This window comes from Amycolatopsis sp. NPDC034160 (genome assembly GCF_055575355.1).
Window position 1 is genome coordinate 114229 of sequence record NZ_JBVISU010000010.1, and the last position, 56623, is coordinate 170851.

The window sequence follows — 56623 nt, forward strand, 5'->3', positions numbered from 1 at the left end:
CCGGATCGCCGGGCCGTACCGCACGGTCGCACCTTTACGCACGAACAGCGCGCCGAGCTCGTCAGCTCGTCGCGCCGCCGTGATACCGATGACGAATCCCGCCAGGGGAAGGACTTCTGTCACGGCGAAGCTTCCACCTCCACGACACCCCCGGCGACCCGGACCCGGTACGCCTCGACCGAGACGCCCTCGGCGTCGAGACATGCGCCGGTCCGCAGGTCGAAACGTTCCTTGTACACCGGCGAAGCCACGACGGGGACACCGCCGGCGTCGCCGACGATCCCCCGCGAAAGCACCGCGGCACCGCTGATCGGATCCACATTGGACAGTGCGTACCACCGGTCACCCGGCAGCCGGAAGATCGCCACCTGGACGCCGTCGTCGAGCAGGGCGGCGACGCCGGACCATTCGGGTACCGCGCCCGCCGCGCAGATGGCGGTCCAGGTGCGCTCGATCGAGGTCGTCACTGCTTCACCTCCGGGATGCCCAGCAGCACGGGCACCTTCTGGTCGCGTTCGGTGCGGAAGGAGATCGTCGGGTCCGGCGTGCCCGGAGCGTTGACGAACGAGGTGAACTTCGACAGCTTCTCCGGATCCTCCAGCACCCCACGCCATTCGTCGGCGTAGTCGCCGACATGCTTGGCCATCGCGGCGTCGAGGTCCTCGCAGATGCCGAGCTTGTCGTCGATGATCACCGCGCGCAGGTGGTCGAGGCCGCCTTCCATCTCCTCGACCCAGGGCGCGGTGCGCTGCAGCCGGTCGGCCGTGCGGACGTAGAACATCAGGAACCGGTCGATCGTGCGGATCAGCGTCTCGGTGTCCACTTCGGACACCAGCAGATCCGCGTGCCGCGGGGTCGCGCCGCCGTTCCCGCCGACGTAGAGGTTCCAGCCCTTGTCGGTGGCGATGATGCCGAAGTCCTTGCTCCGCGCCTCGGCGCATTCCCGCGCACAGCCCGAAACGGCGGACTTGAGCTTGTGCGGCGAGCGCAGGCCCCGGTAACGCAGTTCGAGTTCGATCGCGAGGCCGACGCTGTCCTGAACACCGTAGCGGCACCACGTCGAACCGACACAGGACTTGACCGTGCGCAAGGATTTCCCGTACGCGTGCCCCGACTCGAACCCGGCGTCGACGAGCCGCCGCCAGATCAGCGGGAGTTGGTCGACTCCTGCGCCGAACAGGTCGATCCGCTGTCCGCCGGTGATCTTGGTGTACAGCCCGAAGTCCATCGCCACCTGCGCGATGACCATGAGCTTCTCCGGCGTGATCTCGCCACCGGGGATGCGCGGGACGACCGAGTAGGTGCCGTTGCGTTGCAGGTTCGCCAGGAACTTGTCGTTGGTGTCCTGCAGGGTCGCCTGCTCACCGGCGAGGATGTGCCCGTTGCCCAGCGTGGCCAGAATCGAGGCGATCACCGGTTTGCAGATGGCGCAGCCGGTTCCGGTGCCGTACCGGTCGATCATCTCGCTGAACGTGCTGATCCGCGTGGCCCGCAGGATCTGGAACAGCTCCGCCCGCGACTGCGGGAAGTGCTCGCACAGCGCCTTGGACTGCTCGACGCCGCAAGCCGTCAGCAGCTTGCCCAGCAGCGGGACGCAGGATCCGCACGCGGTTCCGGCCCGCGTGCAGCCCTTGATCTTGGCGACCGAATCGCAACCCTCTTCGGTGATCGCGTGCGTGATGGCGCCCTTGGAAACCGCGTTGCAGGAACAGATCTGCGCGGCGTCGGGCAGCGCGTCGACCCCGACCGCCGCCCCGCCGCCGGCCGGGGCGAGGATCGCGCCGGGTTCGGCGGGCAGCGGCCTGCCGACCATCGCGCGCAGCGTGTTGAACTCGCTCGCGTCACCGACCAGCACCCCGCCGAGCAGGGTCTTCGAGTCGTCCGAGATCACGAGCTTCTTGTAGGTCCCGGCGACCGCGTCGTTGAACGCGACCTCCAGCGCACCCTCGGTGGCCGCGTGCGCGTCACCGAAACTGGCGACGTCGACCCCCATGAGCTTGAGCTTCGTGGACATGTCCGGCTCGGGGAACGTGCCCTCGCCACCGGTCAGCCGTGCGGCGACGATCTCCGCCATCGCGTAGCCGGGCGCCACGATGCCGTACACCTTCCCCGCCACGGCGGCGCATTCACCGATCGCGTACACCGATGGGTCGGAGGTGCGGCAGGATTCGTCCACCAGGATCCCGCCGCGTGCACCGACCTCCAGGCCGGAAGACCGGGCGAGGTCGTCGCGCGGCCGGATCCCGGCGGAGAACACGACCAGGTCGACGTCGAGTTCGGTGCCGTTGCCGAGCCTGGCGATGTACCGCTCGCCGTCCGGTTCGATGGCGTCGGTCGACGTTCCCGTGTGGACGGTCACGTCGAGGTCGGTGATCAGCCGCCGGAGCAGGCCACCGCCGCCCTCGTCGACCTGCAGCGGCATCAGCCGCGGCGCCATCTCGACCACGTGTGGCGAGAGCCCCATGTCCCGCAACGCCTTCGCGGCTTCGAGCCCGAGCAGGCCACCACCGATGACGACCGCCGAGCGACGGCCGCGGCCTGGCCGCTGAGCCGCTTCCCGGATGGCGTCGAGGTCTTCGATCGTCCGGTAGACGAAGCAACCCGGGAGATCGTGGCCGGGTACCGGCGGGACGAACGGCCGTGAGCCGGTCGCGAGGACGAGCGCGTCATACGGCTGCTCGTACCCGGACTCGGTGACGACGACCTTGCGGTCCCGGTCCACCGACGTCACCGCGTCGCCGAGCCGCAGTTCGACCTGCGGGTCGTCCGCGTAGTCGGCTCCTTCCAGTGCCAGCGAAGCCGGATCCCAAGTGTCCACATAGGACGTCAGGGCGACGCGGTCGTACGCGGGCCTCGCCTCCTCGGCGAGAACCACCACCTGCCATTCGCCGGTCTTGTCCTCCGCGCGCACGGCTTCGACGAGCCGGTGCGCGACCATGCCATGTCCCGCGACGACGAGTTTCCGCATCAGACCTCCGCCCCGGCGAGCGCCAGACCTCGGGTGCCCGCCATCTCCGCCTGCTGTTTCCGCAGGTACACCGCCCATGTGACGGCGAAGCACAGTCCGTAGAAGACGAGGAAGGCGATGAACGCCGGCACCCCGCTCTTGGTGTCCGCGAACGACTGCCGGAACGCCAGGTTGATGAACAACCCGCCCAGCGCCCCGATCGCCCCGGCCAACCCGATCAACGCACCGGAGAGCTTGCGCGCCTTCAGCAGTTCGAGGGTCTCGTCGGCGCCCTCACTGATCGCGACCTTCGCCTTGGCACGGAAGATCGCCGGGATCATCTTGTACGTCGAGCCGTTGCCGATCCCGGTCAGCACGAACAACACGATGAACGCGACGGTGAACAGCGCCAGCGAGTTCGACGTCGACGCCAGGATCAGCACCACGGTCGCCACGGCCATCCCGACGAACGTCGTGAAGGTGATCTTGCCGCCGCCGATCCGGTCGGCCAGCCAGCCGCCCGTCGGCCGGGAGAAGGACCCGAGCAGCGGTCCGAGGAACGTCACCGCCGCGGCCTGCAGCGGAGTCCGCCCGAACTGGTTCTGCAACACCAGGCCGAAGGCGAAGCTGTAGCCGATGAACGAACCGAACGTGCCGACGTAGAGAAACGACATCACCCACGTGTGCGGGTCCTTGACGACCTCGCGCATCGCCTTGGTGTCTCCCTTCATCGAGGAGAGGTTGTCCATGAAGAAGTACGCGCAGACCGCCGCGACCACGATCAGCGGGATGTAGATCGCCAGCACCAGCCGGGGCGCGGTGGCGCCGACGGTGCCGATGACCAGCAGGCCGATCAGCTGGATCGCCGCCACCCCGAGGTTGCCGCCGCCCGCGTTGAGCCCGAGTGCCCAGCCCTTGTGCTTCTCGGGATAGAACGCGTTGATGTTCGTCATCGACGACGCGAAGTTCCCGCCGCCGACCCCGCCGAGCGCGGCGATCAGCAGGAAGGTGCCGAGCGAGGTGCCCGGCTCCATCGCGATCGCGGCCAGGATGGTGGGCGCCAGCAACAGCAGCGCGCTGACGATCGTCCAGTTCCGGCCACCGAACTTCGCCACCGCGAAGGTGTAGAGCGGCCGCATGAGCGCGCCGATCAGCGTCGGGGTCGAAACGAGCAGGAACTTGTCGGCGGCCGAGAACCCGTACTGCGGGCCCATGAACAGGACCATGACCGACCACAGTGTCCAGACGGAGAAACCGATGTGTTCGGCCAGCACGGAGAACCAGAGGTTCCGCCGGGCGATCTTCTTCCCGGTCTTCTCCCAGAACTGCTCGTTCTCCGGATCCCAGTGCTCGATCCAGCGCTTGCCACGAGCGGTCATGAAAGCCTCCTTGGTGGGCATCGTTCGGATCTCCTGTAGCCGGATCACTGCGCGGCCAGCCATCTCGCGACCCCGCTGACGGCGTCCTTGCAGCCGCCGCAGCCGGTCGTCGCGCGGGTCGCTCCGGCGAGGGCGGGCACGTCGGTGGCGCCGGCGCGCCAAGCCTCGACGAGCCGTCCCTTGGTCACCGCGTTGCAGCGGCAGATGACCGCCGACGCGGGCAGATCGGCCGGGCTCGACGCCGACGGCGCCCCGGCGGGCAACGCGCGCCCCAAAAGGACGGCGAGCCGGTCTTCCGGCACCGGGGTGCCCCGGTCGTAGAACTGCGTGATCGTCGCGGCCGCGTCGGGAAGGCCGAGCAGGATCGCGCCCGCCACGCGGTTTTCCCGGAGGACGAGCTTGCCGTAACGGCAGCCCGCCGGGTCGCTGAAGGTGAGGACTTCGGCGGTCGGATCGTCCGCGCCGGTCATCGTCTCGCCGAGGGCGGTGAGGTCGATGCCGCGCGCCTTGAGCCGGGTCACCGGCTGGGTGCCGCGGTAGCGCGACGCGGATTTCGTCCCGGTGACCAGGTCCGCGACGACGGCGGCCTGTTCCCACGCGGGCTGCACGAGACCGCCGAACGCGCCGGGATGTTTCGCGCAGTCACCGATCGCGTGGATCCGGCCGTCGCTGGTCCGCAGCAGATCGTCGACGACGATGCCGCCCTCGACGGTCAATCCGGCGTCCACGGCCAGTTTCGTCTCGGGCCGGACCCCGGTCGAGACGACGATGAGGTCGGCGGGCACGTGCGTTCCGTCGTCGAGTTTGAGCCCGTCGCCACTGACATACCGCGCGGCACCGACACCGAGCCGGAAACCGACGCCGAGCTCTTCGAGCTTCCTGGTCAGCACCCGCGCGGCTTCCGCGTCCAGCTGCCGTTCCATGATGTGCGGCATCGGATGCACGACGGTGACGAGGTTTCCGCGCCCCGCGAGGCCGCGCGCCGCTTCCAGGCCGAGCAGGCCACCGCCGAGGACGGCGACCGGGGCACCCAGTTTGGCGGCGTCGAGGATGCGGGCGCAGTCGTCGAGGGTGCGGAACGCGACGACGTCCGGACCCGGTTCGAGTCCTTCGACCGGCGGCATCCACGGGTTGGCGCCGGTGGCGAGCACGAGCGCGTCGTAGTCCACAGTGGACCCGTTGTCGAGGTGCACCCGCCGCGCCGCCCGGTCGATCGACGTCGCGGCGACCCCGCGGCGCAGGTCGGCCCCGGTGCGTGCGGGCCACTCGTCGTCGTGGAGCCGGACGACTTCCGGCCGCATGGTCCCGGCGACCACCGACGAGAGCAGCACCCGGTTGTAGGCGGTGTGGGTTTCCGCGCCGATCACGGTGAGCCGGACGCGTTCGCCGTCGGGATCGCGGCGGCGGATGTCGTCGGCCAGCCGCGCGCCCGCCATCCCGTATCCGGCGATGACCACCGACCGGGCGCTCACGCGGCCGCCTCGGCCGGGGCGAGCGCGACCGCGCACACCTTGAACTCGGGCATCCGGCTGGTCGGGTCGAGCGCCGGATTGGTCAGCAGATTCGCCCGCCCCTCACCGGGGAAGTGGAACGGCAGGAACACCAGATCCGGGCGCAGTGAGGCGACGCAGCGGATCCGGGCACGGGTCTCTCCGCGCCGCGACCGCACGACCGCGAGGTCGCCGTCGGCCAGTCCCGCCTGCGCGGCGGTGTCCGGGTGAACTTCCACGAAGGCCTCCGCGACGACGTCGTTCAGCTCCTTGACCAGTCGGGTCTGCGCCCCGGACTGGTAGTGCTGCAGGACCCGGCCCGTGGTGGCCTGCAAGGGGAATTCGGCGTCTGGCAGCTCGGCCGGGCCGACGTGGTCCACCGGCACGAACCGCGCGCGGCCGTCCGGGTGGGCGAAGGAGCCGAGGAACATCCGCGGTGTGCCGGGATGCGTTTCCGCGGGAACGGGCCAGTACAGCGCTTCGCCGCCACGGAGCCGGTCGTAGGTGATGCCGGAGTAGTCGGCGACACCGCCCTTGGATGCCTGGCGGAGTTCGGTGAAGACGGTCTCGGCGTCGGACGGGAACCGCCCGTCGGGCTGGCCGAGCCGTCTGGCCAGTTCCGAAAGCACGAAGAGATCGGTCCTCACCCCGGACGGCGGGTCGAGCGCCTTGCGGCGCAAGAGAATCCGGCCTTCGAGGTTGGTCATGGTGCCGTCCTCTTCGGCCCACTGGGTGACCGGGAGGACGACGTCGGCCATCGCCGCGGTCTCCGAGAGCACGAGATCCGAGACGACCAGGAAGTCCAAAGAGGACACCTTGTCCTGGACGCGGCCGGCACCGGGCGCCGAGACGACGACGTTGCTGCCGAACACCATCAGCGCGCTCGGACCGTCTTCCGTACCCAGTGCTTCGAGGAGTTCGACCGCCGAACGGCCGGGCCCCGGCAGGGATTCCGCGGGCACCCCCCAGACTCCGGCGACGTACTCGCGGGCGGCGGGATCGTCGATCTTGCGGTACCCGGGCAGCTGGTCGGCCTTCTGGCCGTGTTCGCGGCCGCCTTGGCCGTTGCCTTGCCCGGTCAGACAGCCGAATCCGGACCCCTCGCGGCCGGGGAGGCCGAGCGCGAGCGCGAGGTTGATCCACGCGTTGACCATCGCCGTGCCGTTGGCGTGCTGCTCGGTGCCGCGCGCGGTGAGGATGTAGGCGTTGCGGGCGGCGGCGAGTTTAGCGGCGACGCGACGCTGGTCGGCGGCCGAGACGCCGGTGATCTGCTCGACCCGCTCCGGCCACCAGGCGGCGACCGAACGCCACAGTTCTTCGAAACCGTTCGTGCGCTCGTCCACGTAGGACTGGTTCAGCAGGCCGTCGGCGACGACGGCGTGCAGGATCCCTTGCGCGAGAGCGAGATCGGTTCCCGGCGCGGGCGCGAGGTGCAGCCCGGCCAGTTCGGCGGTCGCGGTCCGGCGCGGGTCGACGACGATCAGGTCGGCGCCGCGCAGGTGCTGGGTGAACGGCGGCATCGTTTCCGCCGGGTTCGCGCCGATCAGCAGGACGGCGTCGGCGTCGGCGAGATCCGTTACCGGGAAAGGCATCCCACGGTCGGCGCCGAACGCCTTGATTCCCGCGGCGGCCGCCGACGACATGCAGAACCGGCCGTTGTAGTCGATCTGCGAGGTGCCCAGCGCGATGCGGGCGAACTTTCCCAGCAGATAGGCCTTCTCGTTGGTCAGTCCGCCGCCGCCGAAGACGGCGACCGAATCGGCCCCCTTGGCCACGCGGATCTCGATGAGCCGTCGCGCGACGAGGTCGAGCGCCTGCTCCCAGCTCCCGGGCCGGAGTTCACCGTCGACCCTGATCAGCGGAGTGGTCAGCCGGGAAGGCGAGGTGAGCAGTTCTCCCGACGTCCAGCCCTTCTGGCACAGGCCACCGGCGTTGACCGGGAAGTCACGCGGGGCGACGCGGGCGCCGTCGAGGCTCATCCCGCACTGCAGGGCGCAGTACGGGCAGTGCGTGTCCACCGCGGTCGCGGTGACTTCGGTGGGAGCGGCGAGCGGCACGGGCACCTCCTCAGGCGTCGATTGCGCTTGAAGGTAGGTAGGCCGTGTTACCTGAAAACTCCTGAATGTTTCAGGCGTTTGACATTGCCTGCCGACGGCGAAGGTCACACCGTGAGGTCACGGCAGCAGGTGGACGGCTATACACTTGATGTATAGACCCGGCGTATACACACTGCGTATAGTCACCGCATGTCCATCGGGAACACCCTGCTCGGCCTGCTGGAAGCCGGCCCCAAGCACGGTTACGACCTCAAACAGCTCTACGACAAACAGTTCCGGCAAGACCGCCAACTGCACTACGGGCAGGTCTATTCGACGCTGAACCGGCTGCTGAAAAACGGGCTGGTGGAAGTGAACGGTGTCGAAGCGGGCGGCGGACCGGACCGGAAGCGGTACGCGATCACCGACGCCGGCGTCAGCAATGTCGAGGACTGGCTGAAAAGCCCGGAGAACCCCTCCGTCTACCTGCAGAACACGCTCTACACCAAGGTGGTGCTCGCGCTGATGTCCGGCCGCGGTGCCCAGGACCTGCTCGACGTCCAACGCGGCTCCCATCTCCGCGTCATGCGGGAGCTCACCGCGCGCAAGACCGCCGGAGACCTCGCCGATCAGCTCATCTGCGATCACGCGCTGTTCCATCTCGAAGCGGATCTGCGGTGGCTGGAACTCACGGGCGCCCGTCTCGATGAGCTCGCGCGTCAGCTCGAGCGCTGAGTCGCACACCATCCGGGGGACTCGCGGTGGAAACATCGTTGTTACAAGGCCTGGCCAGCACCGGATGTTCGGCTCTGACCAGGCGCTGTATTCACAGCACAGCACTCACATCGCGGGCCGCGGCGCGGAGCCCGTCGTGCGCCGCCCGCGTCGACCGCGGGTCGAGGGCGTTGGCGGCCAAGCGGAAGAGGACGGCCCGCAGGAGAAGTTGGGGCCATTGCGGGAGATACGCCCAGCGTTCGAGAAGGGCGATGGTGGCGCCACCCCAGGCGAGCGCGTCGACCGCGACGATCGCGGCACCCCATTCACCGGGCCGGTAATACGGAACGAAATCGACGATCCCGGGCGCCGCGTCGCCGTCGAACAGCACTCCGGCGAGCAGCTCCCCGTGGACGACCTGGTCCGGCAGCTTGATCGGTCTTCGGGAGCCTGCCAAGACCTCGAACCAGCGGCCGCCCTTGTTCTCGTCGAGCGGCATGTCCGCTTCGCCCCAGGCGAGTTTGTCGGCCAGTGCCTCGATGTCGGTGCGGCGCCCCAGGAAATCCGGCCGCGGCAACCCCGCCGTCGCGCGCTGCAGTTTGACCGCCGCGTGCACGACCTCGTCGTACCGGTGCTCGGCCGTCCCGGACACGAACCGGTTCGCCGACCAGCCGCCGACCACCCACCGGCCGTCGCTGGAGCGGACCGGCTTCGCGACCCGCAGACCGGGCTCGTCGACCGCTTCCAGCGCCCTGGCCGTCCACAGGGTCCGCGACTTGTCCACGACCGGCTTCAGGACGAGATCGCCGTAACGCCAGGCGGTGGTGCCGGGCAGCGGCTCCGCGTCACCGTCACGTCCGCCGAACGCCGAACAGACGTGATCCGGAGGACTTTCCAGGGTGGCACGCACGGCACGGACGTTACCTCGTCTTCCGCGCCACCAACGAGAAGACGCGCTGGTCACTTGAGTAGCGATACTCAAGACAACATCACTCTGACCTGCCATTCTTCGGCCATGGTCCCCCGAACGGCCCAGAGTCGGCTCACCGATGGACAGCTCGCCGCCGTCCAACTCGGGTCGCTGTGGCTGCTGGGCACCCTCGGCGCGATCACCGTCGGCTGGCTGGTCGTGCTCGCCGCTTTCCTGCACCTTCCCTGGCTGGCGTTGCCCGTCCCGCTCGTGTCGATCGGGACGGCGTACCTGGCCGGTTCCGTCGCGCCGAACGTCTCGTCCCTGACGATGCGGCCGTGGCCGAGGCTGGCGTGGGCGTTCGCCGTCGGGATTTCCGGTGTTCTCGGCGCGATCTTCGTGGCGGAAGTGGCGGAAGCCTTCGAACCCGCCGAGTGGGTGACGCTGCCGCTTCTCGGCCTGCCGGTGGCGATCGTCGCGGGCCTGTTCGTGGCCGACTGGCGCGTGCGGACCGGTGCCGCGATCCTCGGCGTGGCACTGGTGGCGGGCGGCATCGCCGTCCCCGCCGCGCTCCCCGAAGACACCGCCGCCCGCCGGCTGGCCTCGACCGGCATCCCGCACGAACGCACCCTCGCGGCCGATCTCGGCGCACAACGCCTTCCCGACAAGGCGACCGAAGACTCCGGCTCGCTGATCCTCGAGTATGGCCCCGAGTTGTGGATCTCCCCCGTGTGGACCTTCGTGACCGACGCCGTCGAGAGCTGCGAGACGTCGGTGAAGACGAACTGGCGACTTGAGAACGCGACGTGCACTCAGGTCGGCGAAGGCACCTTCCTGCGCCAGAACACCGACCGGATCGAGTTCATCCAGCGACGGGGCGCGGTGTCGCTGCACCTCGCGGGCAACCACAACTGGAAGCCGTCGGAACTCCAGGAGCTGGCCGCGAAGACGCATTCGCTGACCGACGCCGAGATCATGGCGGCACTGCCCAAGGCGAGCGGCGGGCACCGGACCGACGTACCCGCGGGATACGCGCGGTTCGTGCGGGCGATCTTCACCGGCGGCTCGATCGGCTTCGGCGGCTGAGCGGGGAGCAAAGTCGCCTAGCTGCTGGTCGGTGTCCACTGACGCAGAGGGGAGCGAGCTCGCTCAAGAGACTCGCCCCGCACTGTGCTTTGCACGGTTTGACGAGGGGGTCGTGAGTGCCGGTGAGCGTTCTCTTGAGGGGTAAGGCAAATATGGCGTGATCGGCTCGTTGCCGCGAAGGTCCCAGCACTCCTCGCTGAGAATCGGCGCGCCCTGATTGTCCACAAGGGACACTGTCAGACAACTCCGTGCCTGATTTGGGCCTGCATGTGCGGTTTCGGGGCGGGTCGTGAGTGCCGATTAGGGTTAGAACACCACTTGCCACTCACGACCCCCTCGGGAAACCACGCATACTGCTCAAGCCGGACACTTGCCCGCCAAAAGTGTCCTTTGTGGACACTCTGCTCTCGTCCCGACGTCCAGTAGCCAGTCCGGACCCGCGCCAGGACACGCCCCATTCGGCTTACTCACGACCCCCCGCGAAAATGTACTTAGAGACACAAATCAGTCACTCAATCGCCAGGGATGCCCTTGTAGACACTGAAGCCCGGCGAGCGTCCAGAATCGGGCCCGCACTCTCTCGACTTTGCCGGGACCTCGCCCGGCCACCGCAGGAACCCCAAAACAGCAGCAAGGGACCTTTGCTCCCGCTTACTTAGCCAGGCTAAGCGAGCGACAGCAAAGGTCCCTTGCTCCCTTTTCGCAGGTCAGCCGGGGCCGGAGCCTCAGTAGGTCGGCAGGCTCTGGTCGATCTGCCGCGCCCAGGCCAGCACGCCGCCACCGAGGTGGGTCGCGTCCTTGAACCCGGCCTTGTGCAGTGCCGCCAGCGCCTCCGCCGAACGTGCACCGGACTTGCAGTGCAGCACGATCGGCTTGTCCTGCGGCAGTTCCGACAGCGCCTCGCCCGAGAGGATCTTGTCCTTCGGGATCAGCGTCGCGCCCTTGATGTTCACGATCTCGTACTCGTGCGGCTCACGGACGTCGATGAGGGCGAAGTTGTCCCCGTTGTCGAACTTGGCCTTGAGTTCCGCCGGAGTGATCGTGTGGCCCGAAGCGGCCGAAGCGGCTTCGTCGGACACAACGCCACAGAACGCTTCGTAGTCGATGAGCTCGGTGATCTTCGGGGTCTCCGGATCCTTGCGGATCTTGACCTCGCGGTACTTCATCTCGAGCGCGTCGTAGCTGACGAGCCTGCCCAACAGCGGCTCACCGATGCCGGTGATCAGCTTGATCGCCTCGTTGACCATGATCGAACCGATCGACGCGCACAGCACACCCAGCACGCCGCCCTCGGCGCACGACGGGACCATGCCGGGCGGCGGCGGCTCGGGGTAGAGGTCGCGGTAGTTGAGGCCCTTGCCGTTCGGCGCGTCCTCCCAGAACACGCTCGCCTGGCCCTCGAACCGGTAGATCGAGCCCCACACGTAGGGCTTGCCGGTGAGCACGGCGGCGTCGTTGACCAGGTATCGCGTCGCGAAGTTGTCGGTGCCGTCGAGGATCAGGTCGTACTGCTCGAACAGTTCGAGCGCGTTCGACGACTCGAGGCGGTCGGTGTGCAGGTGCACCTTCACGAACGGGTTGATCTCGGCGATCGTCTCCTGTGCCGACGCGGCCTTGAGCTTGCCGATGTCGGACTGGCCGTGGATGACCTGGCGGTGCAGATTCGATTCGTCGACCTCGTCGAAGTCGACGATGCCGAGCGTGCCGACACCGGCCGCGGCCAGATACAGCAGCGCGGGGCTGCCGAGGCCACCGGCACCGATGACCAGCACCTTGGCGTTCTTCAGCCGCTTTTGCCCGGTCATCCCGACGTCCGGGATGATCAGGTGACGGCTGTACCGGGCCACCTCTTCCTTGGTGAGCTCGGCGGCCGGCTCAACGAGCGGCGGCAGCGTGCCTGACATCGGGTCCTCCATCTCGCGTGGATCGCGGGTCGCATCCCAGTATCTACAACACCGAGAAGCGAAAACGACTTCCCGTGGTTCACATCCTGGGAAATTCCAGCAGATGGGATGGCGTGGCCTAGGGCGTCGGGTTCGGCCAGGACCCCGGTTTGCAGACCTTGCCGTCGGCGGGCACCTTGCCCCTGTCCCCGCCGGGAAGGTTGTTCAGCTGCGCCACGAAGTTGTTCGAGACACCGAAGGTCTGCTGCATCATCACCGGCGCGATTCCGCCGTCCACCGGGCAACCGACGTGCTTGCCACCCAGCGCGTGGCCGACCTCGTGGTTGATCGCGTACTGGCGATACCCGGTCATGTCGCCCTGGAACGCCATCGCGCCGCGCACCCAGCGGGCGAGGTTGATCACCACGCGTTTGTCGAAGCTCGCCCGGTAGCAGGACGTCTCATAGGTGATCTGGAACATGCAGACGTCCGCGCGATGCGTCGTGTTCGGTGTGGTGAGGCTCACGCGGAAGCTGGGATTCGGGTAACTCGCGTCGACACGCTGGAGCGCCTTCTTCCCGTCCCATGTCCAGCTCTGGGGGCTGGACAGGGTGTCGACGACCGCGCTGGCGAAACTGTCGTCACCCGCGTAACTCGCCGGATCGATGCCGTCCTCGACCTCGACGGTGTAGGTGAAGAGCTGCCCGGTTCCCACCTTCGGCCCGGATCCCGGCACCACGTGATAGGTGCCCTTCCCGGACTCGGTGAAGTTTGCGCCCTTGGGCAGATCCGCCGTCGGGATCTTCAGATCGACCGGTTTAGCCGGGTTCTCGGGGAGGACGTCGCCGCCTCCGTCCACCCCCGCGCCCGGCTCCCCGCCGTTGCCGGCGGAACCGTCGGCCGCGGCCAGGCTCGTCCCGTCGGAGGCGATGGGCTCGGGTGGGCCGGTGGCGGTGTTGAACACGACCAGCGCGGTGATCACCACCAGGATCGGCAGCGCGTACACCCGCCAGCCGTAGGTCTTGGCGAACCGGCCGATGCCGCTCTTGCTCTTGGCCTTGCGGTCGGCGGCCTTCGCGGCGGGCTCGTGCGGCTTCCAGGACGCGCTGAGCGGCTGGGCGCTGGTGCGGCGGGTGCCGGGGCGGTAGCGATCTTCGTCCAGGCGCTGCGACGGCGGCGGCGTCGGCCGGTACTGGCCCGTGCGCGGGACGTCGGAGGTCCTGGGCTGGGGGCGCGACGAACGACGGGCGGAGGCGGAGTACTGAGACCGCCGACCTTCGCCTTGCGCGTCTTGCTTCACCCGGTCCACGGCACCAGGGTGCCATAACCGAACTGTGATGTTGTGAGCGACCGGCGCATCGCGCGGCGTGCTCCGGCCGCCCGAATGGGCTACCAGGTGCCCGATTCGACCGATTCCCACATCCCCAAAACGGCTTTCGCTACGACATTCGGGCGTTCCATCTGCGCCACATGGCCGGTTCGGGGGAGAACGAGCAACCGGGCGTGCGGAAGTAGCCGAGCGGTGCGCTCGGCGCGCCGGACGGATATCACCCGGTCGTGCTGTCCCCACACGACGAGCGTCGGCGTGGTGACCGTCGGCGCGACGGCCCACAGCGAGGCGGGACCGCGCGCGGACCACGTCCGGAAGATGCCGAACGTACTGCGGGCCAGCGCGGGCGCCGCCCACACGAATTCGGCACGGGCGCTGTGCTCCTCCTCCAGTTCGTTCAGCCTGCTCTCGGCGAAGCGGGAAGGGTCGGCGAAGCACAGCTTGATGACCTGCATGGCACGTTCACGCGGGCCCAGTGCGGCCAGCTGACGACGCACCCGCGGGCCGATCAGCGGCAGGTACGCGAACGCCATCCTCGGGTCGGACAGCCGTTTCATGCTGGGACGGAGATCCGGCATCGCGGGCGAGATCAGCGTCAGTGTCTTCACCAGTTCCGGACGGCGCGCCGCGACGAGCAGCGCGACCGCGCCGCCCATCGAGTTGCCGAACAGATGCACCGGCCCCGTTCCGAGGCCTTCGATGTGGCGCGCGACGATTTCCGCGTGCGCGTCGAGGCTGAAGTCGAATCCGTCGGGCGGCTCCGAATAGCCGAACCCCGGCAGATCGAGCGAAGTGCCGCCCGCCTGAGGCGCCAAGAGCGCGGCGAGGTCGGTCCAGTTCGTGGACGAACCGCCGAGCCCGTGGACGTAGACCGCCGTCTCGGGGCCGCCGGGGGTCCGGCGGATGTGCAATTTCACCCCGCCGACACCTATTGTTTCCCCGGGCCAAGGCGACGGCGCGGGGTCCAGCGACGGCAATGACCTGCGCGACAGCGGTACGTGGGTCAGTGGCGGGCGATCCCCGGCGGCGCGGGAAACTGAAGAAGACACAGCATCAAGGATGCCCGACCCTTGGCGGTCTGGCTGTACCGGCGAGTAATCTCGAGTTCACTTCACGCGGCGGTGACCCCGCCCGGCGGAGCCCAGCTCGACTGCGCTGAGGCGTTCTCGGCGGAGACGAGTGCCTCGAACTGGAGGAACGATGACAGAAATGGCGCGACTGCAGGCGCGAGGCGTCCGCCTGCCGAGGACGGAACGCCGCGCCCAGCTACTGGCCGCCGCGCAGCGGGTGTTCGCCGCGAACGGATACCACGCCGCCGCGATGGACGAGATCGCCGAAGAGGCCGGGGTCAGCAAGCCGGTCCTCTACCAGCACTTCCCCGGCAAGCTCGACCTCTACATCGCGCTGCTGGAGAGTCACGTCGACGAACTGGTGCGGCGGGTCAAGGAAGCGCTCGACTCCACGACGGACAACAAGCAGCGTGTCCCGGCGACCGTCGGCGCGTTCTTCGACTTCGTCAACGGTGACGCCGGCGCCTTCCGGATGGTCTTCGAGTCCGACTTGCGCGGCGAGCCCGCCGTGCAGGAGGCGGTGGACCGGGCGACGTCGGCCAGCGTCGACGCGATCACCGAGACCATCACCGCCGACGCCGGCCTCGACGAGGACAAGGCGCGGCTGCTCGCGGTCGGCCTCGTGGGTCTCTCGCAGGTCAGCGCGCGGTTCTGGCTGGCGCACCACAAGTCGATGAGCCGCGAAGAGGCCGTCGCCCTCACCGCCAACCTCGCCTGGCGAGGCATCGGCGGCGGCTTCCCGCTGCAGCACTGACCCCCGCGTTTCGTCCTCTACTTGCGATCCTTGCGCGTGCAACTACCGCAGGTAGAGGACGAAACGCGTGTGATTACTGGGGCAGAAGCTTCTTGATGCGGTCCGCGGCGGCCTGAGCGTCAGCGACGACCTTCGCGGTGTCGAGACCGACAACGCGGCCTTCGCGCTTGAGCGCGCGGCCGTCGACGAACACCCAGGAGACGTTCGCGGGCTGGGTGTTGAAGACCAGCTGATTCACCCAGTCCACCTTCGGCGCGAAGTTGACCGACTGGGCGTCGACCAGTTGCAGGTCCGCCCGCTTGCCCGGCGTCAGCGATCCGATCTCCTTGTCCATCCCGAGCGCCTCCGCGCCGCCGAGGGTCGCCATGCGCAGAACGTCCGCCGTCGTCGGGTAGACCGCCGGATCCGTCGTGGTCGCCCGCTGGAGACCGACGGCCGCGCGCATCACGTTGAACATGTCGCTCGTGTCGTTGGTTCCGCCGTCGAGGCCGAGTCCGACCTTCATGTTCCGCTTCTTCATCTCCGGCAGCCGGATCACGCCCGACGCGAGCCGCATGTTCGACAGCGGGTTGTGCGCCACGCTGACCCCCGCCGCCGCGAGTTCGTCGAGGTCGGCGTCGGTGGTCTGGATGACGTGGTTCACCACCAGCCCCAGGTGCAGGGCGTTGGCCCGCTTGAGTGCGTCCATCTGGCCCGCAGTCAGGTCGGCCTTCGATTCGAGCAGGTGGACGTTCAGCGAGACACCGAGTTCGCGCGCGAGTTTCTCCGACGCCTCGACACTCGGGAAGTTCCCGGTGGACGGATGCGTGCCGATCTGCAGCCGGGCCAACGGATTCGGGTCGATGACCTCGCGCTTCACCCGACGGATCTCGTTCTGCAGCGCGGGATCGGTGGTGCCGTTGTAGGAGTAGAGGAACCGCAGCTTCGACTCGCCGAGCGCGCGGAGACCGCCCTTGGCGAAGTCGGTGTTGAACGCGTGCGACCAGTCGGTGACCGTGGTGATCCCGGTCGAGACGACGTCGGCGGCCGCGAGCTTGGTGCCCGCGTACGCGTCCGCGTCGGTCACCGGCGCGCGGTACAACGGGATGACGCATTTGCCGAGCCAGCCGATGAGTTCCTTGTCGGCCGCGCAGCCGCGGATGAGCGACTGCCACAGGTGGTTGTGCAGATCGACGAACCCGGGCAGCACGATCTTGCCGCGACCGTCGACGACCCGGGCGTCGCCGGTCTGAAGATCCTTGCCGACCTGCTTGATCCTGGTGCCTTCCAGCACGACGTCGGCGTCGGCGAGCGCGCCGAGCGGACCTTCGCCGAGGCTCGGGTCCATCGTGAGCACCATCGAGACGTCACGGATGACGACGCGACCGGCGCCGGTGAATTCCGCGTCGCTCCCGGCTTCGACGGAGTTGCCGCCGAGGCCGTTGAGCAGGGCGGCGCCGAGGACCACGGCGAGGGTGAGGGTGAAGACGGACAGGATGGATCCGCGCTGTTTCATCGTTCCAACTCCCCAGTCGAAAGCAGCGTTGCGAGATCACGCTAGCGGACCGCGCACGAGACTCGTGAGTGGTAATGGCGGTTCTAACCGTCATTACCACTCACGAGAGCAAGGGACCTTTGCTATCGCTCGCCCCACCGAAAGCGATAGCAAAGGTCCCTTGCTTCCTTTTCAGGCCCTCGCGACGCGGCGGACGAGTGCCGCGATGCGGTCCGAGACCTCCTGTGCCCGTTCCTGCGGAAGCATGTGCCCGGCACCCGGGTAACGCACGAATTCGGCCTCCGGCAGCGCGTCGGCGATGACCTTGGCGTGCCGCGGCGGGCAGAGCCGGTCCTGCTCCCCCACCAGCACGGTCACCGGCGTCCCCGCCAGCGCGGCGAGCGTGACGCGGCAGTCGTGCTGGGAGATCGCGTCCTGGAACCCGGCGACGCTCGCGGGATGCGCGCAGAGCAACTGCTCCGCGACCGAGTCCACGTCCTCCCGACGCGGCCGTCGCCCGAAGACGAGCAGCCGCGCGCCGGGGCGCACCACGGACAGCGGCAACGGCAAGGCGTCCCGGCGGTTTTTCGCGAGCAGCTTCGCGAGTCGCCGTTCGAACCTCGCCGCGCCGTTGCCCGCGATCCCCGGCAAGCCGAGGGTGATCCGGTCCATCTCACCGGACGATGTGGCGACGAACGCGACACCGGCGACGCGCCGCGACACGAGTTCGGGGTGCCGCCGGGACAGCTCCATGATCGTCATCCCGCCCATGGAATGTCCCGCGAACACGATCGGGCCGTTCGGTACCCGGTCTTCGATCAGCTCGGCGAGATCGTCGGCGAGCGTCGGGATCGTGGCCGTCCCCGGTTTCGCCGGCGCGGAACCACCGTGTCCGCGCAGGTCGTAGCGCAGGATCCGGACCGAATCACCGAGCCGCGAGACCACGCCGTCCCAGGTGCGCTGGTCTTGGGTCCAGCCGTGCACCAGCACCAGGGTGAGTTCGGAATCCTCCGGACCGCTCGTCTCGACGTGGAGAGCGGTGCCGTCACCGGTCACGAACCGGTGTTCACGCGACGGGTCCCACGAAACGACGCCGCGCTGCTTGACGCTCCTCATCGTTTCCCCGGCAGCAGGAACGACTTGCGCCAGAAGTACATGCCGGGCTTGCCGACCAGACCGGATTCCTGCAGGAACGGCATGATCTTCTCGCCCGCCCATTGGATGCTTTCGCGCCAGTACGGGTTGTTCAGCGCGGCCTCGACGCCGTCGCGCGGCCGGATACCGACGGCCTTGTAGACGCGCGGGTTGATGAAGGCCCGCGTCACGAAGTACGAGATGAGCGCGATGATGAACTGCTGGTAGACGATTTCCTTCTTCGACAGCTTCGCCATCCCGCGAGTGACCTCTTCGCGGGCGAAGGTGACGTGCCGGGCTTCCTCGAGGACGTGGATCCGGTTGACCATGCGCACCAGCGGCTGGATCTCCGGGTCGTTCATCTGCTCGCGCTGAAGCCGGTCGAGGACCTCTTCGGCGACCAAGATCGCGCCGTAGCGCGCTGGCCCGTAGCTGATCGACGGCATCAGTTTCGCCAGTCGCCGCAGCCACGGCACCGGCCCGTAGGACGGGCAGCCGATCCGCGCCGCCATCCGCGCGAACATCGTCGAGTGACGGCATTCGTCCGCGATCTCGGTCAGCGCGTACTGCGCGTGCGAACTGGTCGGGTCTTCGTCGTAGACCTCTTTGAGCAGCATCTGCATCAGGAGGATTTCGAACCACAGCCCGGTCGTGGCCACGCTCGCGACCTCGTGCTTGCCGAGCTCGATGCGCTGGTCCTCGGAGAGGGAGTCCCACAGCTTCGTGCCGTAGAGCGAGGAACGGTGTGCCGGGATGTAGCGCTTCCCGTCCACGAGCGGAGCGTTCCAGTCGATGTCGACGTCGGGGTCGTAGAACTTGTTTGCGGAGGACTTGAGCAGCCGCTCGGCGGTCTTCTCCCGGTCAGTTTCCTTCAGCGCCCGCGTCATTGCCGACACACACCCCTATCTGTAACTCGTGGTAACAGTTACCTCTGGTAGCATGACTCGGGTGATCGAACGTGTCAAGCGCAACAGCAAGCAGTCGAGCAAGCACCCCACGGCGAACGAAGCCGACACGGGTGACGCCCGCCGCGACCGCTGGCGCAAGCACCGGATCGCGCGCCGCGCGGAGTTCGTCGAGGCCGCCCTCCGGGCACTCGACACCCACGGCCCGGACCTCGGCATGGAGGACGTCGCCGCCGAAGCGGGCGTCACGAAGCCCGTGCTGTACAGGCACTTCGACGACAAGGCCGACCTGTACGTCGCGCTAGGGCAACGCGGTACGGAGATCCTCTTCCAGCGGTTGATCCCGGCCATCAACGCCGAACTCGCCCCGGTCCCCCGGATCCGGATGGCACTCGACGCGTTCTTCAGCGTCATCGAGGAGCACCCCAACCTGTACCGCCTGCTCGCGCGCGGCGGCCTGCAGGAGAAGGTGGTCGTCAAATCCGACGTGGTCGCCGAAGACAAGGAACTCATCGCCACCGCGCTGACCGCGCTGCTCGGCGACTACATGCGGATGTTCAACATGGACTCCGGCGCCGCCGAACCGTGGGCGCACGGGATCGTCGGCATGGTGCAGAGCACCGGTGAATGGTGGCTGGACCGGCGCTCGATGGGCCGCGACAGCGTCGTCGAGTACCTGACACAGATCATCTGGGCCGCGATCGACGGCCTCTCCCGGCAGCAGGGCATCGTCATCGACCCGAACCTGCCGCTCGAAGAGAACAAGGTCGTCCAAATGCGCAAGAGCCAGGAGAAACAGGTGGAGGGTCAATGAGCGAGCACGACGAAGACGGCTACTCCGGCGAAGCGGTCCTCGTGATCGACGGGACCGAGATCCCGGCCACGGTCGAGCTTCGGGGCTACTTCCAGCCCATCGACGGGTACTACCGCTGGTACGGCCGTGTGGCCAACAACCAGCAGGTGTCCGCGGCCGCCGGCGGCAAGAAGACCGCCGTCGAGATCCGCGCGGGCGAGTACAGCGCGAAGGGCGAACTCTCCGACCCGGACACGTGGGACCGCTACCGCATCATGGGCACCAGCACGCCGCCCTTCCACGTGCCCACCAGCCTGGAAGAACTCAACGAACTGAACGCCTGAAGCCTTTGGAAGTACGTGAAGGCCCCCTTCATTGCGCCTAGCGCAATGAAGGGGGCCTTCACGTACTTGGGGCCTCGGCGCGAAAAAGTGCCGCGAAGGCGGGGCACGCGGGCAAGCTCAGCCGCGTCGTTGCGCGGGTATCCGCACGACGGCGCCCACATACTTTGGCCAGCTCGACAGCTTGTTCATCGCCCATTCCAGCGGCCCGCGCCCGACGAATTTCCGCCACAGCACGGCGGCGGCCAGCGCGACCACCGAGAACTCGACGAAGTGCAGCACGCTGAAGATCGAATCGCCGTCGCTCGCGTCCCACAGCAGCGCGATCGCCACGAAGTGCAGCACGTACGCGCTCAGCACCCGCCCACCCAGGTCCGAAAGCGGCCGCAGCACACGCTCGAACTTCGGCATGAGCAGCTGACATCCGCCGATCACGGCCGCGGCGATCCCGATGGAGATCACCAGGTCGAACGGCGTGTACGAGGTCCCGGTCGGCAACAGTTCCCAGGCCCAGCTCGTGGTCGGCGGTGTGCCGTGGATCCAGGTCTGGTGGAGCCGGAAGAACTCGGACGGCGTCATCCCCATCTGCGCCGCGGCCGGTTCCAGCGAGCGGTAGACCGCCTGCATGCCGCCGAGCGGTCCGGTCGCGAGCCAGGAGACGAAGTACCCGCCCACCGCGACCGCCGATCCACCGAAGAACAGGCGGCGGCACACGCTGCGCGAGGTCAGGTCCATCCGCCCGATCGACATCCCGGCGAACACGTACGCCATCAGCGTCAGCGCGGGGAACGTGCCGGTCAAGACGAGCACGGTCGCGGCCTTCAGCAGCCCAGTCGAGGTGATGTCGTCCGCGGTCAGGTCCGGCGCGAAGAACAGCAGGTCACGAGGCAGCAGCTGTGCCCTGATCAGATGCGAGAGCAGCGGGGCGGCGACGGCGACGGCGATGGCCGCGACCGCCAGCGTCTTCGCACCGGCCCGCAGCCACGGGATCGCGAAGAGGAAACAGGCGCCGTAGTAGGCCAGGATCACCATGTAGCCGGTTTCGAGGCTGGTCAGCCACAATCCCAGCACCACCAGCAGTGGCGCCCGCGTCGCCAGTTTGAGCGCGACGCGCGTCCGGGCCCGGCCCTGCTTCGGCCGTCGTCCGCCGGACATGAGGGCGATCGAGACACCCGCCAGCACCGCGAACAGCGCCGCCGAATGGCCTTCGAAAGGTTTGAACAGCACCCCGACGCCGCCTTTGGCGGGATCGGGGCCGACATGCACCGCGTACATGCCGAGTACGGCCAGGCCGCGGGCGACGTCGATACCGGTCAGCCGCCCCGCGACCCGCTTGCCATGTTCGGGAACCGTGCGCGCGCCGTCCACCAGCGCGCGGTCGATCACAGTGACGCCGTCCACCTCATCTCTCGGCTAGTCCCCTGCCGCCCCCGCATCAGCGTGACGATCAAATCTGAGAGCGAGCTGAGACGCGGTGGTGACGCCGCTGTGACATGCGACTACTACCCGATCGGGTCAGCCACCGACGGCGAAACCGACCTTGCGGACGTCCGACGGCGCGATCTCCACGTAGGCGATCCGGTCGGTGGGCACGATGTACTTGCGGCCCTTTTCGTCGTCGAGGCGGAAGATCCCGTCGCCGGCCCTCAAGGCGTTCGCGACCAGTTCCTCGACCTCGTCGGGCGACTGGCTGCTGGACACCACGAGCTCCCGCGGCGTGTCCTTGATGCCGATCTTGACCTCCACGTGGGACCTCCGCTTGAAAGTTCGAAATCAATGATGGGCCAAGGCTAGCCGAAGAGACCTCAGCCGAGCCCCAGCACCTGCATGCGCTTGGTGTGCCCCTGCTGCAACCGGCGGAAGAGCGCCGCGATTCCCGAAAGATCACCGGAGCCTTCGACGATCAGTTCGGCGAGCCCGTCCCGCTCGGCGACGACGTACTGGGCCTGGGTCAGCGCTTCGCCCAGCAGACGGCGGCCCCACAGCGCGAGCTTGTCCTTCGCCTTGCGATCGGCCTCGATCCCGGCCGCGACTTCGCGCTCGGCGAAGGCCGAGTGCCCGGTGTCGGCGAGCACGGTGAGCACCAGGTCCTTGGTCTCGGGGTCGAGCCAGCTGGCGATCTCGCGGTAGAGGTCCGCCGCGAGCCCGTCACCGACGTAAGCCTTCACCAGCGACTCCAGCCACGAACGCGGCTTGGTGGAGGCGTGCCAGGCGTCGATGTGCCCGACGAACGGCCGCATCGCGTCTTCGATCGCGACGCCGTGCCCGGCGAGGTGCTTGGTGAGCAGGTCGTAGTGCCCGATCTCGGCGGCGGCCATGGACGCCAGCGCGGCCCGGCCGGAAAGCGTCGGCGCGGTGCGCGCGTCCTCGGCCATGCGGTCGAACGCGGACAATTCCCCGTAGGCGAGTACGCCGAGCAAATCGACTACGCCCTCGCTGATCTGCTTTGCCTCCGTCACGGCGAAGAGGGTATCGCCGAACACACCCGTGAGGTGGGGAAGAGACCGATCCCACCCTCCTCGGCGCGGCGGGGACTATCCTAAAACCGCAGACCAGGTAGACTGGCCGAGGAGAAACGACGGATCTTCCGTCCGGACCGGGACGCTGCTGCGGCTGAAGGACAGCCGGTGCGGCCCCGGTCAGCACAAGAATGATGTGCGTGCACGCCATCCTGCGGCATTCCCACGAAGGGCCGCTTCAGCGCCAGTAGCGCGGAGCCGAGCGAAACCTCGTGGTCGAGTGTCGATCCGGTGACCAGGGCAGTGCGCGCTGGTCACGAGAGAGGCGAGCACCCTGACCACGAACAAATCCACCACCGTCGAAAACACCACGACCGAAGTCCCGGAGGCAGTCGCGCTGGAGCACAGCGAGACCGGCCCGGCGGCGCTGGACGTGTCGCACCCGCTGCAGGCGGGCGCCCCGGTGGAACCCGAGTCCCCCTCCTTCGCGTCCTTCGGCGTCAAGCCGGAGATCGTCAAGGCGCTGAGCGAGGCCGGGATCGAGCGTACCTTCGCCATCCAGGCACTGACCCTGCCGCTGGCGATGGCCGGCGACGACCTCATCGGCCAGGCCCGCACCGGGATGGGCAAGACGCTGGGCTTCGGTGTCCCGCTGCTGCACCGCGTCGAGGTCCCCGGTGACGGCACCCCGCAGGTGCTGGTCGTCGTGCCGACCCGTGAGCTGTGCGTCCAGGTCGCGAGCGACCTCAAGGGCGCGGGCAAGCACCTCGGCATCCGCACGCTGGCCATCTACGGTGGCCGTCCGTACGAGCCGCAGATCGAGGCGCTCCGCAAGGGCGTCGACGTCGTCATCGGTACCCCCGGCCGTCTCCTGGACCTGGCCGAGCAGAAGCACCTGGTGCTGGGCAAGGTCCGCGGTCTGGTGCTGGACGAGGCCGACGAGATGCTCGACCTGGGCTTCCTGCCCGACATCGAGCGCATTCTGCGGATGGTCCCGGACAAGCGGCAGACGATGCTGTTCTCGGCGACCATGCCGGGTCCGATCATCACGCTGGCCCGCACGTTCCTCACCCAGCCGACGCATATCCGCGCCGAGGAGAACGACGCGGGCGCGATCCACGAGCGCACCACCCAGTTCGTCTACCGGGCGCACTCGATGGACAAGCCCGAACTGGTCGCCCGCGCGTTGCAGGCCGCGGACCGCGGCCTGACGATGATCTTCACCCGCACCAAGCGCACCGCGCAGAAGGTCGCCGACGAGCTGGTGGAACGCGGTTTCGCGGCCGCCGCCGTGCACGGTGACCTCGGCCAGGGCGCTCGCGAGCAGGCGCTGCGCGCGTTCCGGGCCGGCAAGGTCGACGTGCTGGTCGCCACCGACGTCGCCGCCCGCGGTATCGACATCGACGACGTCACGCACGTGATCAACTACCAGACGCCGGAGGACGAGAAGAACTACGTCCACCGCATCGGCCGCACCGGCCGCGCGGGGCGCACCGGGGTCGCGATCACTCTCGTCGACTGGGACGAGATGCCGCGCTGGAAGCTGATTTCCGACACCCTCGGCCTCGACATGCCCGATCCGGTCGAGACGTACTCGTCGTCGAAGCACCTGTTCGAAGACCTCGGCATCCCCGAGGGCACCACCGGGCGTCTCCCGCTGGGGAAGCGGACCCGCGCGGGTCTTTCGGCCGAGGTGGAAGAGGATCTGGGCGGCAAGCGCCGTGGTCCCCGCGGCGCCAAGAGCGGTGCCCCCGCCGAGGAAGAGGCGCCCCGCAAGCGCGCCCGCGCGCCGCGTAAGCGGACCCGTGGTGGGTCCGACGCGGCCGCCGAGATCGAGGCCGCGGACGCCGCCGCGTCGCCTTCAGCGGAGACCACCGAAGGCGAGGGCTCTTCGGAGGCCCGCACTCGCACCCGTCGCCGCAGCCGTGGCGCCGCGAAGCCGAGCCCGGAGGTCAGCGGCCCCGCCGTCGAGAAGGAAGCAGGCGACAGCGCCGAGCGTCCGGCTCGCCGACGCCGCCGTCGCCGTCCGTCGGCGACTTCTGATACACCTGCGTCGGCAGACTGAGCACCTTCAGCGCGGACGTGGGGAGCTAAGGGCACGTGAGCGAACGTCGGGACGCCGCGGCGGACGAAGATCCGGCGCGGCACGTGCCCGCTGAACCCGTACAAACGTCGAACGGCGAGGAGCCGGAGACGACGGCCGCGATCGGCACCGAAGACGTGCTGGACGCCGAACCCGCCCCGCCGGTGGCCACCGAGCCGCCGCTGGGCGGGAAACGCGCCAGGCGCTCGCCGTGGAACCGCACGCGGGATCGCGTGTTCGCCGCCGCGATCGTGGTGGTCGTCGCCGTCACCGGCGTCGTCATCGGGGTGAACAGCGACAACGCGGCCACGGTCGCGCAGGTCGCCGCCACCGAGCCGCCGGCCCTCCCACTCGCTCCGGCGGAAGTGCCGGGTTCGCTGACCGAGCTGTGGCAGGCGCCGAGTTCGGCGACGCCCGTCCCCATCGGCGAGGCCAACACCGTCGTCACCGCCGACAAAGGCGAGGTACTCGGCCGGGATCCGTCGACCGGCGCCGTCCGATGGCGCTACTCCCGCGATCTGGAGCTGTGCACCGTCGCGCTCGCCGGGATCAAGGTGGACGCGGTGTACCGCAAGGAAACCGGCTGCAGCGAGGTCACCCAGCTCGACACCGGCACCGGACGCCGCACCGCGCAGCGCAACGGCGACGCCGAACTCGGCACCCAGCTGGTCGTCGACGGCTCGCACGTCACCACGACCGGCAAGAAGCTGCTCAACACGTGGCGCGACGACCTGGTCAAAAGCATGGAGTACGGCGAGGTCCCGGCCGTCGTGCAGCCGAACAAGCAACCCCGGTCAGGCTGCACCTACGGCACGGTGGCCGCCGCGTCGGGCAAGATCGGCGTGATCGAACGCTGCCCCGGCGACCCGGCCGACCGCTTCACCGTCTACCGCGCGACCAACGACGAGGCCGACGAACCGAAGGTCGACTACAGCACCGTTCTGGCGGGGAAGAACGCGAAAGTCGTCGCGATGTCCGGCGATCTCGCCCTGATCATGCTGCCGGAACAGAAATTGCTGGTCATCTACGGCGCCGACGGGGTCCAGAAGTCGGCGTACCCGCTCGATGTGCCCGCAGCGGACATCGCGCAGGACCCGGTGGGCGGGATCATGGCGACCGCGTGGACCGCGCAAGGCGTCTACTGGTTCACCGGCTCGAAGACCATGGCGTTCTCGCGAGACGATCTCACGCCGCGCTGGACGCTGAACAACGCCGTCGGCCCCGGTGTGACCTTCGGAGATCAGCTGGTCGTGCCGATCCAGGGCGGGCTCGCCGTCCTCGACGAGATGACCGGCACCACGATCCGCACCGTAGGCGTCGACAGGCGCGGCTACAGCGGTCCCGTGCGGCTCGCTTCGGTCGGTCCGGTGCTGCTGGAGCAGCGCGGCGCCACCCTGGCCGCCCTCAAGTGACCGGCGGGCGATAGCAAAGGTCCCTTGCTCTCCGCGCCGTCATCCCGGCACCGAGGTCTTGGCACGGGGTCGGCCGAGTTCCTTCCAGCACCATCGACCGCCCTCGTCAGCGAGCGTGCCCGCGGCGGTGCGGGATCGCCCTTTGACGCTCACCTCGACGACCACCGAGTACTCGGTTTCGGAGACCTTGGCGAGTTCGCCGAGCGTCGCGTTCGCCGTTTCGTCGACCTGATCGATGGCCTGGTCGATGTCCTTGTCGGCGTTCCCGCACTTGAGCGCCCTCAACGCGGTCTTGTCGTGGGCGTTGATACCGGCGACGACCGCCCGCGCGGTCTCTTCCGGGCCGGCCGCCTTGTCCGCTTTGTCGTCCCCGAGGAAGAAACCGGGAGCGACGAATCCGGTGATACCCAGCGTGACCAGTACCACGACGACAGCGGCGGCGATGCCGACCAGCAGGCCGGTCTTGCCGTTCTTCGGTGGCGCGGGCGGCCCGCCGAAACCCGGTCCGTACTGCTGGTTCTGGCCGTAGGCGGGGTACTGCTGCTGCGGGTACGCGCCGCTCTGCTCGTAAGTGCCCTGCTGGTACTGCAGCGGTGGGGGCTGCTGCCCGCCATGGTCGTAGTGGGGCTGTCCTGGCTGGGGTGGGTAGGTCATCAACGGTGCCCTTCGTCCTCGCTGCGCGGCGCCGTGTTCGCCCACGACGTGCCCAGTGACCCCAGTTTCACCGTGCCAAGCCTGCTTTTCCGCTCTGTGGCAAGTTCCTGCCGTATCCGGCGGTCAGCTCCACCAGAAGAGGCTCAGCGCGGCCGCCACGCTCACTACGACGCCGAGACCCGCGAAGCCCGCGACGCGGCCATTCCGCGCGTCAGCGGTCCGCTGTGCCAGCACGGCGACTACCGCCGCGACCGGGTGGCCGATCAGCATCGGAAGACCCGGCCCTGGCGCGCCGGTGAAGAGACAGATTCCGGCGATCACCAGGACGCACGTCGCGAGCACGACCATGCCGGCCGTGAGCGAACCGGTCAGGCCGCGCCAGAAATTTCCGCGCCGGGTCGCCGTGGGCTTCTCCGGGCTCACCGGCAGCGGCGTGGTCGCGAGCTCTCCGGTGTCCGATGACGACACGTCCTCGCTGTCCAATCGTCGAGGTCTCAGGATTTCAGGGGCGCCAGCAACTCCCACGGCTGAGCCGCGGGGCCGGCCTCCTGGCCGGCCGCGCAACTGGGCCGGAAGTCGCACCATGCGCAACGACGGCCAGGGCGTGCCGGGAACAACACGTCCTCGTCGCCGCCCGCGTTCAGGGTATCCGTCGCCAGCCGCAGATCCCCGGCGGTCTCGTCGGCACGCTGGAGATGCCGCTTGAGGCTCTGCTCGGTGTGTTCGGCGGCCGCGATGGTGCCGGTGGGCACGTGATGCAACTCGACCTGGTAGCACGGCGTGCGCAACGTCCGGGCGGCCGCGACGGCGTACAGCGCCAAGGCCTGCGAAGAACGAGCCTCGTACTCGTCCGGCTCACGACGGCCGGTCTTGTAGTCGATGATCACCAGTTCCCGGCCGCGCTGGTCGATCCGGTCGGCGCGGCCCTCGATGATGAGGCTGGGCCCGCTGCCCGGTTCGAGCGTGACGGGCGCCGAAACCCAGCGCTCCAGCCCGACCGGATCGACGCTGACGTCGTTGTGCTCGACGTAATCCGCGACCCAGGCCTTCGCGCGAGCGCGATACCGCGCGGCCTGGTCGGTGTCTTCGAACCCGGCGTCCTTCCAGTGCTCGGCGACGAGCGCCATCGCCCGCTGCGGCACACGTTTGGCCACCGGCAGGTCGAACAACGCCCGCAACGCGTTGTGCACCACCGCGCCGAGCGTGCTGTGCGCCCACGCCCCGGTGCGGGTCGGGGACGGGCGGTCGAGATACGACATGCGGTAGCGGCGCGGGCAATCTTCGAACGTCGCGAGGCGCGCGGGCGAGACCTTCGTCAGCTTGCGCGGCGCCTCGACGCCGAAGTCGAAACCAATCTGCTCCATCGGATCACCCCGCCCGCAACGCTACGCACCCCCACCGACACTTTTGGGAGGGGATCCCCAGGAGGAGAGCAAGGGACCTTTGCTATCGCCCGGGCGCCGATCCGCGGCCGAGCGTGCGCCGGTCCGTGAAGGCCTCCTTCACTTCCCTCGAAGTCAGGGTCCCGGGCAAAGTCGAGGTAGGGCGATTCTGACCGCCGGCCGGGCTCTTCTTGCGCCTGACCTGTGCTGAGGTCGACGACCTCACCACACCCCGGTCAGGATCGGCCCGTTCTTGACGAGGGGGTCGTGAGTGATTTAGGTCGTTCTAACCCTCATCAGCACTCACGACCCCACGCGGAAGCGGACAAGAAAGCACCAACCGGACACTCGACCGTCCCTTGTGGACACTGAAGCCCGGTCGGCGCCCCGGAATCAGGCCTGCACTCTCTTGCCTTCGCCGGGACCCTGCCCCGCGCGGATCGCGTTCAGCCCGCTGAACGCGATCCGCCCCGGCCCGAAAGAGAGCAAGGGACCTTTGCTATCGCCGGGGTCGCCCTGCGGGTCAGGTACCCGCGATGAAGCCCTTCACCGAGTTCGCCACCAGTTCGACGGCGATCGCGGCCAGCAGCAGACCGGCGATCTTCGCCAGCAGCGTGATCCCGCTTTCCTTGATCAGCCGGATGACCACGCCCGAGTACCTCATGCACAGGTACAGCACGAAGTGCACCGTCACGATCGAAAGCGCGAGAGCCACGTACGCGCCGACGTGCCCATCGGCCTGCCGCACGAAGACGATGGTCGCGGCGATCGCACCGGGACCGGCGAGCAGCGGCGTCCCGAGCGGCACCAGCGCGACGTTGACGTCGTCACCCGCCGCTTCGGCCTCGCCGCCGGTCTTGCCGGTCAGCAACTGCAGCGCGATCAACAGCAGCAACAGCCCGCCCGCGCCCTGCAGCGCGGGGATGCCGATGCCGAGATACGACAGGATCGCCTGTCCCGCCACGGCGAACAGCGAGATCACCAGCAGCGACACCAGCACCGCCTGCCGCGCGGCCTTGGCGCGCAACGCCACGGACTTGCGGCCGGTCAGGCTCAGGAACACCGGCACCGTGCCGGGCGGGTCCATGATGACGATCAGCGTGATCGTCGCGCTCATGAACAGGCGCGCGTCGAAGAAATCCGTGATCGTCACCGGGTCACGACCTGGTATCCGGTCGACCGCGAGACGAGTTCCTCCAGCGCGACCGGGTCGGTGGTCTCGTCGCCGAGGTCGATGGTCTTGTTCGTGCCGTGGTAGTCACTCGACCCGGTGCGCACGAGTCCCAGCTCCCCCGCCAGCCCGTGCAGTCGGACGCGGGTCTCCTCGTCGTGGTTCGGGTGGTCGACCTCGACGCCGGTCAGGCCGCGCCGGGCGAGATCGGCGAGGACGTCGACGGTGATGGTCGCGCCGCGCGTGTAGGCGAAGGGATGCGCGATCACGGTGACCCCGCCAGCTTCCGCGATCATGTCGATCGCGTCCTCCACGAGGGTGTCCTGCCGTGCCACGAAATACCCGCTGCCGTTGCCGAGATAGCTTCCGAAGGCTTCGTTCACCGACGAGACGACACCGGCGCGCACCAAGGCTTGCGCGAGGTGCGGGCGGCCGGCCGAACCGTCCTCGGGCAGCAACGACATGACCTCGTCGGGGTCGACCGGCAGGCCGTCGGCCGCCATCCGTTCCGCCATCACGCGCAACCGCCACCGCCGCTCCGACCGCAGCCGGGTCTGCTCGGCGACGAGCGCGGCCGACTCGGGATCGAAGAGATACGCGAGCAGATGCACGCTGACGTGCCGCCCGGTCGCCGGATCGACGGAGATCGTGGACAGCTCGGCACCGGGCACGAGGGAAAGGCCCGGCGGGAGTGCCTCGGCGGCCGGGGCCCAGCCGGCCGTGGTGTCGTGATCGGTGATCGCGACTACGTCGAGGCCCGCCTTCGCGGCGGCGGCGACCAGCCCGGCCGGGCTGTCGGTGCCGTCGGAGGCGGTGGAGTGGGCGTGCAGGTCGATGCGCATCGCGGCTCAGTATCTATCGCGCTGATCAGGGCCGCGCTGCCAGGGCGCGACTTGGTGACCTGCGTTGCAGCCGACGACGACGGCGCCCTGCCATCGCACCCCTGAGGCCTGGCGGCCAAAAGGCGCGCGACTCCAAAAGATCAAAAGACCTGGGTCACCGCTGAGTCGGTACCTGCGCTCAGCCGGGTCAGACCTGAGTCAGGGCTGAGTCGGTGTCAGCGGCTAGCCGACCTTCTTCTTGCCGCGAGCGGCGCGCTGGGCCTTGATCATCGAGAAGCGCTCGGCCTGCTTCTGCTTGTCGCCGAAGACGAGCTCGGAGATCGTGTCGTAGAACTCTTCCGGCCTCGGCAGGTAGTCGATGCGGTTCAGCGCCTGGATCTGACCGGCCGACTCGACCACCATCGTCCCGTACCCCATCATCCGGCCCCACGCCGAACGTTCGTAGGTGAGGTCGGTGACCTTGGTGATCGGCATCATCAGCACCTTTGTGGTGAAGACGCCGGTGGTCATCACGAATCGCTTGTCGGTGACGACCAGCCGTTCGACCCACCACTCCATCACGATGTACGCGAACCGCAGGACGACCAGCAACGCGGCGTACCACAGGATGTTCTGGATCACCCACGCGGCGGCCGGCAGAAGATAGGACACCAGGACGCAGATCGCCAGGAGGGCGACCGCCTCGAAGGTGTCCCACAACAGCACAGCCCAGTGACGGCGGATCCTGATGACCCGCCGTTCGGTGTCGAGGAGATACTCGTCTGGATCGCGTGGGGCGAACATACTGGGAGAGTATCCGCCGTCCGCTAGCTGAAGACGCTGCTGACGAAGGTGATCACTGATTCGGCCGAGTCACGCAGGAAGCCGATGATGTTTCCCACGAGGCCCGCGGCCTGACCTGGCTGCGCGATCACGAAGAACAGCACCAACGCGATTCCTGCGAAAGTGAGGAGCTTTTTCGCGTTCACGGCGATCAATCCTGTCTCTTACGGTGACTGACTGCGGATACTGACCATTCATTTTGTACCGCACCTTCCACCCGCGCGGGAGGGAAGTCCCGCGCTTGGGTCAGCCGGCGAGGAGAAGTGTACCGTACGGCTACTCTCCGTGTACAGGAAAGTCGCTGTCCGGACGTCCGCGTCTACCATTCGGGAATGAACACCGTTTCGGACAGCACCGTCCGCTGTGTCGGCGGCATCGTCCACGACGAACACGGGCGAATTCTCCTGATCCGGCGGGCGAATGAGCCCGGACGTGGGCTCTGGTCGGTCCCCGGCGGACGGGTCGAACCAGGCGAATCAGACGAAGCGGCCGTGATCCGTGAGATGCGGGAAGAGACCGGACTGGACGTGATGCCGGGCACATTCGTCGGCAACGTCCGTCGCGGCCGTTACGACATTCGCGACTACGCCTGCTCGGTCACCGGCGGCACTCTCCGTGCCGGCGACGACGCCGTCGACGCCCGCTGGATCGACGCCCGCACCTTGATCGAACTCGACAAAGGCGGCCGACTGGCCGAACTCTTGTTCGTCACTCTCCGCGACTGGAACGTGCTGCCGACCGGGAATATCTCGTTGACGTGACAAATGCCGTGGTGGATTTGGCAAATGACGTGAGGATAAAGCACCGCAAGAGGTGAAAATTATCCTCCGCGATGCTTTACCGACATCTTCGCGACAGGTGAAAGGCTAAACCGGGAGCCAGGTCATCCGCTGTCCGTGCGGTGCCGTCCTGGCCAGCGCCCGTACCTCCGGCGTGTCGCCTTCCCAGCGGACGAGCCCGAGGACGGCCGACCCGCCGTTGGTGTCGGCCAGTTCGGCCCGCCCGGGCAGCAACGGCGCCAAGGCGGCCCCGTAGAACTCCTCGCTGACCCACCACAGCGGCCGGTCCCCCGCCAGCTTCCGCAGCGCGTCGACGAAGTCCGCTCGCCGCTCCCCCAGGTACGCCAGCACGTGGCTGGTCAGCACGACCAGGGGGACGTCGGCGGGCAGGGTGGCGGCGGCCGAGGCGAGGTCGTCGACAGCGTCACCGGTGATGAGCTCCGGCCGCTGCTTGCCCTGCGCGGCCGCGGCGGTGCGCAGGAGCCGGATCCGGTCCGGCTGGTCGGCCCAGACGCAGGCTTCGAGCCAGGCCAGTTCGTCTTCGTCGCTCAGGTCCACCGGGGCCCGGTCGAGACCGGCGCGGGCGGTGATCGCCAGTTTCTTCGGCATCTTCGGCGTGACCGCGCCGGGTGCGAGGTCCAGCGCGCAGTGCAGGCCGACAGCGGCCTTCGCGGGGCCGGCGGTGAGCTGCTCGCCGCCGGCGCACTGGTAGCGGTAGGCGTACTTGTCCAGGCTGAGCAGCAGCCCGGCACTACACCCGACCTCGAGCAGCGCGATCTTGCCGCCCGCCTCCTTCGCCGCCGTCGTGACGGCGGGGTAGAGCAGCGCGGCGCGGCGGACCTCGTTGGTCTGCGTGTACCGCGAAGAGATGATCGCCCGCGCCTTGTCCGCCCGCTCCAGCAGGAACGAGCGGAACAGCGGCCACGTCTCCGAGTCCACGCCGTCGAAGCCGCCGACGGACGGGTAGTACCGCGAAAGCGGGTGGATCGGGTCGGCCTGGATGAGCCGGTGCGCGGTCGCCAGCAGCAGCGTCCCGCGCGCCTCGCCGCCGCGGGCGTCGGTCAGGAGCCCGGCGACGTCGTCGTCCTCGGCCGCCTTGCCCGCCAGGTGTTCGTACAGCGGCGAAACACCGGCCGCTTCGACCGTCGCGAACTTCCGCAGACGGCTCTTGATCTCATCCAGCCCGATGGGCATCGACGCGCTCCCTCTTCCCGTTCGTGACCCCCATTATTCGTGCGGAACGGGGCGGCCGGGCTGTTCACCGCCCCTGCTGTCACCGTAGGACCGCTTCGGCACCATCACCTTGCGACGGAACACACACACGATCGTGCCGTCCTGCTTGTACCCGCGTGTCTCGACGTAGACGACGCCGCGATCGTCCTTCGACTTCGACGGCGTCTTGTCCAGCACCTCTGTCTCGCCGTAGATGGTGTCGCCGTGGAAGGTCGGCTTCACGTGCTTCAGCGACTCGACCTCGAGATTCGCGATCGCCTTGCCGGACACGTCCGGCACCGACATCCCGAGCAGCAGCGAGTAGATGTAGTTGCCGACCACGACGTTCTTGCCGAAGTCAGTGGACTCCTGCGCGTAGTGGGCGTCGAGGTGCAGCGGGTGGTGATTCATGGTGATCAGGCAGAACAGGTGGTCGTCGTACTCGGTGACCGTTTTGCCCGGCCAGTGCTTGTAGACCGCGCCGACCTCGAACTCTTCGTAATAGCGACCGAACTGCACCCATTCCTCCTGCACGAGTAACGCGGCGTGAGCCTGGAACGACAGGCCTTCGTGTTGAGGAGTACCCTCGGCCATTGGTGTCCGGTCGTCAACGCGACCCACACCACTGCGTAGCCGTCCACCGAGCCGAGGAGGTGAGGAACCCGATGTCCAGTGGCGATAGTCCGCTTCCTAGTAGTCGCAGCGTTCCCGCCTTCACGTCTCGCCGGTTCCCCACCTGGCAGGGCTGACGAAACCGGGAACGCTGGCCTAGCCGAGCGGCCCCCCGACCGCTTGGCCCGTCGTCTTCGCGCACAACGCACGACGTCTGCCCAGGAGATCCCATGCCTGCCATTCCCTCGCTCGGCGGCCTTCGCGGCCGGAGCAACGGCCGCGCCAAGAGCGTCCCCGATCGCCCGTTGCCCGTCCCCCTTTCGGCGTACGTCGTCGATTGCGCGGTGTACGTGGAGGGCAAGCGTCTGCCCGGCCGGTGGTCGCACTCCGAGGCGATCAAAGAGGTGCGCAAGCGGCACGCCGGCTTCGTCTGGATCGGTCTGCACGAGCCGGACGCGGTCCAGATACAGGGCATCGCGGACACCTTCGGCCTGCACGAGCTGGCCGTCGAGGACGCGCTCGAAGCGCACCAGCGGCCCAAGCTCGAACGCTACGACGACACGCTGTTCATGGTGCTGAAGACGGTCCGCTACGTCGAACACGAGTCGCCCGCGACGGCGAACGAGATCGTCGAGACCGGCGAACTGATGGCGTTCCTCGGCCGCGACTTCGTGATCACCGTGCGGCACGGGAACCACTCGGGGCTCGCCCGGCTGCGCCGCGAACTCGACCAGGAACCCGAGCGGCTCGACCTCGGGCCGTCCGCGGTGCTGCACGCGATCGCGGACCACGTCGTCGACCACTACCTCGACGTCACCACCGCGATCGAGTCGGACATCGACGAAATGGAGACGCACGTCTTCGCGCCGCGCTCCAAGGTGAGCGCCGAGCAGATCTACTTCATGAAACGCGAGGTGCTGGAGCTGCGGCGCGCGGTCATGCCGCTGGGCACTCCGCTGCAGCGGCTCGCCGAGGGCTACACGCGGCTGATCCCGGACGAGGTCCGCTCGTACTTCCGCGACGTCTCCGACCACTTGACGACCGTGGCGGAGCGGGTCGCGAACTTCGACGAACTGCTGACCACGCTGGTGGACGCGACGCTGGCGAAGATCACCCTCCAGCAGAACACCGACATGCGCAAGATCACCGCGTGGGCGGCGATCATCGCGGTCCCGACGGCGCTGGCCGGCATCTACGGGATGAACTTCGACTACATGCCGGAGCTGCATTGGCGCTTCGGCTACCCGGTGGCGATGACGGTCATCTTCGGTGTCTGCATCCTGCTCTACCGAATATTCAGGAAGAACCGCTGGCTCTGAGCACCTTCCCTTCGGTAGTACTGGAGTTCCCCCATGCCAAGGATCCTGACCAACCTCAAGTTCTGGGCTCTCGCCTTCTGCCTCGTGTGGCTGGGCATCGTGATCGCGATCATCGCCAAGGACCCCGCGTTCGCGCACGGCACCAAATAGCGCGCCCGGCATTACGCTGGGGAGCATGAAGGCGCTGGTCGTCGCGGACGAAGTCGAGGAGCGGTTGTGGACCTCCGCTGTCCACCATCTGCCGGCCGACCTCGACCTCGTCGTCGGTGCCGGCGACCTGCCGTACGACTACCTGGAGTTCCTGGCGAGCGCGCTCGACGTGCCGTGCGTGTTCGTCCCTGGTAACCACGATCCCGACCTGTCGGGCTACACCCGCTACGGCGGACTGTCCATGAAGGACGGTTTTCCCGCGGAGTGGCCGGGTCCGGCGGGCGGGGTGAACGCGGACGGCCGGATCGTCGACATCGGCGGGCTGCGGGTCGCCGGGCTCGGCGGTTCGGTCCGCTACAACGACGGCCCGAACCAATGGACGCAACGCCAGCAGGCGCGGCGTGCGCGGCGACTCGTGCGCCGGGCGCGGCTGCGTCGTCGGCGGGACGGGCGGGACGTCGACATCCTGCTCACCCACGCGCCGCCTCGGCACTGCGGTGACCGCGAGGATCCACCGCACCGCGGCTTCGACTGTCTCCATCGCACGATCGAGTCGCTGCGGCCGAAATGGTTGCTGCACGGGCACATCCACCCGCACGGCGAACCCGTGCCGGACCGGGTGGTCGGCGAAACCACGGTACGCAACGTGGTCGGGCACCGGATCATGGAGTTCCTATGAAGGACACCGGTTTTCCCCGGGCGGACGCGGAGCACGACTTCCTCCGCGCACGACGGCGACAGGTCCTGTCACGGCTGGCGACCTGGCTGCGCCGCGAGCCCGACGACGTCAACATCATGCTGCCCTTCCACGAGGTGGTCGACGCGCTCGGCTACCTCGGCGAGCGGAGGATCGGACCGCGGGTGATCCGGCTCGATTCGATCGTCGGCAGCGTCGACCGCGGCCGCGATTTCGACCGCCGCTTCCGCCCGACGTCCGGCCGCGTCCGCGAACGCTGGGAACGGCTGGCGCTCGCGACCAGACGCGGCGAGTCGATCCCGCCGATCGAGGTCTACCGCGTCGGTGAACTGCATTTCATCATCGACGGGCACCACCGCGTTTCGGTAGGACACGCGATGGGACTGTCCACAATAGAGGCGATGGTCACCGAGGTGCGGACCAAACTGGACCCGAGCGGGATCCGGTACCGCGGCGATCTCATCGTGAAGGACTACCGGCGGCTGTTCCTGGAGCGCGTCCCGCTTTCCGGGCACTCGCGGGCTTCGGTGGTGTTCACGGATCCGTGGGACTACGCGCGGCTCGGTGAACACGTGGAGGCGTGGGGTTTCCGGCTGATGCAGGACGAAGGCCGCTACTCGGATCGCGCGACGTTGGCGCAGCGGTGGTTCGACGAGGAGTACGTGCCGGTGGTGGCGATGCTGCGGCAGGCCGACATGATCGGCGACCGCACCGACGCCGAGGCGTACCTGTGGGTGGCGTGTGAACGGTACCGGCTGATCCGGACGCACCGGTGGGACGACGAGGTCATCGAAGCGGTGCGGTCACAGTCCCGCTGACGACCCTGGGTGATAGCGCGCTTTGACTCGCGACGTGAGATGAAAGGCCCCTTCATTGCAAATTTTGCAATGAAGGGGCCTTTCATGTCGTCCCCCTACATGTGCACAGCGACCGGAGCGTCCGAAGCGCCCTCCGGAGCCTTAGCCGGGGCACCGGACCGCAGCAGCAGCCCACAGATCACCGCACCGATGACGAAGATCCACCCGCCCCACACGAATGCGGTCGTGTAGCTGTGCACCGCCGCTTCGGCCGCGAGCTGCGGCGAAGGCGTCTTGCCGACCAGGAACGACGTCGCCGCGTTTCCGGCGAGCGTGCTCAGCAGCGCGGTCCCGATCGAGCCGCCGACCTGCTGGGCGGTGTTGACCGCGGCCGACGCGACACCGGCGTCGCGGGTGTCGACACCGAAGGTCGCGACGCTCATGGCGGGCGCCATGGCGAGGCCGATGCCGACGCCCATGATCATCAGCGGGAAGAGCACGCCGCTGGAGTACGTGCTGGTGGTGTCGATGGCCGAGAGCCAGAACAGTCCCAGTCCGGCGATCAGCATCCCCAGTGACACCAACGGTTTCGCGCCGAACTTCGGCAGGAGCACGGCCGTCGCCGACGTCGCGCTGGCCATCAGGGTGGCGACCATCGGCAGGAACGCGACCCCGCTCTGTACCGGCGTGAACCCGAGGTTCAGCTGGATGTAGAAGGTGAGGAACAGGAAGATCGAGAACATCCCGATGGCGAGCAGGAACATCGCGAGGTACGAGCCGCCGCGGTCGCGGTCGAGCAGGACGCGCAACGGCAGGAGCGGATGCGCGGCCCGTTGCTGGATCACCACGAACGCGGCGAGCAGCACGACACCGGCGGCGAGGAAACCCCAGACCGAGATCGAGGACCACGAGTCACGTTCGGCGTTCGCGAAGCCGTAGACCAGCGCGAACAGACCGGCCGACGCGGTGATCGTGCCCGGGATGTCGAGCTTCGGACGCGGGCCTTCGCTCTCGGCGTTCTTGAGCAGCACGGCCGCACCGGCGAACGCGACCACCGCGAAGATGATGTTGACGTACATCGACCAGCGCCAGTCGAGGTATTCGGTCAGCACGCCGCCGAGCAGCAGGCCGATCGCCGCACCGCCACCACCGATCGCGCCGAAGACGCCGAAGGCCTTGCCGCGTTCCTTCGGGTCGGTGAAGGTCGTGGTCAGCAGCGAAAGGGCCGCCGGGGCGAGAAGAGCGCCGAAGACACCCTGCGCGGCGCGCGCGACGAGCAGCATCTCGATGCTGGTGGCGGCGCCGCCGATCGCCGACACGATGGCGAAGCCGGCGAGGCCGACCATGAAGGCGCGTTTGCGGCCGAAGAGGTCCGCGAGCCGCCCGCCCAGCAGGAGCAGGCTGCCGAACGCGAGCGCGTAGGCGGTGACGACCCATTGGCGGGCGTCGTTCGAGAAGTCGAGGGCTTGCTGCGCGGACGGGAGCGCGATGTTCACGACGGTGGCGTCGAGCACCACCATCAGCTGGGCGAGACCGATCACCACCAGGATCAGCCATCTCCTGGCGTGGTGCGGGTCGGTGTGCTGCGTGGCCGCGTCCCCCGGCGGCGTGACGACAGCGGTGGATGACTCAGGCATACGGGCGGTTTCCTCACCGATAGTGACGGAGAAGCTATGTGGAGTAGGTATCTCCTCTTTTGCCGTCACCGTACCCGAAAAGCGGAGAAGCTTCCTCTACTTTATTTGTTAAGCTGGACCAATGGCTCGGGACCTCGCTCCCGCCGCACCGGCGCGGCCGTTGCGGCGCGACGCTGAACTCAATCGGCAGCGCATCATCGCGGCGGCACGCGACGTCTTCGGCGAGCGCGGACTCGAAGCGACGCTCGACGACGTCGCGCATCACGCGGGCGTCGGTGTCGGCACCGTCTATCGCCGCTTCCCGAGCAAGGAACACCTGGTCGAGGCCATGTTCGTCGACCAATTCGAGACGATCCGCCAGTTCGCCGAAGAAGCGCTTCGCGCCGAAGACCCCTGGGACGGCTTCGTCGGCTTCACCTGGCGCGCGGCCGAGCTGCACGCCGGTGACCGCGGGTTACGGGAAGTCATGCTGTCGAACGTCTTCGGCCACGAGCGCGTCGCCGAAGCGAAAGCACGCATGGTGCCGTTGATCACACAGCTCGTCGAGCGTGCTCAGTCGACGGGCGCCCTCCGCGCGGACTTCATGCCGACGGACATCCCGCTACTGCACCAGATGCTCGGCTCGGTCATCGAGTTCACGCACAGTATCCAACCGGACCTGTGGCGCCGGTGTCTCGCGATGCTGCTGGACGGCCTGCGCGCCGAGCCCGGCCGTGCCACCCCGCTGCCGCACCCCCCGCTGGACGCCGAAGCTCTGGACGAGGCGATGTGCTCCTTCCGGCTGCCCAAGCTCCGCTAGCCCCCCCGCGTTTAGTCCTCTGAACGCGGTCCTTGCGCGCGCAACTACCGCGTTTCGTCCTCTAAATGCGGGGTTGGAGGGCTACGGGAGCTTCGGGAACACCGCGACGGCGACCTCCCGCGCCGCCGCGCAGGTGGCGTCCTCCGGCGCCCCGTCGACACCGACCACCGAGAGCGTCGCCTGTTCGACCCGCTCCGGGGTGCCCGGGATCGGCCGGTGCGTGGTCACCTGGCAGAACGCGCCCGACGTGGTGACCTCGACCTGCCGCCCGCCCAAAGCCTCCGTCGCGCCCGGGGTGGTGTCCGCCCCGACCGACAGCGAGAAGCTGACCTTGCCGCGGATGCAGCTGTGCCCGGACAGCGCCGGGGCGGGTTTGGTCTCCGCGCCGGCGGCCGCGTCGAGTTCGTGCTGGTCGAGCGGCGCACACGGGGCGACCCGGCCCCACGAGCGCCGGTCGAGGTTCAGCCGCCCGACCCGGCGGGCGCTGATCACCTCCGCCGCGCTGCCGACCGTGGCGTCGGCGATCCGGCAGCGAGTGGCCTGGTCGGCCGGCGCCGTGTTGTCGGAGGTGACGACGATGGACAGCCGGATCCCGTCGGCGAAGGTCAGCAGCCGGGTGCAGGCGGTGTCCTCGTTGAACGTCGACTGCTGGACGCTGACGCCTTCCGGCAACGACCCGCCGTATTCGTAGGGCTGATTGTTCGGATCCTGCCCGGAAGTGATCGGGCCCGTGGTCACGGTGTAGCGATTGGCGCCCTCGACGAATTCGAGGCGGCAGAACTCGAAAGAGCTCAAAGGCGGTTTGACCGCGTTTCCGCCGCCGATCACTTTCCGCTGGTCGACGAGGCTGCAGTAATCGAGCGACGAGTATTCCCCGAGCGCCTCGGAAGCGGTCAGGGCCTCTTCACCCGCCGTGGTCGGCGGCGCCACCGCCGGTTCCGGACCGGAACAGGCCGCGGCGAGGAACAGGCCGCAGAGTACTGCGCTGAGTCTCTTCGAGGGCACCGGAGCAGTATCGTCAAAAGATCGCGGAACACCACCCCTTACGGGCGAAGAACACAGGGTCCGCCAGGTTTTCCCAGGTAACCGCCTTACCGCGATTTCACGCCCTTAGGGGTGCGTTTCGTCCCGCGGTGGGATGCGGCCGGCCCGTCATGAGACGAGAATGGGTTTCACACAACGTGACGACCGAGAGGGAAGAACCGTGACGAACCCCGTAGCCGCCCGCCTGACCCGACCGCGCCAGGGCCGCATGATCGGCGGCGTCTGTGCCGGTCTCGCCAAACGCTTCGGCACCACGCCGGGCAAGGTCCGCCTGCTCGCCGTGCTGTCCTGTCTGCTGCCCGGTCCGCAGTTCATCGTCTATCTCGTCCTCTGGCTCGCTCTGCCCGAGTCCGAGTACTGATCCCGGCTTCAGCCGTTGGGGTCGAACGGGATGCCGGCCGGTTTGGCCTTGGCCAGATTGTTCGCGAAGGCACCGTCCTTGATCGCCAGGCTCGCGCTGCCGAAATCGGCGCGGACGAGGGTGTCGCGGATTCCTGGCGGGAAACCGTCCCAGGAGACGAGGTCCGGGTACTGCCAAGCGCCGTAGTGGTTCTCCGGCGGTTCGGTCGCGCTCGCGATGCGGAAGCAGTGGGTGCTCACGCCGTCCTTGTGGTAGACGATCTTCGGGTGGGTGCCCTCCCAGGAGACCTTCGAGCGGTCGTAAGTGGAGTAGTTGCCGTGCGCGGACGTCGAGACGTACTGGGCTTGGCCTTCACTCACCCAGACGACGACGTGCTCGATGTCGTGCCGGTGCCCACAGCAGTCGATGCCCGGCACGGCCTGGTCTTTTTCGAAGTAGAGGTCGTACAGGTACGCGCACCAGCCGTTGTTGCACTTCGACCGCGCGTAGGAGTTGGTGTTGTCGAGGTCTGACCGGTCGCGGCACTGACCGTTGAGGGCTCCGGAGTTCTTGAGTCCGGGAGCGAGCGCGCCGGTCGGTGAGATGGCGGGCGTCGGATAGCAGCCGTCGGTGTCGTAATCGAACGCGGGCTGCCAGGTCCGATCGGCCTCGGTCGCGTTCGACGGCAGCGCCTGTGGGGGTTCTGCCCAGGCGACGGCCGGGGCGAGCGTGGTGAGGAGAACCGCTCCGATGAGCCCCTGCAGGAGACGGCGTGGCAGCTTCTTCGTCAAGGCAGGCGCCCCTTCGCTCGGTTTCGGTATTCCGCGCGTCGGGCTGAGGGTCTCGGATCGGCCGATGATCGTAAACCGCCGAAGGTCGGAAAATCCGTGAAGGCCCCCTTCAGCCGAGGAAAGGAGGCCTTCACGCGCTTCCGGGACAGAAGGGTTACTCGGTGTAGGTCAAGTTCTTGCCGCTGGCACCGTCGAAGAGCTTGATCTTGTCCGCGTCGAACCAGAGCTCGACATTCTGGTTCTCCGCGGCCGAGGACGACGCGGAGAGCCGGGCCACGATCTGCGACTCGGCACCCGGCACGTCCGCGGAGCCGCTGTCGGCGGCGAGATCCGCGAGGTCGGACGACGACGCGACCTCCCCCTCGACCGAGAAGTGCGCGAACTTCTCCGAACCCATCGACTCGAGGACGTCGACGTGGGCGGTGAACGTGGCCCCGCCCGCACGAGCGGAGTCGTCGATCAGCGCGACGTCCTCGAAATGCTCCGGCCGGATGCCGACGATGACCTCGCGCGGCGCGTCGGCGGCCTCGACCAGCCGCCGCACCCGGTCGGTGAGCGGGATGTCTCCCAGCGCGCTGCGCGCGGTGCCGTTCTCCAGCGTCGCCGCCACGAAGTTCATCGACGGGCTGCCGATGAACCCGGCCACGAACAGGTTCGCCGGGTTGTCGTAAAGGAACTGCGGCGAACCGATCTGCTGGACGTGCCCCGCCCGCAGCACGACGACCCGGTCGCCGAGGGTCATTGCCTCGGTCTGGTCGTGCGTGACGTAGAGCGTCGTCGTGCCCAGCTGCTTCTGGATCTTCGACACCGAGGTCCGCATCTGACCGCGCAGCTTCGCGTCCAGATTGGACAGTGGCTCGTCCATCAGGAACGCCTTGGGGTTACGGACGATCGCGCGTCCCATCGCGACCCGCTGCCGCTGCCCACCGGAGAGGTTCGCCGGTTTGCGGTCCAGATGCCCGGTCAGGTCGAGGATCTGCGCGGCTTCTTCGACCTTCGCGCGCACGATCTTGTCGTCGACCTTGGCCAGCCGCAGCGGGAACGCCATGTTCTCCCGCACGCTCATATGCGGATAGAGGGCGTAGGACTGGAACACCATCGCGATGTCACGGTCCTTCGGTGCCCGTTCGTTGACGCGCTGGCCGTCGATCCGCAGCTCGCCGGAGGAGATGTCCTCCAGCCCGGCGACCATGTTCAGCGTGGTCGACTTCCCGCAGCCGGACGGCCCGACCAGGATGATGAACTCACCGTCGGCGATCGTGATGTCCACTTCGGACACCGCGACGGCGCCGTCCGGATACTTCTTCGACACCTTCTCGAGAACAATTTCAGCCATGGGTCAGCCCTTCACCGCACCGGACGTCAGCCCCGCCACGATGCGACGCTGGAAGAACAACACGAACAAGATGATCGGGACGGTGATCACCACGGCGGCCGCGGAGATCGTCCCGGTGGGGTCTTCGAACTGCGAGGACCCCGTGAAGAACGACAACGCCGCCGGGACCGTACGCGAGGACTCGGTCGAGGTCAGCGAGATCGCGAACAGGAAGTCGTTCCAGCAGAAGATGAACACCAGAATCGCGGTGGTGAACACCCCTGGCGCCGCCAAGGGCGCGATCACCTTCCGGAACGCCTGCCCCGGGGTCGCGCCGTCCATCTTCGCCGCCTTTTCCAGCTCCCACGGGATTTCGCGGAAGAAGGCGGAAAGCGTGTAGATGGACAGCGGCAGCGCGAAGGTGATGTACGGCAGGATCAACCCTGGCCAGGTGTCGAACAGCCCCAGCTCACGTTCGATGTTGAACAACGGCGTCACCAGCGACACCTGCGGGAACATCGCGATCAGCAGCGACATCCCCACCAGCAGCTGCTTTCCGGGGAAGTCCAGCCGTGCGATCGCGTACGCCGCCATCGTGCCGAGGACGACCGCGATCACCGTCGCGATGATCGCGATCCCGATCGAGTTCACCAGTGCCCGGATGAACTCCGTGGTCGCGAAGATGTCCGCGTAGTTCTGCAACGTCCATTCCTGCGGGAGGAAATATCCGTCGTCCAAGGTCTCCTTGGTCTTGAACGACAGCGAAATCACCCACAGCACCGGGAACAGCGCGAAGACCAGGACCAGGATGTCGACGAGGCCCCACTTGAGTTTGCGGCCGGGAGTGACCGCTCCACCGATGGCCATCAGCGTTTACCCCCATTGTCGCTACCAGGCGCGGCCGTGCCGAACACCTTGATGAAGATGAACGCGATGATCGCCACCGTGAGGAAGATCAGCACCGCCATCGTCGACCCGATACCGAGGTTCAACCCCTTGACCAGGTTGTTGTAGGTCTGCATCGACACCGACGACGTATCCTGCGCGCCGTTGGTGAGCACGAAGATGTTGTCGAAGATGCGGAACGCGTCCAGGGTGCGGAACAGCAACGCCACCAGGATCGCCGGCTTCATCACCGGCAGCATCACCTTGGTGAACCGCTGCCACGCCGTCGCGCCGTCCATCGCGGCCGCCTTCAGCAGATCGTCCGGCACCAGCGCCAGCCCCGCCATCAGCAGCAACGCCATGAACGGCGTCGTCTTCCACACCTCGGCCAGCACGATGATCGCCAGCGACGGCCAGTACTGGGTCAAGGGCGCGGAATCCGGCGCGAACAGATTGGCGAGATAGCCGGTGTCCGGTGTCCAGGCGTAGTACCAGGAGAACGCCGCGGCCACCGTGACGATGCCGTACGGAATCAGGGCGACCGTCCGCACGAGACCCCGGCCGACCAGCGTCCGGTGCATGATCAGCGCGAGGCCCATCCCGAGGACGAGCTCGATCGCGACCGAAACGATGGTCAAGCCCATCGTCGTCCCGAACGCGGTCCACCAGTATTCGTTGGACAGCACCGAGATGTAGTTCTCGAGGCCGACGAACTCCTGCTGGGCCGGGAACCGGAGGTCGTAGCGCTGCAGGGAAAGCCAGATCGAGTAGACGATCGGGTACCCGGTGACGGCGATCATCACGAACGCCGCCGGAGCGCACAGCCAAAGCCCGAGTCTGCGCTCGGCCTTCTTTCCTTCGCTGAGCACGGGTTTGGTCTTCTTGCCCGGCTCGGCCTTGGTCGCCGAACCGGCGGTTTCCTGCACGGTCACGGGATCACTCCCTTCGACTGGAGCGCTTCGGCGAGCTGCTCCCGCAGCTTCTCTGCCGTCTTCTGCGGATCGATTTCAGAAGGCGGGGAAAGCACCTTCGACAACACGGTCGAAGCGTTCTGGTACGCCGGGGTCAACGGGCGCACCGCGGCGTCCTTGAGCGCGTCCAGGATCGTCTCCCGCATCGGGTACTTCGTGTCCATGCTCGGGTTGTCGTCGCCGGCGGCCGCGGTCGGGTCGAGCGGGGCCGTGTCGGTGTAGAGCGATTCGAGCGTCGGCGGCACACCGTCCTTGAGCGCGGAGAACTTCTGGTTCTTCTCGTTGCGCAGGCACAGCGCGACTTCGTAGGCCTCGGCCTTGTGCTTCGAGGCCGAGCTGACCGCCAGGTTGTAGCCACCGATCGTGGTCTTGGCGGGTTTGCCCGCTTCGAACTCCGGATAGGTGGTCCACTTGAAGTGCTGCAGTTCGTTCTTCTTCTCCTTGGCGTAGGAGGCGTAGACGAACGGCCAGTTCAGTTCGAAGGCGGCATTCCCGCGCTGGAACGATTGGCGGACCTCATCCTCCTTCGCGTTGGTCAGAGACGCGTCGGTGATCCCGGCCGTGGTGACCTTCTTGAGCATCTCCAGCGCCTTGACCGCGCCCGCGTCCATCACGACCGATTTGCCGTCGTCGGAAAGGATCTTGCCGCCCGCCGACTCGACGAGGGTGTTGTAGATGACGACGAGGCCTTCGTACTGCGCGCCGGTGAACACCACGTTCGCCGGTTTGCCCTGTGCCTTGAGCGCCTGGGCCTGCTGGATCATCTCGTCCCAGGTCTTCGGCGGCGTCGGCGTCAGCCTGTCGTCGTACCAGAGCAGCTGGACGTTGGTGTTCTTGGTCGCCGCGTAGAGCTTTCCGTTCCACGTGGCGGTTTCGAGCGGCCCCGGCAGGACACCGGCGGTCGCTTCGGCCTTCGCTTGGCCCGTCCATTCGTCGACCCAGCCCGCCTCGGCGAACTCGGCGACCCAGGTGACGTCCAACCCCAGTACGTCGAGTGAATCATCCCCAGCCGCCAGCCGGCGGACCATCTGCTCCCGCTGACCGTCGGCCGGCCGCGGCAGCTTGTTGTAGACGACCTCATAGCGCCCGCCCGAGGCCTTGGTGCAATCGTCCACAACGGACTGAAAGTTGTCTTCGGGCGCGTAATAGACGTTGATCTTGAGCCCGGCTTGCGCCCCGCAGCCCGCCAACAGGCCCGCCGTCAGCGCTGTCGCGCCGAGCAGCGCGCCGGTGCGGCCCGGTGAGCGGCCCCTCCGGCTCGCGCTCATCCTCTTCCCCATGAGGGCCTCCCTCACCCGCGCGCACGCCCGGGATGCGGCGGCACTAGGACGCGTTGAAGAAGCCGCGCGCCAGCACCCCGACGTGCTAGTGCTCGGGCGGACACGCTGGAGTACGCGACCGCCCGACTGGTGTTGTGCAACCTATTCCGGGCGATCATCGCCCGCAAGCAGTATCGGTAACGATTCAGCGGATCGCACGGCGAACAGCGGAACCCGTACCGCCGAATGTCAGTGGTCCGGTCCTCGCGTCATCGGTTGGCCCCTGGCGAACGCAGTGCGAGCTGAGCGAGGAGCTCACGGCCCTGTTCGGCCGAACGCGGCTGGCAAAGCACGTCGTAGCGGCCGGCGACCAGCTGGCTCGCCGAGGAGAAGTCGCGGCGGGACATGCTGTAACTGATGGCCGCGAAGACCGTCCACGCCAGAACGCCGAGCACGACCCCGCCGATCATGGGCTGCCAGGCGAAGCCCTGGTTGTTGAACATGCCCAGCAACAGACCGATGATCAGGCCGAACCACGCGCCGGACACCGCGCCGGTGCCGAGCACCCGGCCCCAGCTCAGCCTGCCGAGCACGCGCTCGACGAGCATCAGGTCGACCCCGACGATGGTCACGTCGGTGACGCCGAACTCCTTCTCCGCGAGGAAGTCGACGGCGTGCTGCGCTTCGCCGTATGTCGCGTAGGAGCCGATCGGCCAGCCGGAAGGCGGTGTCGGCAGCCTGGGCAAGCCACCCGCGGCCCGGCCACCTCCGCCAAAGGGAGCACTCACGTAATCACCTCTCGCCCGTCCCGGTCCATCTTCTCAAGGACGGGCGCGAGGCGCGAACCAGCTGCTCGGACGAGAGAAGGCCCCCTCCGGACGGGTGTGACGTCCGAAGGGGGCCGGGCCTTGCTGCCGGAGCTACTGAGCGGCCTTGACCTCCACGGTCATGGCCTTGGCGTCGTCACCGTCGACGCCCTCGCTGCCTTTGGCTTCGGCCTTGATCCGGTCGGCCGCGAGCCCGCCGTCGGTGAGTTCCTTGCGGACCGCGTCGGCCCGCTTCTGCGACAGCTCGGTCGCCTTGGCGGCGTCGGGATAGCCCGCGTGCGTGTCGACCTCGACCTTGACCGCGGGCACCGCGGCGGCGGCTTCGGCGACCTTCTTGAGCGTCGCCTTCGCCTCGTCGGTCAGCTCGGCGCTTTGCGGCGAGAACCGCACCGGCGAAGCCTTGACGACCTCGTCGAGTTTGGCCTGCAGTCCCTGCACGGCCGCGGCGGCCGGCTGGCCGTCCTGCCCGTTCTGGCCGTCACCGTTCTGGCCGTTCTGGCCATCGCCGTTCTGGGCCCCGTCCCCCGGCTGGCCGTTCTGGCCGGACGCCGCGGAACTCGCCACGGACGATGCCGCCGCGGCGTCATTGTCCTTGTTGTCGTCGCCGCATCCGGCGACGGTCAGAATCGCGAAAGCCGCGAGGGCGATTCCACTGATCCTTGTCCGTCGGTTCACTTTCCCTCCTCCGTAAGCACGTTCAGCCGGAACGTACGCCGGACGCGAGGACACCGAAAATCAGTAAAGGCGAAGAACAAGACGGCAAAGACCGGAAAATGTCACCCGGGGTGTCCCGGCTGAGTGTCATCCCGGTTCAAACCCCACGATCAGTTCGTCACCATGGCGCGAATGACACCTTGGGTGAACAAATGCGCTCAAGCACGCTGAACGGACCCCGGGAATCTTGAATGATTCTTCGCCGGTCTGGGTTACCCCAAGCGTGGCCCGAGGAGGCGTACGGGAACGCCACCTGCGCTCGACTGAAGTACATGATGGCCCCCTTCCTTGCGCCTGACGCAAGGAAGGGGGCCATCATGTACTGGGGAAGGGGCTTCCGCGACAGCGACTCGGCTACGCCCCCTTCGCCTATGGAACCGCACTAGCTCCGGCTCTTGTACTCCCGCAGCAGTCCCCGGCTGATGATGGTCTTCTGAATCTCGCTGGTGCCCTCGCCGATGAGCAGGAACGGCGCCTCGCGCATCAGGCGCTCGATCTCGTATTCCTTCGAATAGCCGTAACCACCGTGGATGCGGAACGAGTCCTGGGTGACCTCGGCGCAGTATTCGCTCGCGATCAACTTCGCCATCCCCGCTTCGACGTCGTTGCGCTCGCCGGAGTCCTTGAGCCGGGCGGCGTTGACCATCATCAAATGCGCGGCTTCGACCTTGGTGGCCATCTCCGCGAGTTTGAACGCCACCGCCTGGTGTTCGGCGATCGCCTTGCCGAAGGTCTTGCGCTGCTGGGCGTACTCCACCGCCAGTTCGAACGCGCGGATCGCGATCCCGCAGGCCCGCGCGGCGACGTTCACCCGGCCGACCTCGACACCGTCCATCATGTACGCGAAGCCCTTGCCCGGAGCCTCGCCGAGGACCTTGTCCGCGCCGATCTTGAAGCCGTCGAACACGGCCTCGGTGGTGTCGACGCCCTTGTACCCCATCTTGTCGATCTTGCCGGGGATGGTGAGGCCGGGGGCGACCTCCCCGAAGCCCTCGGGCTTCTCGACCAGGAACGTGGTCAGGTTCTGGTGGGCCTTCTCGGCGCCTTCGTCGGTCTTGACGAGCAGCGCGATCAGGTTGGAGCTGCCGCCGTTGGTCAGCCACATCTTCGAGCCGTCGATGACGTAGCCGTCGTCGGTCTTGCGGGCGCGGGTCTTGATCGCGGCGACGTCGGAACCGAGGTCCGGCTCGGACATCGAGAACGACCCGCGGACCTCACCGGTCGCCATCCGCGGCAGGAAGTGCTGCTTCTGCTCCGGCGTCCCGTGGCGGGAGATCATGTGCGCCACGATGAAGTGCGTGTTGATCACCCCGGACACGCTCATCCAGCCGCGCGCGATCTCCTCGACCACGAGCGCGTAGGTCAGCAGCGATTCGCCGAGGCCGCCGTACTCCTCCGGGATGGTGAGCCCGAACAGGCCCATCTCCTTCATCCCCTCGACGATGTCGGTGGGATAGGTGTCGGAATGCTCGAGTTCCTGCGCGCGCGGGATGACCTCCTTGTCCACGAACTGGCGGACCGTGGCCAGGATTTCGGACTGCACGTCGGTCAAGCCGGCGGTCTGGGCGAGGCGAGCCATCGCTGCTCCCTAAAATTCGCGCGCACCGGGCTCCCGGCGCTGGGTTACCGGTGAGTATGACGCCTGGCCGGGGACCTCGCTATGAGCGCAGTCACGCGTACGCCATCCGTGACCCTGGCACTACCGTGACAGACCGTCGGCTACGTTGTCGCCGCGCTGTGGCTGATCCCGGTCATCCTGTGGTTCGTTTTCGTGGCGCTGGCGATCGGTGCCGCGGGCGTCTCCTGACCCGTTCCCGGATACGGTGGTGTCCCGCACGAACCAGGGGGCCAACCGGATGAGCAGTTCCGACTCGCAGGACACTCCGTCGACGAACGACTCGACGTCGTCCTACACCGACTCGACCACGTTCTCGGACTCGACTTCCGCGCCCGAACCGGTGTCGAGCCCGTCGGCCGCGGAACCACAGCAGTTCCAGCCGCCCGCGCCCTTCGAACCGCCCCCGCCGTTCGAGCCGCCCGCACCGTTCGAGGCCAAGCCCGCCGAAGAAGCGCCGCCCGCTGCTTCGGAGCCGTACCCGCAGACCATCGACCCGCTGACCGCCGAACCGGTCCAGCCAGCCTTCGCGGCTCCGGACATGTCGGCTCCGGTGTACGCGCCTGCGCCTCAGTACGCGCCCATGCCTCAGCCGATGGTCTCTTACCCGCCGTACAACCCGTACGCGGCGTCGATGCCCCGCCGCTCGCAGGACAACGGGATGGCGATCGCCGGGCTGGTGTGCTCGCTCATCGGGATCTGCTCGCTCGTGACCGCGATCGTCGGGCTGATCCTGGGACACATCGGGCTGGCCAAGGCGAACCGCGGCGAAGCGGGCGGGCGTGGCATGGCGCTCGCGGCGGTGATCATCGCCTACGTCGTCATCGCGCTGTACGCGGGCTTCTTCGGCACTTTGATCATCTTGGGCACCAGCGGCCAGCTGGACTGACCTCAGCGGGCCTGGCGGAGAGAGCAAGGGACCTTTGCTATCGACCAACGCTCTGACCTGCGGAAATGGCGCAAGGGACCTTTGCTCTCACTGATGCGGGCCTCCGCAGAGACCCAACGCCCCGAGACCATCCACAAAGGACACTCTATCCGGCAGAAGTGCCCGTTTTGGGTACTTTGAACGATTTCGGGCGGGGGTCGTGAGTGTTGAATAGGGTTCTAACCCTACTTAGCACTCACGACCCTGCCCAGAACCACACATACAGGCATCAACCGGGCACCAAGTCGGCAGAAGGTGTCCCTTGCGGCCGCTCAGGCACGAACAGTCCCGTCGGCCAGTCCCCGACCGACTCGACTGCCCGCGTCCACCTGCGAAAAGGAGCAAGGGACCTTTGCTATCGCCTCAGGGGCGGGGGGCCGCGTCGTCCGGTTCGCGAGGTGCGGGCGCCACCTGACCATTGGCCTCCGAAGCACCCGAAGCCGCAGAAGGCGGCGTCTCCCGCTTCGGCGTGTTCGCGTCGAGGAAGCGCAGCAGCTCCACCGGGAACGGCAGGACCAGTGTCGAGTTCTTTTCCGCCGAGACCTGCACGACCGTCTCCAGCAGGCGCAGTTGCAGCGCCGCCGGGGTGTCGGCCATGGTCGCGGCCGCCTGCGAGAGCTTGTACGACGCCTGCAGTTCCCCGTCGGCCGAGATGACCCGCGCCCGCCGCTCGCGTTCGGCTTCGGCCTGGCGTGACATCGAGCGTTTCATCGACTCCGGCAGCGCGACGTCCTTGATCTCGACCCGGTCGATGTGGATGCCCCAGTCCAGTGCGGGGCTGTCGATCATCAGCTCCAGGCCCTCGTTGAGCCGCTCGCGGTTGGACAGCAGATCATCGAGGTCGCTCTTGCCGATGATGGACCGCAGCGACGTCTGCGCGACCTGCCCGACGGCCGACCGGTAGTCCTGCACGTTCACCGCGGCCAGCACCGGATCGATCACCTTGAAGTACACGACCGCGTCCACCCGCACGGTGACGTTGTCGCGGGTGATGCCGTCCTGCGCGGGGATCGGCATCGTGACGATCTGCATGTTGACCTTCTGCAGTCTGTCCGCGAACGGCACCAGCATCGCGAGCCCCGGCTGCCGGATGTTCGGGCGCACCCGCCCGAACCGGTAGACGAGACCGCGTTCGTACTGTTTCACCACACGAAGGCCGGCCGCGAGCCACGCACCGCCCGCGACGGCGACCGCACTGAGAATCTCCACCACCATGGCTGCTCCCGGGGTTGTTCTCGCTCTTCACGGTACGCCCGGCAGGTCACGGAGGAAACAGGTTGGACAGGCCTGCCAAGGTGAGTCCGTGACCGGTTTCAAGATCCCGCCCAAGTTCCTCGACCGCGCCGCCGAACTCGGCCCAGGAGCCGCCGAATGGCTCGACTCCCTGCCCTTCCTCGCCGAGAAGTACACCCGCAAATGGAAGCTCGGCTACGACGGCGAGGCCATGCACGGTTTCGTCGGTGTCGCCCAGCCCGTCCGCCGGGCCGACGGCAGCCCCGCGATCCTCAAACTCGGCTGGCCGCACGAGGAATCCGACGACGAACCGCTCGCACTGTCCACATGGGCCGGTCAGGGCGCCGTGCTGATGTACGACAACGTTCCTGAAGACGGCGTCCTGCTCCTGGAACGGCTCGACGCCACCCGCTCACTCGAAACGGAGCCGATCCAGGAGGCCGTCGAGACCATCGGCGCGCTCGCACGACGGCTGGCCGTCCCGGCCCCCGAAGCACTGCGGCGATCCCTTCGCGAAGAAGCCGGGGAACTGGCCACCGAACTCCCGGAGACCTGGAGTGAACTCGGCGAACCGTTCGAGCGGAAGTACGTCGACGCGGCGGTGGAGATCTGTGCGAGCCTCGGGCCGGGCGCCGGTGAGCTGATGGTGAACGAGGACCTGCACTTCGAGAACGTCCTGGCGGGCGAACGCGAACCGTGGCTGGTGATCGACCCGAAGCCGCTGTCGGGCGACCTCGAATTCGGCGCGATCTCGATTCTCTGGAACCGGGCGAAAGAGTCCACAATGGACGAAAAGATCCGGTGGTTCGCCGCGGCGGCGGGCCTGGACGCCGAACGCACGCGGGCGTGGACCCTCGTGCGCGCGGTGCAGAACTGGATCTGGCTGCACGAAGATCTCGCCGAGGGCGCTTCGCCCGAGACCATCACTGAAGATCCGGCCTACGCCACCGTCCCCGAAATCGCCGCTTGGGCATTGCGGTGATCACACGAATCGTCTCCCGCGCCGGGAGCGGATAACCTTCGGGCATGGCAGCCGTGAACAGGGTATTCGCAGCTCAGTTGGCCGGTTTGCCGGTTTTCGGACCCGACGGCGAATCGATCGGCAAGGTGCGGGACCTGGTGGCGGGCCTGCGCCTCGATCAGCAACCCCCGCGGATCCTGGGCATCGTGGTCGAGTTGACGACGCGGCGCCGCGTGTTCGTGCCGATGTTGCGGGTGACCTCGATCGAGCCCAGCGCCATCACGCTCGCCACCGGTTCGGTCAACATGCGGCGGTTCCATCAGCGGCCCAACGAGGTCCTCGTGGTCGGGCAGCTGCTCGACGCGTACGCCACGCTCTCCGGCTCCCAAACCCGGGTCACCGTCGTCGACGCCGCCATGGAGCCGACGCGGACCCGAGACTGGGTGCTCGCGAAACTCGCGATCCGCGAACGGTCGAGCAGGCTCGGCCTCGGCAGGCGGCGCGCACCGATGCAGGTACTGCCGTGGGCGGAGGTGTCCGGGCTGGGGCTCACCGACCTGACCGGCCAGACCCAGGGCGCGGCGCAGCTGCTGATGCTGTTCGACACCATGCGCGCGGCGGACGTCGCCGCCACTGTCCGCGATCTGCCGTTGAAACGGCGGCACGAGGTCGCCGACGCGATGGACGACGAGCACCTCGCCGACGTCATCGAGGAACTACCCGAGGACGACCAGAAGGAACTGCTGGCCTACCTCGCCGAGGAACGGGCCGCCGACATCCTCGAAGCGATGGACCCCGACGACGCCGCCGACCTGCTGGCCGAACTGGCGCCCGCCGAACAGAGCCGGTTCCTGGAGCTGATGGAACCCGAGGAGTCCGCGCCGGTGAAACGGCTGCTGGAGTACTCCTCCGACACCGCGGGCGGGTTGATGACGCCCGAGCCGGTGGTGCTGACGCCGGACGCCACGGTCGCGGAGGCGCTCGCGCACATCCGCAACGCGGACCTGCCCGCGGCGCTGGCGAGCATGGTCTTCGTGTGCAGGCCTCCGACGGAGACGCCGACCGGGCGCTTCGTCGGCGTCGTCCACTTCCAGCGACTGCTGCGCGAACCGCCGGCGGAGATGGTGGCGAGCGCCGTCGACATCCAGTTGCCCGCGTTGCGACCGAAGGCCACATTGTCCGAGGTCACCCGCTACTTCGCCGCCTACAACCTCACCTGCGGCCCGGTGGTGGACGCCGAGGGGCATCTGCTCGGCGCGGTGACCGTCGACGACGTGCTCGATCACCTGCTCCCGGAGGACTGGCGCGAGACCGGGTTGCACGACATCACCGGCGAGACCATCGAAGAGAGCGAGGAGGCCGAACGTGCCTGAACTGACGTCCGGGCGACGGCTGGACCAGCCCCGCGGCCAAGGCCGGTTCAGGCTGAACATGGACCCGGACACTTTCGGCAGGCTCACCGAACGCGTCGCGCGGTTCCTCGGCACCGGCAAATACCTGTTCTGGCAGACACTGACCGTCATCGTCTGGATCGTGCTGAACATGGCGGCGGTGTCGCTGCGCTGGGACCCGTACCCGTTCATCCTGCTGAACCTGGCGTTCTCGACACAGGCCGCCTACGCCGCGCCGCTCATCCTGCTGGCGCAGAACCGGCAGGACGACCGCGACCGCGTCTCGCTGGAAGAAGACCGGAACCGGGCCGAGCAGACCAAGGCGGACACCGAATACCTCGCGCGGGAGCTGGCGTCGCTGCGGATCGCGCTCGGCGAGGTCGCCACCCGCGACTTCCTGCGCGGCGAACTCGACCGCCTCCGGGAGGATCTCGACGCCAAGCCGCGCAAGGCCAAACCCGACCGTGCCGCTACCGGTACGTAACATGGACGTGTGACCAGTACGCAGCAACTCCCCAGCGTCGACGATGTCCGCACCGCGCTGAAGGCCGTGTACGACCCGGAGATCAAGAAACCGATCACCGACCTCGGCATGGTCAAGGGCGTGGAGGTGGGCGCGGACGGTGTGGTCACCGTCGGGATCTACCTGACGGTCGCCGGCTGCCCGTTGAAGGCGACGCTAACCAAGGACACGACCGACGCCGTCGCGAAGCTCCCTGGCGTCAACGACGTCAAGGTCGAGCTCGACGTGATGAACGACGAGCAACGTACGGAACTGCGAAAATCGCTGCGTGGCGACGCCACGGAACCGGTGATCCCGTTCGCGCAACCGGGTTCGATGACGCGGGTCTACTGCGTCGCGTCCGGCAAGGGCGGCGTCGGCAAGTCTTCGGTGACGGTGAACCTCGCGGCGGCGATGGCCGAACGCGGGCTTTCCGTCGGCGTGGTCGACGCGGACATCTACGGCCACTCGGTGCCGCGGATGCTCGGTGCGCGGGAGAAGCCGACCAAGGTCGACACCATGATCATGCCGCCGCAGGCGCACGGCGTGAAGGTCATCTCGATCGGCATGTTCACCCCGGGCAACACCCCCGTCGTGTGGCGCGGGCCGATGTTGCACCGCGCGCTGCAGCAGTTCCTCGCCGACGTGTTCTGGGGTGACCTGGACATCCTGCTGCTGGACCTGCCGCCGGGCACCGGCGACATCGCGATCTCGGTGGCGCAGCTGATCCCGAACGCGGAGATCCTGGTCGTCACCACCCCGCAGCAGGCGGCCGCCGAGGTGGCCGAACGCGCGGGCGCGATCGCGTTGCAGACGCGGCAGCGGATCGCGGGCGTCATCGAGAACATGTCGTGGCTCGAAACGCCCGACGGCGGGCGGATGGAGCTCTTCGGGTCCGGTGGCGGGCAGTCCGTCGCCGACTCGCTGTCGAAGTCGGTCGGCTCGCCCGTGCCGCTGCTCGGCCAGGTGCCGATGGACCCGCGCGTGGTGACCCACGGCGACGCGGGGACGCCGATCGTGCTGGCGGAGCCGGACGCGCCGGCGTCGCTCGTGCTCAAGGAGACGGCTAAGAAGCTCACCGTCCGGGCACGCGGGCTGGCCGGGATGATGCTGAACGTCACGCCCGCGGGCCGCTGACCTGCGGTTTACTGCCTCGTGAGTGGTAATGACGGTTCTAACCGTCATTACCACTCACGAGGCTTTCAACAGGGTCAGGTCGCGTCGGGGTCGACCGGCGGACGTTCGCCCGGCTTCAGCGGCTCGGGTGCCGTGGTGGTCGCCGGGTAGCCGTTGGGCTTGGCGACCCCGTTCGCGCCATTGGTGCCGTTGACGTCCTTGAGCCCCAACGGATCCGGGTCACCGTCGAACAGGTGCTGGGTGACGACCCGCTTCGGGTCGAAGTTCCGCAGGCCGCGCAGATCCTCCAGCGGCTTGCGCAACTGGTCGAACTCCGGGCCCATCTCCTCGCGCAGTTGCGTCTTGGCCCCGGTCGCGAAATCACGGACCTTGCGGACGCTCTTCGCCAGCCACGCCGCCGCTTCGGGCAGCCGCTCCGGGCCGAGGATGAAAAGACCCGCGACGATGATGATGAGGATTTCGCCCCAGCCGACACTCTCGAACACCTGTGTGAACCTCCGCCTCGGCGTCTTCCCCGTTCAGGGTACCCGGCTGGACCGGCTAGTCCGAGGCCAGTTTCACGTCCACCACGAGTGACGACCCATCCCGGACAAGCCGGACAGGGACCACTTCGCCGACATCGCGCGCGCGGACCGCGACGAGCAGTTCCGCCGAGTCGCGGACGAGCCGCCCGCCGACCTCGGTGATGACGTCGCCTTCCTTGATCCCGGCCGCCGCGGCGGGGCCGCCGGGGGCGACGTTGCGGACCTGGGCGCCCATGGTGTTAGACCCCGCGACGGTCGACGAAGCGTTGATGCCGATGTCGGGGTGGACGACCTTTCCGTCCCTGATCAATGTTTTCGCGATCTTCACCGCGTAGTCGCTCGGGATCGCGAAGCCGATGCCGATGCTGCCGCCCTCGGCGCTGGACGAACGGATCGCCGAGTTGATCCCGACCAGCGCACCGGTCGCGTCGACGAGGGCGCCGCCCGAGTTGCCGTGGTTGATCGCGGCGTCGGTCTGGATCGCCTCGTAGATCACCGGCGCGCTGCCGCCGTCGCCGCCCGCGGTCACCGGGCGGTTGAGCGCGCTCACGATGCCGGCGGTGACCGAGTTCTGCAGCGCCAGGGGCGAACCGACGGCGATCACCGAATCGCCGACGGCCAGCTCGGACGACTTCCCGACCTGCAGTGCCGTCAGATTATCGACGTTGACCTTGACCACGGCCAGGTCGGTCTTCGGGTCGGAGCCGACGACCTTCGCCTCGACGCGTTTGCCGTCGACGAAGACGGCGGTGATCTTGGTGGCCGAGTCGGCTGTCGCCGCGGAGATGACGTGTTCGTTCGTGAGCACGTAGCCCTGGGTGTCGATGACGACGCCGGAGCCCTGCTGACCGGCGTCGGCGCCGGGTTTGAAGACCTCGAGCGAGACCACCGCGGGCGCCACCCGGTGGGCGATGTCCGCGATCGAGCCCGCGGGACGCTCCTTGGCGGCGTCGGCCTCGGAAATACTGGCCTCACCGGTCAATTCGGTACCGGTGTCGGCGAACCACCAGCCGATCAGCCCGCCGGCGGCGCCGATGACCAGCGCGACGGCCGCGAGCATCGCCAGCGCCTTCGTCTGCACACGCCGCCCGAAGAGGACCTCCGGCAGGCTCA

General features: G+C 67.9%; 56 protein-coding genes (2 of these 56 running past the window's edge). 18 read left to right on the forward strand and 38 right to left on the reverse strand.

All coding sequences use genetic code 11. The features are described 5' to 3' along the window. The 6 genes in view from ACZ54P_RS21020 to ACZ54P_RS21045 are tightly spaced (at most 44 nt apart) and all read right to left on the reverse strand, a layout consistent with a single transcriptional unit that may run on beyond the window. Positions 1 to 123 carry the 5' portion of a uroporphyrinogen-III synthase gene (locus ACZ54P_RS21020; RefSeq protein ID WP_465463238.1) on the reverse strand. It extends 981 nt beyond the left edge of the window, so the window shows 123 of its 1104 coding nt (coding positions 1-123); its start codon is at positions 121 to 123; its stop codon lies off the left edge, out of view. Next, on the reverse strand, positions 120 to 467 hold the full coding sequence (nirD, locus tag ACZ54P_RS21025) for a nitrite reductase small subunit NirD (protein ID WP_465463239.1): 348 nt from the start codon (positions 465 to 467) through the stop codon (positions 120 to 122). The genes ACZ54P_RS21020 and nirD overlap by 4 nt, the downstream gene beginning before the upstream one ends. Then, positions 464 to 2968 carry a nitrite reductase large subunit NirB gene (gene nirB / locus ACZ54P_RS21030; RefSeq protein ID WP_465463240.1) on the reverse strand — a complete coding sequence of 835 codons (2505 nt, stop codon included), beginning with the start codon at positions 2966 to 2968 and terminating at the stop codon, positions 464 to 466. The genes nirD and nirB overlap by 4 nt, the downstream gene beginning before the upstream one ends. Further along, on the reverse strand, positions 2968 to 4326 hold the full coding sequence (locus ACZ54P_RS21035; RefSeq protein ID WP_465463241.1) for a nitrate/nitrite transporter: 1359 nt from the start codon (positions 4324 to 4326) through the stop codon (positions 2968 to 2970). The genes nirB and ACZ54P_RS21035 overlap by 1 nt, the downstream gene beginning before the upstream one ends. A gap of 44 nt (positions 4327 to 4370) precedes the next feature. Further along, complete coding sequence (locus ACZ54P_RS21040; RefSeq protein WP_465463242.1) at positions 4371 to 5798, reverse strand: FAD-dependent oxidoreductase; 1428 nt, start codon at positions 5796 to 5798, stop codon at positions 4371 to 4373. Next, complete coding sequence (locus ACZ54P_RS21045) at positions 5795 to 7873, reverse strand: molybdopterin oxidoreductase family protein (RefSeq protein ID WP_465463243.1); 2079 nt, start codon at positions 7871 to 7873, stop codon at positions 5795 to 5797. Before ACZ54P_RS21045 ends, ACZ54P_RS21040 begins: the two co-directional genes overlap by 4 nt. A 189-nt stretch (positions 7874 to 8062) precedes the next feature. On the opposite strand from ACZ54P_RS21045, the gene ACZ54P_RS21050 reads away from it, so the two are divergent. After that, positions 8063 to 8587, forward strand: a complete 525-nt coding sequence (locus tag ACZ54P_RS21050) for a PadR family transcriptional regulator (RefSeq protein ID WP_465463244.1) — start codon at positions 8063 to 8065, stop codon at positions 8585 to 8587. A 91-nt stretch (positions 8588 to 8678) separates the two neighbouring features. Here the strand turns inward: ACZ54P_RS21050 and ACZ54P_RS21055 are convergent, their stop codons facing one another. Further along, a complete protein-coding gene (locus ACZ54P_RS21055; protein ID WP_465463245.1) occupies positions 8679 to 9476 on the reverse strand; it encodes a TIGR02569 family protein in 798 nt (265 codons plus the stop codon). 105 nt (positions 9477 to 9581) lie between these two features. On the opposite strand from ACZ54P_RS21055, the gene ACZ54P_RS21060 reads away from it, so the two are divergent. Beyond that, positions 9582 to 10562 carry a hypothetical protein gene (locus ACZ54P_RS21060; protein WP_465463246.1) on the forward strand — a complete coding sequence of 327 codons (981 nt, stop codon included), beginning with the start codon at positions 9582 to 9584 and terminating at the stop codon, positions 10560 to 10562. 725 nt (positions 10563 to 11287) lie between these two features. Here the strand turns inward: ACZ54P_RS21060 and moeZ are convergent. From moeZ to ACZ54P_RS21075, 3 genes are all read right to left on the reverse strand, one after another. After that, positions 11288 to 12466 carry an adenylyltransferase/sulfurtransferase MoeZ gene (gene moeZ / locus ACZ54P_RS21065; protein WP_465463247.1) on the reverse strand — a complete coding sequence of 393 codons (1179 nt, stop codon included), beginning with the start codon at positions 12464 to 12466 and terminating at the stop codon, positions 11288 to 11290. Between the two features lie 118 nt (positions 12467 to 12584). Continuing rightward, positions 12585 to 13754: a DUF3152 domain-containing protein gene (locus tag ACZ54P_RS21070; RefSeq protein ID WP_465463248.1), complete on the reverse strand. Its 1170-nt coding sequence runs from the start codon at positions 13752 to 13754 to the stop codon at positions 12585 to 12587. An 80-nt stretch (positions 13755 to 13834) separates the two neighbouring features. Then, entirely contained in the window at positions 13835 to 14692 is an 858-nt protein-coding gene (locus tag ACZ54P_RS21075) for an alpha/beta fold hydrolase (RefSeq protein ID WP_465463249.1), read from the reverse strand. Positions 14693 to 14975: 283 nt separating this feature from the next. On the opposite strand from ACZ54P_RS21075, the gene ACZ54P_RS21080 reads away from it, so the two are divergent. Further along, positions 14976 to 15599, forward strand: a complete 624-nt coding sequence (locus ACZ54P_RS21080; RefSeq protein ID WP_037316399.1) for a TetR/AcrR family transcriptional regulator — start codon at positions 14976 to 14978, stop codon at positions 15597 to 15599. Positions 15600 to 15672: 73 nt separating this feature from the next. Here the strand turns inward: ACZ54P_RS21080 and ACZ54P_RS21085 are convergent, their stop codons facing one another. The 3 genes from ACZ54P_RS21085 to ACZ54P_RS21095 form a co-directional block, all read right to left on the reverse strand. Then, a complete protein-coding gene (locus tag ACZ54P_RS21085; protein ID WP_465463250.1) occupies positions 15673 to 17094 on the reverse strand; it encodes an amidohydrolase family protein in 1422 nt (473 codons plus the stop codon). Between the two features lie 171 nt (positions 17095 to 17265). After that, the gene (locus tag ACZ54P_RS21090) at positions 17266 to 18189 is read right to left on the reverse strand and encodes an alpha/beta fold hydrolase (protein ID WP_465463251.1); all 924 of its coding nucleotides are present in this window, start codon (positions 18187 to 18189) and stop codon (positions 17266 to 17268) included. Then, on the reverse strand, positions 18186 to 19094 hold the full coding sequence (locus ACZ54P_RS21095) for an AurF N-oxygenase family protein (protein ID WP_465463252.1): 909 nt from the start codon (positions 19092 to 19094) through the stop codon (positions 18186 to 18188). The genes ACZ54P_RS21090 and ACZ54P_RS21095 overlap by 4 nt, the downstream gene beginning before the upstream one ends. 52 nt (positions 19095 to 19146) lie before the next feature. On the opposite strand from ACZ54P_RS21095, the gene ACZ54P_RS21100 reads away from it, so the two are divergent. Continuing rightward, on the forward strand, positions 19147 to 19926 hold the full coding sequence (locus tag ACZ54P_RS21100; protein ID WP_465463253.1) for a TetR/AcrR family transcriptional regulator: 780 nt from the start codon (positions 19147 to 19149) through the stop codon (positions 19924 to 19926). Then, the gene (locus ACZ54P_RS21105) at positions 19923 to 20249 is read left to right on the forward strand and encodes a DUF4873 domain-containing protein (protein WP_465463254.1); all 327 of its coding nucleotides are present in this window, start codon (positions 19923 to 19925) and stop codon (positions 20247 to 20249) included. Before ACZ54P_RS21100 ends, ACZ54P_RS21105 begins: the two co-directional genes overlap by 4 nt. A 117-nt stretch (positions 20250 to 20366) precedes the next feature. On the opposite strand, the gene ACZ54P_RS21110 is transcribed toward ACZ54P_RS21105, so the two are convergent. From ACZ54P_RS21110 to ACZ54P_RS21120, 3 genes are all read right to left on the reverse strand, one after another. Next, positions 20367 to 21647: an acyltransferase family protein gene (locus ACZ54P_RS21110; RefSeq protein ID WP_465463255.1), complete on the reverse strand. Its 1281-nt coding sequence runs from the start codon at positions 21645 to 21647 to the stop codon at positions 20367 to 20369. 114 nt (positions 21648 to 21761) lie between these two features. Further along, positions 21762 to 21992, reverse strand: coding sequence for a DUF3107 domain-containing protein (locus ACZ54P_RS21115; RefSeq protein ID WP_005167610.1), 231 nt, complete (start codon positions 21990 to 21992; stop codon positions 21762 to 21764). 59 nt (positions 21993 to 22051) lie between these two features. Then, complete coding sequence (locus tag ACZ54P_RS21120) at positions 22052 to 22705, reverse strand: ferritin-like fold-containing protein (RefSeq protein ID WP_465463256.1); 654 nt, start codon at positions 22703 to 22705, stop codon at positions 22052 to 22054. Between the two features lie 463 nt (positions 22706 to 23168). Here ACZ54P_RS21120 and ACZ54P_RS21125 point away from each other — a divergent pair, with 463 nt between their 5' ends. After that, the gene (locus tag ACZ54P_RS21125) at positions 23169 to 24770 is read left to right on the forward strand and encodes a DEAD/DEAH box helicase (RefSeq protein ID WP_465463398.1); all 1602 of its coding nucleotides are present in this window, start codon (positions 23169 to 23171) and stop codon (positions 24768 to 24770) included. Positions 24771 to 24805: 35 nt separating this feature from the next. Then, a complete protein-coding gene (locus tag ACZ54P_RS21130) occupies positions 24806 to 26200 on the forward strand; it encodes an Rv3212 family protein (RefSeq protein ID WP_465463257.1) in 1395 nt (464 codons plus the stop codon). Positions 26201 to 26239: 39 nt separating this feature from the next. Here ACZ54P_RS21130 and ACZ54P_RS21135 read toward each other — a convergent pair whose 3' ends face one another. The 7 genes from ACZ54P_RS21135 to ACZ54P_RS21165 all read right to left on the reverse strand — a co-directional run bounded on the left by ACZ54P_RS21135 (position 26240) and on the right by ACZ54P_RS21165 (position 31226). Next, positions 26240 to 26854, reverse strand: a complete 615-nt coding sequence (locus ACZ54P_RS21135; protein WP_465463258.1) for a hypothetical protein — start codon at positions 26852 to 26854, stop codon at positions 26240 to 26242. Between the two features lie 123 nt (positions 26855 to 26977). Beyond that, entirely contained in the window at positions 26978 to 27322 is a 345-nt protein-coding gene (locus ACZ54P_RS21140; protein ID WP_465463259.1) for a hypothetical protein, read from the reverse strand. 26 nt (positions 27323 to 27348) lie between these two features. Then, positions 27349 to 28218, reverse strand: coding sequence for a RecB family exonuclease (locus tag ACZ54P_RS21145; protein WP_465463260.1), 870 nt, complete (start codon positions 28216 to 28218; stop codon positions 27349 to 27351). 541 nt (positions 28219 to 28759) lie between these two features. Continuing rightward, positions 28760 to 29389, reverse strand: a complete 630-nt coding sequence (locus tag ACZ54P_RS21150; protein WP_125780961.1) for a MarC family protein — start codon at positions 29387 to 29389, stop codon at positions 28760 to 28762. Next, positions 29386 to 30249, reverse strand: coding sequence for a PHP domain-containing protein (locus tag ACZ54P_RS21155; RefSeq protein ID WP_465463261.1), 864 nt, complete (start codon positions 30247 to 30249; stop codon positions 29386 to 29388). The genes ACZ54P_RS21150 and ACZ54P_RS21155 overlap by 4 nt, the downstream gene beginning before the upstream one ends. 222 nt (positions 30250 to 30471) lie before the next feature. Beyond that, positions 30472 to 31032 carry a PH domain-containing protein gene (locus ACZ54P_RS21160; RefSeq protein WP_465463262.1) on the reverse strand — a complete coding sequence of 187 codons (561 nt, stop codon included), beginning with the start codon at positions 31030 to 31032 and terminating at the stop codon, positions 30472 to 30474. Between the two features lie 23 nt (positions 31033 to 31055). After that, entirely contained in the window at positions 31056 to 31226 is a 171-nt protein-coding gene (locus ACZ54P_RS21165; RefSeq protein WP_143104653.1) for a hypothetical protein, read from the reverse strand. 177 nt (positions 31227 to 31403) lie between these two features. Here ACZ54P_RS21165 and ACZ54P_RS21170 point away from each other — a divergent pair, with 177 nt between their 5' ends. Continuing rightward, positions 31404 to 31832 (forward strand): NUDIX hydrolase, encoded by a 429-nt coding sequence (locus tag ACZ54P_RS21170; RefSeq protein WP_465463263.1) that lies wholly within the window; start codon positions 31404 to 31406, stop codon positions 31830 to 31832. A gap of 105 nt (positions 31833 to 31937) precedes the next feature. Here the strand turns inward: ACZ54P_RS21170 and ACZ54P_RS21175 are convergent, their stop codons facing one another. Together ACZ54P_RS21175 and ACZ54P_RS21180 are read right to left on the reverse strand one after the other, a co-directional pair. Further along, a complete protein-coding gene (locus ACZ54P_RS21175; RefSeq protein ID WP_465463264.1) occupies positions 31938 to 33044 on the reverse strand; it encodes a DUF2332 domain-containing protein in 1107 nt (368 codons plus the stop codon). Between the two features lie 33 nt (positions 33045 to 33077). Continuing rightward, a complete protein-coding gene (locus ACZ54P_RS21180) occupies positions 33078 to 33656 on the reverse strand; it encodes a MaoC family dehydratase (RefSeq protein ID WP_465463265.1) in 579 nt (192 codons plus the stop codon). Positions 33657 to 33904: 248 nt separating this feature from the next. Here ACZ54P_RS21180 and corA point away from each other — a divergent pair, with 248 nt between their 5' ends. From corA to ACZ54P_RS21195, 3 genes are all read left to right on the forward strand, one after another. After that, positions 33905 to 34993 carry a magnesium/cobalt transporter CorA gene (corA, locus tag ACZ54P_RS21185; RefSeq protein WP_465463266.1) on the forward strand — a complete coding sequence of 363 codons (1089 nt, stop codon included), beginning with the start codon at positions 33905 to 33907 and terminating at the stop codon, positions 34991 to 34993. Between the two features lie 175 nt (positions 34994 to 35168). Next, positions 35169 to 35822, forward strand: coding sequence for a metallophosphoesterase family protein (locus ACZ54P_RS21190; RefSeq protein ID WP_465463267.1), 654 nt, complete (start codon positions 35169 to 35171; stop codon positions 35820 to 35822). Continuing rightward, positions 35819 to 36658 (forward strand): chromosome partitioning protein ParB, encoded by an 840-nt coding sequence (locus ACZ54P_RS21195; protein WP_465463268.1) that lies wholly within the window; start codon positions 35819 to 35821, stop codon positions 36656 to 36658. Before ACZ54P_RS21190 ends, ACZ54P_RS21195 begins: the two co-directional genes overlap by 4 nt. 95 nt (positions 36659 to 36753) lie before the next feature. Here the strand turns inward: ACZ54P_RS21195 and ACZ54P_RS21200 are convergent, their stop codons facing one another. Further along, positions 36754 to 38274: an MFS transporter gene (locus tag ACZ54P_RS21200; protein ID WP_465463269.1), complete on the reverse strand. Its 1521-nt coding sequence runs from the start codon at positions 38272 to 38274 to the stop codon at positions 36754 to 36756. A 121-nt stretch (positions 38275 to 38395) separates the two neighbouring features. Here ACZ54P_RS21200 and ACZ54P_RS21205 point away from each other — a divergent pair, with 121 nt between their 5' ends. Next, on the forward strand, positions 38396 to 39073 hold the full coding sequence (locus ACZ54P_RS21205; RefSeq protein ID WP_465463270.1) for a TetR/AcrR family transcriptional regulator: 678 nt from the start codon (positions 38396 to 38398) through the stop codon (positions 39071 to 39073). Positions 39074 to 39154: 81 nt separating this feature from the next. Here the strand turns inward: ACZ54P_RS21205 and ACZ54P_RS21210 are convergent, their stop codons facing one another. Further along, positions 39155 to 40078 carry a hypothetical protein gene (locus ACZ54P_RS21210; RefSeq protein ID WP_465463271.1) on the reverse strand — a complete coding sequence of 308 codons (924 nt, stop codon included), beginning with the start codon at positions 40076 to 40078 and terminating at the stop codon, positions 39155 to 39157. 160 nt (positions 40079 to 40238) lie between these two features. Here ACZ54P_RS21210 and ACZ54P_RS21215 point away from each other — a divergent pair, with 160 nt between their 5' ends. Then, positions 40239 to 40478, forward strand: coding sequence for a PspC domain-containing protein (locus ACZ54P_RS21215; RefSeq protein WP_125780943.1), 240 nt, complete (start codon positions 40239 to 40241; stop codon positions 40476 to 40478). Between the two features lie 8 nt (positions 40479 to 40486). Here ACZ54P_RS21215 and ACZ54P_RS21220 read toward each other — a convergent pair whose 3' ends face one another. The 8 genes from ACZ54P_RS21220 to ACZ54P_RS21255 form a co-directional block, all read right to left on the reverse strand. Continuing rightward, complete coding sequence (locus tag ACZ54P_RS21220) at positions 40487 to 41248, reverse strand: NPP1 family protein (protein WP_465463272.1); 762 nt, start codon at positions 41246 to 41248, stop codon at positions 40487 to 40489. Between the two features lie 154 nt (positions 41249 to 41402). After that, complete coding sequence (locus ACZ54P_RS21225; protein WP_465463273.1) at positions 41403 to 42584, reverse strand: ABC transporter ATP-binding protein; 1182 nt, start codon at positions 42582 to 42584, stop codon at positions 41403 to 41405. A 3-nt stretch (positions 42585 to 42587) separates the two neighbouring features. Further along, a complete protein-coding gene (locus ACZ54P_RS21230; RefSeq protein ID WP_465463274.1) occupies positions 42588 to 43430 on the reverse strand; it encodes a carbohydrate ABC transporter permease in 843 nt (280 codons plus the stop codon). Then, on the reverse strand, positions 43430 to 44380 hold the full coding sequence (locus ACZ54P_RS21235; RefSeq protein ID WP_465463275.1) for a carbohydrate ABC transporter permease: 951 nt from the start codon (positions 44378 to 44380) through the stop codon (positions 43430 to 43432). The genes ACZ54P_RS21230 and ACZ54P_RS21235 overlap by 1 nt, the downstream gene beginning before the upstream one ends. After that, positions 44377 to 45699 (reverse strand): ABC transporter substrate-binding protein, encoded by a 1323-nt coding sequence (locus ACZ54P_RS21240; protein ID WP_465463276.1) that lies wholly within the window; start codon positions 45697 to 45699, stop codon positions 44377 to 44379. The genes ACZ54P_RS21235 and ACZ54P_RS21240 overlap by 4 nt, the downstream gene beginning before the upstream one ends. 248 nt (positions 45700 to 45947) lie before the next feature. Beyond that, positions 45948 to 46466 (reverse strand): YflT domain-containing protein, encoded by a 519-nt coding sequence (locus tag ACZ54P_RS21245; RefSeq protein ID WP_465463277.1) that lies wholly within the window; start codon positions 46464 to 46466, stop codon positions 45948 to 45950. A 132-nt stretch (positions 46467 to 46598) separates the two neighbouring features. Next, a complete protein-coding gene (locus ACZ54P_RS21250) occupies positions 46599 to 47180 on the reverse strand; it encodes an OmpA family protein (RefSeq protein ID WP_465463278.1) in 582 nt (193 codons plus the stop codon). A gap of 421 nt (positions 47181 to 47601) precedes the next feature. Then, positions 47602 to 48798, reverse strand: a complete 1197-nt coding sequence (locus ACZ54P_RS21255; protein ID WP_410605431.1) for an acyl-CoA dehydrogenase family protein — start codon at positions 48796 to 48798, stop codon at positions 47602 to 47604. Positions 48799 to 49075: 277 nt separating this feature from the next. Here ACZ54P_RS21255 and ACZ54P_RS21260 point away from each other — a divergent pair, with 277 nt between their 5' ends. Continuing rightward, positions 49076 to 49723 (forward strand): DUF4190 domain-containing protein, encoded by a 648-nt coding sequence (locus ACZ54P_RS21260; protein ID WP_465463279.1) that lies wholly within the window; start codon positions 49076 to 49078, stop codon positions 49721 to 49723. A gap of 402 nt (positions 49724 to 50125) precedes the next feature. On the opposite strand, the gene ACZ54P_RS21265 is transcribed toward ACZ54P_RS21260, so the two are convergent. Further along, positions 50126 to 50977: a slipin family protein gene (locus ACZ54P_RS21265; protein WP_465463280.1), complete on the reverse strand. Its 852-nt coding sequence runs from the start codon at positions 50975 to 50977 to the stop codon at positions 50126 to 50128. Between the two features lie 88 nt (positions 50978 to 51065). Here ACZ54P_RS21265 and ACZ54P_RS21270 point away from each other — a divergent pair, with 88 nt between their 5' ends. Genes ACZ54P_RS21270 through ACZ54P_RS21285 form a run of 4 tightly spaced genes read left to right on the forward strand, consistent with a single transcriptional unit; the run spans position 51066 to position 54986 of the window. Next, positions 51066 to 51977 carry an aminoglycoside phosphotransferase family protein gene (locus ACZ54P_RS21270; protein WP_465463281.1) on the forward strand — a complete coding sequence of 304 codons (912 nt, stop codon included), beginning with the start codon at positions 51066 to 51068 and terminating at the stop codon, positions 51975 to 51977. Between the two features lie 44 nt (positions 51978 to 52021). Next, positions 52022 to 53329 carry a magnesium transporter MgtE N-terminal domain-containing protein gene (locus tag ACZ54P_RS21275; RefSeq protein WP_465463282.1) on the forward strand — a complete coding sequence of 436 codons (1308 nt, stop codon included), beginning with the start codon at positions 52022 to 52024 and terminating at the stop codon, positions 53327 to 53329. Continuing rightward, complete coding sequence (locus ACZ54P_RS21280) at positions 53322 to 53831, forward strand: DUF1003 domain-containing protein (RefSeq protein WP_465463283.1); 510 nt, start codon at positions 53322 to 53324, stop codon at positions 53829 to 53831. The genes ACZ54P_RS21275 and ACZ54P_RS21280 overlap by 8 nt, the downstream gene beginning before the upstream one ends. A 9-nt stretch (positions 53832 to 53840) precedes the next feature. Beyond that, positions 53841 to 54986, forward strand: a complete 1146-nt coding sequence (locus tag ACZ54P_RS21285) for an Mrp/NBP35 family ATP-binding protein (protein WP_465463284.1) — start codon at positions 53841 to 53843, stop codon at positions 54984 to 54986. 74 nt (positions 54987 to 55060) lie between these two features. On the opposite strand, the gene tatB is transcribed toward ACZ54P_RS21285, so the two are convergent. Continuing rightward, positions 55061 to 55471, reverse strand: a complete 411-nt coding sequence (gene tatB, locus ACZ54P_RS21290) for a Sec-independent protein translocase protein TatB (RefSeq protein WP_465463285.1) — start codon at positions 55469 to 55471, stop codon at positions 55061 to 55063. A 55-nt stretch (positions 55472 to 55526) separates the two neighbouring features. Next, positions 55527 to 56623, reverse strand: partial view of a S1C family serine protease gene (locus ACZ54P_RS21295; RefSeq protein ID WP_465463286.1) — the 3' portion only. It continues 442 nt past the right edge of the window; 1097 of the gene's 1539 nt are visible here — the last part of the coding sequence; the start codon falls outside the window, past its right edge; the stop codon is at positions 55527 to 55529.

Bases quoted from the DNA above. Each gene is read 5' to 3' on its own strand.
- nirB (WP_465463240.1), bottom strand. From the start codon at position 2,968: ATGCGGAAACTCGTCGTCGCGGGACATGGCATGGTCGCGCACCGGCTC.
- ACZ54P_RS21035 (WP_465463241.1), bottom strand. From the start codon at position 4,326: ATGACCGCTCGTGGCAAGCGCTGGATCGAGCACTGGGATCCGGAGAAC.
- ACZ54P_RS21050 (WP_465463244.1), top strand. From the start codon at position 8,063: ATGTCCATCGGGAACACCCTGCTCGGCCTGCTGGAAGCCGGCCCCAAG.
- ACZ54P_RS21060 (WP_465463246.1), top strand. From the start codon at position 9,582: ATGGTCCCCCGAACGGCCCAGAGTCGGCTCACCGATGGACAGCTCGCC.
- moeZ (WP_465463247.1), bottom strand. From the start codon at position 12,466: ATGTCAGGCACGCTGCCGCCGCTCGTTGAGCCGGCCGCCGAGCTCACC.
- ACZ54P_RS21080 (WP_037316399.1), top strand. From the start codon at position 14,976: ATGACAGAAATGGCGCGACTGCAGGCGCGAGGCGTCCGCCTGCCGAGG.
- ACZ54P_RS21085 (WP_465463250.1), bottom strand. From the start codon at position 17,094: ATGAAACAGCGCGGATCCATCCTGTCCGTCTTCACCCTCACCCTCGCC.
- ACZ54P_RS21090 (WP_465463251.1), bottom strand. From the start codon at position 18,189: ATGAGGAGCGTCAAGCAGCGCGGCGTCGTTTCGTGGGACCCGTCGCGT.
- ACZ54P_RS21095 (WP_465463252.1), bottom strand. From the start codon at position 19,094: ATGACGCGGGCGCTGAAGGAAACTGACCGGGAGAAGACCGCCGAGCGG.
- ACZ54P_RS21100 (WP_465463253.1), top strand. From the start codon at position 19,147: ATGACTCGGGTGATCGAACGTGTCAAGCGCAACAGCAAGCAGTCGAGC.
- ACZ54P_RS21105 (WP_465463254.1), top strand. From the start codon at position 19,923: ATGAGCGAGCACGACGAAGACGGCTACTCCGGCGAAGCGGTCCTCGTG.
- ACZ54P_RS21135 (WP_465463258.1), bottom strand. From the start codon at position 26,854: ATGACCTACCCACCCCAGCCAGGACAGCCCCACTACGACCATGGCGGG.
- ACZ54P_RS21145 (WP_465463260.1), bottom strand. From the start codon at position 28,218: ATGGAGCAGATTGGTTTCGACTTCGGCGTCGAGGCGCCGCGCAAGCTG.
- ACZ54P_RS21155 (WP_465463261.1), bottom strand. From the start codon at position 30,249: ATGCGCATCGACCTGCACGCCCACTCCACCGCCTCCGACGGCACCGAC.
- ACZ54P_RS21160 (WP_465463262.1), bottom strand. From the start codon at position 31,032: ATGTTCGCCCCACGCGATCCAGACGAGTATCTCCTCGACACCGAACGG.
- ACZ54P_RS21170 (WP_465463263.1), top strand. From the start codon at position 31,404: ATGAACACCGTTTCGGACAGCACCGTCCGCTGTGTCGGCGGCATCGTC.
- ACZ54P_RS21175 (WP_465463264.1), bottom strand. From the start codon at position 33,044: ATGCCCATCGGGCTGGATGAGATCAAGAGCCGTCTGCGGAAGTTCGCG.
- ACZ54P_RS21180 (WP_465463265.1), bottom strand. From the start codon at position 33,656: ATGGCCGAGGGTACTCCTCAACACGAAGGCCTGTCGTTCCAGGCTCAC.
- corA (WP_465463266.1), top strand. From the start codon at position 33,905: ATGCCTGCCATTCCCTCGCTCGGCGGCCTTCGCGGCCGGAGCAACGGC.
- ACZ54P_RS21190 (WP_465463267.1), top strand. From the start codon at position 35,169: ATGAAGGCGCTGGTCGTCGCGGACGAAGTCGAGGAGCGGTTGTGGACC.
- ACZ54P_RS21195 (WP_465463268.1), top strand. From the start codon at position 35,819: ATGAAGGACACCGGTTTTCCCCGGGCGGACGCGGAGCACGACTTCCTC.
- ACZ54P_RS21200 (WP_465463269.1), bottom strand. From the start codon at position 38,274: ATGCCTGAGTCATCCACCGCTGTCGTCACGCCGCCGGGGGACGCGGCC.
- ACZ54P_RS21205 (WP_465463270.1), top strand. From the start codon at position 38,396: ATGGCTCGGGACCTCGCTCCCGCCGCACCGGCGCGGCCGTTGCGGCGC.
- ACZ54P_RS21215 (WP_125780943.1), top strand. From the start codon at position 40,239: ATGGGTTTCACACAACGTGACGACCGAGAGGGAAGAACCGTGACGAAC.
- ACZ54P_RS21225 (WP_465463273.1), bottom strand. From the start codon at position 42,584: ATGGCTGAAATTGTTCTCGAGAAGGTGTCGAAGAAGTATCCGGACGGC.
- ACZ54P_RS21230 (WP_465463274.1), bottom strand. From the start codon at position 43,430: ATGGCCATCGGTGGAGCGGTCACTCCCGGCCGCAAACTCAAGTGGGGC.
- ACZ54P_RS21240 (WP_465463276.1), bottom strand. From the start codon at position 45,699: ATGGGGAAGAGGATGAGCGCGAGCCGGAGGGGCCGCTCACCGGGCCGC.
- ACZ54P_RS21255 (WP_410605431.1), bottom strand. From the start codon at position 48,798: ATGGCTCGCCTCGCCCAGACCGCCGGCTTGACCGACGTGCAGTCCGAA.
- ACZ54P_RS21260 (WP_465463279.1), top strand. From the start codon at position 49,076: ATGAGCAGTTCCGACTCGCAGGACACTCCGTCGACGAACGACTCGACG.
- ACZ54P_RS21265 (WP_465463280.1), bottom strand. From the start codon at position 50,977: ATGGTGGTGGAGATTCTCAGTGCGGTCGCCGTCGCGGGCGGTGCGTGG.
- ACZ54P_RS21275 (WP_465463282.1), top strand. From the start codon at position 52,022: ATGGCAGCCGTGAACAGGGTATTCGCAGCTCAGTTGGCCGGTTTGCCG.